This window comes from Mycobacterium sp. (assembly GCF_004298145.1).
Lineage (GTDB): Bacteria > Actinomycetota > Actinomycetes > Mycobacteriales > Mycobacteriaceae > Mycobacterium.
Window position 1 is genome coordinate 57,672 of sequence record NZ_SCRH01000068.1, and the last position, 57,131, is coordinate 114,802.

The window sequence follows — 57,131 nt, forward strand, 5'->3', positions numbered from 1 at the left end:
TTGACCTGGCTGGGGTGTACCGAGTTGACCCGAATATGGTGTTCGCCCAGTTCGACGGCGAAGGCTCTCATCAGGCCCAAAACGCCGTGTTTTGCGGCGATGTAGTGGCCGGTGTAGGCCATGGCCTTGTGCGATCCGACAGAACCGGTCAGCACGATGGAGCCGCCGCGTGCGCCGGCGATAATATGTGGCACACCTGCTTTCACGGTGTGCCACACGCCGGAAAGGTTCACGTCGATCATGTCCCGCCAGATGTTCTCGCGGATCTTGTGCAGCTTGTTGCCGAAGGTGCCGATGCCCGCGTTGGCGACGATGATATCGAGGCGCCCGAGTTGTTCCACCCCGCTGTCCACGGCGGCCTTCAGCGCGTCGTAGTCGCGGACATCGACCTGCGCGGTCACGATGCGGCGGTCGAGACCCTTGACCAGATCGGCGGTTTCGTCGAGGTCTTCCGGCGTCGAGTGGGGATATGCCAGGTTCTCGATCGGCCCGCAGACGTCGATCGCGATGATGTCGGCGCCCTCTTGCGCCAGACGCACGGCGTGACTGCGGCCCTGCCCGCGGGCGGCACCGCTGATGAAAGCTACCTTCCCTTCTACCCGCCCATTCACCCGACTTGTCATCGTGACACCAGCGCCGGCATGCACTCCCAGCCCCGCACCGTGGAGGTCGGGCTGAGGGTGGCCCTGCTCAGGTCCACCTCCCACTCGGGGAATCGCTTCAGAATCTCTTCCAGGGCGACGCGGCCCTCCAGGCGCGCCAGCGCCGAGCCCAGGCAGAAGTGCGTGCCCATGCTGAAGGTGAGATGCGGACGGACCGCCCGGTGGATGTTGAATTCGCCTGCGTCGGGCCCGAACTGGGCCTCGTCACGGCACGCCGATCCGATCAGCATCATCATCACGCTGCCCTCCGGCACCGTTTGGTCGTGCACGCTGACGTCGCGGGTCACATACCGGGACACGTGGGGGGCCGGTGGCTCGTAGCGTAAGAGCTCTTCGATGGCCTGCGGGATGAGGGCGGGATTCTCGACGAGGTCGCGGCGCTGGTCGGGGTGCTCGGCGAGAACCTTTCCGGACCAACCGATCAGCCGCGTTGTCGTTTCGTTGCCGGCTCCGGCGACGACGTTGAGGTAGACGAGTATCTCTTCGCGGGACAGCCGCCGGGTGGTGCCGGTTTCGTCGACGAACTCGACGTTGAGAAGTTCGGTCATGATGTCGTCGGACGGATGCTCGGCGCGCCAGTCGATGTACGCCTCGAACTGCTCACCCACGGACAGACCGTGCTGGGCGGCGTCCATGGGCTTGCCGGCCTCGGTGCGCAGCTGGGCGTTGCCCCGATCGCGGATGTACTCCTGGTCGTCTTCGGGGATGCCGAGCAACATGCTGATGACCTTCATCGGCATCTGCGCACCCAGGTCGGTGACGAAGTCGAAGTGGCCCGAGCCCACCAGCGGATCCAGGAGTTGAGCGCAGAAGTCGCGGATCATCGGCTCGAGGGCGGCGATCCTGCGCGGGGTGAACATCCGCGACAGCAGTTTGCGGTGCACGTCGTGAATCGGCGGGTCTTCGAAGATCAACATGCCCGACGGGATTTCGAGGTTGGCCTTGATCAGCTCCAGGATCGCGCCCCGCGCGGAGCTGTAGGTCTCGTGATCCACGAGCGCCTTGCTGACATCGGCGTAGCGGCTCACCGCGTAGAAGTCGAATTCGGCGTTGTAGTAGAGCGGCGCCTCTTCGCGCAACCGCGCGAACATCGGATACGGGTCGGCGATCAGCCCGACATCGTATGGATCGAAACGAACATGGCTGTCGGTGCTCGCCGTCACGAAACCCCTCCTACCGCTGCAGTTTTAGATTCCCGCATTACCGGCACCAGGGCTCGCGCTGCCGGCGTTGCAACGCTGGATCCGGTCCGGGCAATTTACACACTCCGCTTAATTGCGTCACTCTGGACATGTGCACAAATTCGGCTGAAACGACGCGTGAACGTCGGCTCACTCTATTCTCGTAGAGAACCATACAGCGGGCGCCCCGGCAAGGGCCAGAGATCCGCGCGCCGTCTTCGGTCGGTGCCCTCATCGGGATCCGGCCGCCCCGCGACGCAGCACCCGCAGACCGCCGGCCTGGGTGAGCCGCCCCTTGTCCGAACTCTTCAAGATCCCGGCCGCGATCGCCGACAGGACCCCATCGAGCTGTTCGGGACTGTCGACGATCCGGTCGCCATGGGCGAAGCGCTGCAGCAGGCCGTTGATGAAGGTCAGCGTGACGTTGCTCAGATCCTCCACGACCGCCGGATCCAGCTCCGCGCCGTGCGGCATCAGCTGCACGAGGATTTCCCGGTGCAACTTGGTGAACTCGTCGGTGGCCTGCTGCAGGATCGCGGCCAGCGCGGGGTCGCGGGTGGCCTGCATGGTCAGCTCGTATCGGGCCCTGGTCCGGTACAGCTGCGGGTCGCTGCCGGCTTGGATGACGACCTGCGACAGCCGCGAGGGTGCGGGAGCCGTACCGCCGGCATCGGAGCTGTCCGCGATTGCCTGCAGCTCGGCGAGGTCGAGTTCGGCCGAACGCTCGGCGACCGCCCGCAGCAGCGCCGACCGGGTGCGGAAATAGAAGGAGGTCGTGCCGTCCGGCACGCCCACCTTGCGGTCCACCTTCAAATGACTGAGCCCCTTGGCCCCGTCATCGGCCAACAATCGAATCGCCGCATCGCATAGCTCGCGGCGGCGCTCGGCGGGATTAGGCTTTCGTCGTTTGTCCATTGTCATTCCGGACCGCGACACTACTCTATATTCGTAGTGTCGGTAAAGGATAGCGTCTTTCGAGGCGTCGGCGCATCGCCTGCCGGTAACGCCGGCCGCTCCGGCAGACCTCCCGTCGGGGGCCGCGCCGCAGGGCACGAAAGAAACTGCGGTGCAAGAGTTCCGAGGATTCCACGAATTCTTGAGTAGAGTGTGTTCGGATGATTTCCCGTCGAATTCGCGTGAGAAACGGCGTCGCCCGCGAATCGCGCAAGTCCTCACGACTGGCGCGTTAGACCCGCTGGTGGAACGGCACCCCGATTGGGCGCCTTCGCGCTCAACACCGACGACAACGAACGGACGACCCTGCCGCCGGAGCGTTGTCCAGTTTAGAGTCAGCGGATGGGGCAGGTAACAGACCGCTGGCGTGCCGCTCGGGTGGCATCGGCGTTGTACAACAGGGCTGTAATGCATGACAGCGTCGCTGCGGTGGGCGCAAAGGCATTGTGGGGGCTGGCGTTACATGAACTCCTGGAAGAGGTTCAGCGTGTCGGTGAAGCTCCCGCTGGCGCCCATGTACTCGACATCCCGTGCGGTGGAGGCTTTGCCTTCCGCGGCTTGCGCCCTGAGCAGGATTGCCGCTACGTGGCCGCCGACATTTCCGCCGACATGCTAAGGAGGGCGCGCAGCCGGGCGACTCAGTTGGGCACGGCCGACCCGATTGAGTTCACCGAGGCTGACATCACAGATCTGCCCTTCCAAGACAACACCTTTGACCTGGCATTGACTTTCAACGGTCTGCATTGTCTTCCTGACCCGCAAGCGGCGGTAGTCGAGCTCGCCCGCGTGCTCAAGCCGGGTGGGATGCTTCGCGGGAGCACGTGTGTGCGTGGTCGCGGCTGGCGCCAGGATCGTTTTGTGACGGCGTTGCAGGCGGCGGGCTTTTTTGGAAATACGCCCAAGGCCGGTGATGTGCAGCGCTGGCTCAGGGATGCGGGACTCGAAGTCTTGGTTGCGCGGCACAGTGGTTCGGTGGAGCTGTTTGAGGCCCTTCGACCCAGCGCGTGATCGAGAAGCAGGCTGCAACCGCGCAGGTGGTTGTCTCGACCGTTAACGCCCCAGCATAGGTGGCAACCGGCTATCCGAGGTCGGTGTCGAACACGGAGATGGGTTCGAGGATCACGCCGGTCTCCTCGACGTAGCGATCCCACAGCGCCACCAGCTCGGCCAGCTTGTCGGGATGCGAAGCGGCCAGGTCGTCGATCTCGCCGGGGTCGGAAGCCAAATCGTAGAGCTGCCAGTCGCCCGGGCCGTACGGCGCCGGCAGGTGCAGCGCCTTCCAGTCACCCTGGCGAATGGCGCGGCGACCGAACAGCTCCCAGCCGGTTCCGGTGTCGTCGCCGTGCACGGTCTCCGCTGCGCCCGTCAGATACTCCACCAGTGAGCGACCGCGCATGGGCGCCACCTCGCGGCCGCGGTAGGACGTGCCCGGGTGCGCGGTGCCGGCCAGCTCCAACAGGGTGGGTGCGATGTCCATGACGGTGCTGAACGCGGTGCCGATCTGCCGTTGGCGGGCAAAGCCCGGCCAGGTGACGAAGCCCGTCACGCGGATCCCACCCTGGGTGGTGAAGGCCTTGTGCAGGCGCGACGGCGCCGTGGCGGCCTGCGCCCAGCGCGGGCCGTACCAGATGAAGGAGGTGGGCCGGCCGAGGTTGTCGAGGCTGTTGTCGCAATGCTTTTCGATCTGCGCGGCGATTTGCGGACCGCGCAGCGGCATGGCCTCCACGATCGCACCCTCGGCACCGTTGTCGGACAGGAAGATGACGACGGTGTCGTCGAGTTCACCGCTCGCCGACAAGTAGTCGATCACCCGCCCGACGTTGTGGTCCATCCGGTCCACCATCCCGGCGTAGACCTCCATGCTGCGCGCCGAGCGCGCGCGCTGCTCGTCGGTCATGTCGGCCCACTCCGGGGCACCGTCGGCCACCACCGGGTGCGCGGCGACATCGGGCGGGCACAGGCCGAGCCGCTTGAGCGCCGCCAGGCGTTCCGCACGCAGCGCGTCCGGACCGTCGTCGTAGCGGCCGCGGTATTTCGCGATGGATTCGTCGGGCGCCTGCAATGGCCAGTGCGGCGCCTGGAACGGCAGATAGGCGAAGAAGGGGCGGTCGTCGTCGGGCGCGCGTTCATCCAGGTACCGCAGCAAGGTGTCGGTGTACGAATCCGACGAGTAGAAGTCGTCGCCAATGGTGACGAATTGGTCGTCCTCGGTGTAAAGCGTTGGCACGGGCGAGAATCCGCGCGCCCCCGCCCCTCCGTAGTGGTTGGCGCCGGCGGGCAGCAGGGCGAACGAGCGCTCGAAACCGCGCGCCCACGGCGAAGTCTCGATCGTGGCCCCCAGATGCCATTTGCCCGACATCAGCGTCGAATATCCGGCGTCGCGTAACAGTTCGGGCAACGCGACGACCCGATCGTTCAGATAGCCCTCATAGCCGGGCGCGCCGCGGAATCCCGGGGACGCGACCTCGAGCATCGTCCCGATGCCGGCGATGTGGTGGTCGGTCCCGGTCAGCAGCATGGCCCGGGTCGGTGAGCAGGCCGGCGCCGAATGGAAATCGGTGAGCCGGATCCCGGAGTACGCCAGCCGATCAAGGTTGGGCGTTTCGATCTCGCCGCCAAATGCGCCGATGTCGGAAAATCCGAGGTCGTCTGCGACGATCACGAGGAAATTGGGCCGCTTCACGCTCATGCATCCTGCCAGGTCGGTCGCGACGGTGGAATGCTGGCGCACCGGCGCAACATCGATAGTGTCAAGGCAGGCACTGTCGACGCTCGCGGCACCGGAACATCGAAAGGGCACGGAGATGTTGGCGCAGTTTGAGATGTCCATTCCGCTGGTGGCGGCCCCGATGTCGGGCGGCCCGACCACTCCGGCCATGGTGTCGGCCGCCACCCGCGCGGGCGCTCTGGGCATGCTGGCCGCCGGCTACAAGACCGTGGAGGCCATCGAAGGCGAGATCAAAGCCGTTCGCGCCGAGGGGATCCCATTCGGCATCAACGTGTTCGCACCCAACCCCGTGCCGGTCGACCCGCAGCGCTACCGTGCTTACGCGGCGATCGTTCAGGCCGACGCCGACCGGTTCGGGGTGACGTTGCCGCCGCAGCCCATCGAGGACAACGACGGATTCGACGAAAAAATCGAGCTGCTGCTCGACGATCCGGTTCCGATGGTGTCGTTCACGTTCGGGATTCCGCCGCGCGATGTGATCGCGGCGTTGCGACGGGTCAGAAGCGTCGTGGTCCAGACGGTGACCACGGCCGACGAGGCGGCGCAGGCACACGACGCCGGGGTCGACATGCTCGCCGTGCAGGCCGCGGACGCCGGCGGGCATTCCGCCACCCTGTCGCCGTTGCGGCCAGTGACCCCGGTGCCGATCGTCGACCTCGTCAAGCAGGTCGTGGCGACGGTTCCCCTGCCGGTGATCGCCACCGGCGGGCTCGCCACCCCGGGCGCGGTCGCCGAGGTGATCCGGGCGGGCGCGGCCGCTGCCGCCGTCGGGACCGTGCTGCTGCGCGCCACCGAAAGCGGCGCGTCGGCGACTCACCAGGCGGCGCTCGCCAATCCCGCCTACACCGAGACGGTGCTGACCCGGGCCTTCACCGGCCGCCCGGCCCGCGGCCTGCGCAACGCGTTCATCGACGCCCACGAAGCCGAGGCGCCAACGGGCTATCCCGCCATCCACCACCTGACCAGCCCGTTGCGCAAGGCGGCCGCGGCGGCGGGAAAACCGGACTTCGTACACCTGTGGGCGGGCACCGGTTTTCGGCACGCCGCCGTCGAGCCCGCGACCGACATCCTGCGTCGGCTGGCTTCCGATCTGTGACGGTTCAGTATTCGAAGCGGTTGAGCACGTCGTAGTTGCGCCCGCCCGTCGCCCACGTCACCCGGTAGATCAACCGCACCGCGGCCGACGGGATCTGCTCGTAGCCGGCCAGCGCGGGCGTCTGCTCGAGGAACCGCAGCCGGGGATGCCAGGCCGCGACCTGGCGCGCATCCCGGATGCCCCAGGCGATGATGCCTCTGGTGAGGACCTTGGACAGCAGCGGCGCCAAGGCCGAGAGCGTATCGAAATGCATTTCGCCACCGGGGAATCGGTCGATCAAACGCTGCAGCAGCCGGCGAACTTCCTCCTCGCGCAGGTACATCAGCAGTCCCTCGGCAACGACCAGGGTGGGACGCCCGGTGGGAACTTCGTCCAGCCACTGCGGCTCGGTCACCGACGAGCCGATCATCCGGTACCGCTCGGTGTCGTCGTAGAGGCGTCGTCGTAGGCCGATGACACTGGGCTGGTCGACGTCGAACCACGAAACCGACGGCGGTAGGGTGAGCCGGAACGCTCTGCCGTCGAGGCCGCAACCCAGATGCAGGACGACGGTGTTCCGATGGCGGGCAAGGAAATCGGCACACCAGTCGTCGAACTTCTTGGCGCGCAAGGCGACCAGGTACTGGTTCGAGGCGGGCATCGTACTGCGGCGCATCCGCTTGAAGTCATAGCTGATCCGGTCCACCGCTTCCGCGGCCGCCCTGTCCCCCAGAATCGGCCGTTGCGAACGGCTTTCGCACGCGCGCAGATACAGCGTGACGAGGTTCGTCCATTCCACCGAGCCCCAGGCAACCGAGGTGAAGTCGACCTTGTCCGTCGCAGTCATGGCCGGGTCAGAACGCGTCAGGGTCCTGTTGCACCCCGGCCGGTACCGGGTGTCGATACAAACGAGATGCGTTCTCCCAGCTGAATTTACGGATGACGTCGGACGGCAGATCGCCGATCTGTTCGTGGATGGTTTGTTGGGTGTGCGGCCACGTCGAATCGCAATGAGGGTAGTCGGCTTCGAGCATGATGTTGTCGACACCTATCCGGTCGCGCTGCACGAACGAGGACTTGTCTTCGACCGCGCAGAACCAGAAGTTGCGGATCAGCACCTCGGCGGGGGTCAATCGCTCACCGAGCGCCTGCCAGGTGCCATACATGGCGTGGTAGCTGAGCATGTGGTCGAGGCGGTCGAGCAGCCCCGCCACCCAGCCGATTCCGCCTTCGGACAGACAGATCTTCAGGTCGGGGAACCTGCTTGGCAGTCCCGAATACAACCAGTCGACCGCCGCGGAAATGGCATAGGCGAAAAAGAGCACGCCCTGTACATCCGGTGGCGCGTCCGCGGTGGTGGACGGCGACGATCCCGACGACCCGATGTGCAGATTCACCACGGTGCCGGTCTCGGCGCACGCGGCCATCATCGGATCCCAGTGATCGGTGTGAATGCTCGGCAGTCCGAGCATCGCCGGGTTCTCGCTGAACGTCACGGCGTGAAAGCCACGTTCGGCGTTCTCGTAGATCATCTTCGCGCCGAGTTCCGGGCCGAGCAGCCAGGGCAATTGGCAGGGAATGATGCGGTCGGGATACGAGCCCGCCCAGACATCGAAATGCCAGTCGTTCCAGGCCCGGACGGAGGCCAGCGCCAGGTCGCGGTCGCTGGTCACCTGCTGCAGCCGCTGCCCCGCGAAGCCCGGCAGAAACGAGGGGAAATTGAGCGAGGCGTAGATCCCGTTGAGATCCATATCCTTGACACGCTCATGGATATCCCATGCGCCCCTGCGCATTTCGTCGAATCGGACGGGCTCGAACCCGTACTCCGCCACCGGCCGGCCGACCACCGCGTTGAACCCGACGTTGGGCAGTTCTCGGCCGTCATACACCCAGGTCTGTCCCCCGGTGTCGGTATCGATGACCTTGGGCGCCCGGTCGGCGAACTTTCGGGGCAGGCGACCGGTGAAGGTATCCGGGGGTTCGACGATGTGATCGTCCACCGAGATCACCGTGTAGCGGCGCGGCGCCCGGGGTGGATCCGGCAGCAAGGTGACCGAACGCTGCGCGCCGGTTTTGGCCGTGGTGAAGCTCAGGTCGGTGGCCAGGTCGTCGATCGATTTCACTCGTTAATCTCCTTGCGCGGCCGCGTCATTCAGTGTGACATGACGGCTTTCAGTGTGCGGTGGCGGTGACGTTTGTCGGCGTGTCGCCGCCGTGGGTGCACACTCGACGATGCGGTTCACCCGAGCACATCGGAATCGGCCTTGATGGTCATGCGTGCCGCCCCGGCCCAGTACACGTCGGCGGCCCGTTCGATCAGCGAGCGTTGCATGCCGGCCATGTCCGACCACTGCATGGCCACCGGCTCCTTGCCGGTGAGCATGACGTCGTAGGCCAGCTTGCATACCCGTTCGATGGAGGCCGCGCGGTAGACGGCTTCGGGGAGGTTGCGGCCGGTCGCGATGACGCCGTGGTTGGCCAGAATGGTCAGGTTGGCCCCGCCGATGCGGGCCGCGAGATCCGCGGCGCGGGTGGGGCTGTCGATTTCGCCGTCGTACGTCTCGACCAGGCAGAGGTCGTCGAGGAACAGCGAACCGGTTTGGTGCACCAGCTCGGGCAGCCTGCCCAGCGCGGCGAGCACACACACGTAGTACGGGTGGTTGTGGATGACCACTCGGGCATCCTCGCGGACACGGTGCAGTTCGGTGTGGATGTGGATGGCCGGAGTGACGTCCCAGCGACCGCTGATCACGTGCGCGTCGCCATCGACCACACAGATGTCGGAAGCGGTGAGCTCGCGCCACCACAGACCCCACGGATTGACGAACATGTCGGTCTGGCCATCGAGCTGCCAGGTGATATGTCCGGCCATGTTCTCGGCGAACCCGATGCCGGCGAGGTGACGGAAAGCGATGGCAAGCGCCTGCTGGTGGGAGAGTTCGACGCCGATCGGCGGAACCACCGACGGCGCCCAGACTTCCAACCCGCCACGGCGTGCGTTAGGAGCGTTCATGACCAGCCTCCATCCTGGCTCCAATATCCTCGCGAAGTCGGCCTTTGGCTATCTTTCCGCCCGACGATCGGGGCAGCTCGCCGAGAATGATGAGTCGCTCGGGCAGCAGTTCCTTGGAAACTCCCAGCCCCAGCAGGTGTTCGACGAGCTCGGGAAGGTCGATGGTGGCGGAGTCGGTGAGTTCGGCGTAGAGGCAGACCTTTTCGCCGAACACCGGATCGGGCATGGCGACCGCGGCCGCCACCGCGATGGCGGGATGGGTGGTGACGGCGTCTTCGACCTGGCTTGCGCTGATGTTCTTGCCGCCGCGCACGATGAAATCGGAGGTGCGCCCGGTGACCCGGAGATAGCCGTCCGCGTCGATGTCACAGATGTCGCCCATGCGCATCCACCCGTCGCGGGTGAACAGCTTGTCGTGGTCGGTGCCGCCGAGGTAACCGAGGCTGGTCGCCGGGCCCCGGCATGCGGGCTGGCCTCGCCCCGTTTCCGTGACGTCGCGGTCCCCGTCGAACAGCCGGACCGCCATTTCGGGGATGATGCGGCCCCCGGTGCGCAGCCGGCGTTCACGCGAGTCCTCCACGGTGGTCGCGCTGAGCATCCCCGTTTCGTTCGAGCCGAAGAACTGCAGGATCTTGGCGCCGGTGAGTTCTTCGAACTCCGCCGCGGGCCGATACGGCAGCGCCTCCCCGCCGGTGTAGACCACACGCAGCGAACTCAGGTCGTGTTCGCGGCTGGCCGAGTCCGCCATCAACATAGTCAATTGTGTGCTGACACAACATAATACGCTGACGCTGTGCTGGGCGATCGCCTCGCAGGTCGCTTTGGTGGTGAACCGGTCCAGGATCACCGCGGTGGCGCCGAGGTAGATCGGCGTGGTGTGGCTGGTCCAGAGCCCGAACCCGAACGGCGTGGGTATCACCGGCAGGAATACGTCGTCGGGCGTCAGCAGCCCGTTGGCGACGGCCTTCTGGTGGAAGTAGTGCCACCGGTTCTGGGTGTGCACGACGCACTTCGGCAGCCCGGTGGTCCCGGAGGTGGAATTGATCAGGAAAACGTCGTCGGGGCCGAGTTGGGAGTCGATGGTGAGCGCCGTGGGTTCGGCGTCGACATCCAGGCGAAGCGTCCGGCTCAGGAGCAGTGTGGGCAGCCCGAGTTCGTCCGCCACCAGGGTTGCGGCCCCGCGATGGGGTTCATCGCTGATCAGGACGTTCGGCTGGGAGCCGCGCAGTATCGCGGCCGCCTCGCGGGTGCCGGCCCGCGCGCCCACGCCCACGACCACCGCACCGCACCGTTCGATGGCGACGAACAGCACGTGGATGGCTGCGGAGTCACCGTGCCATACGGCAACCCGATTCCCGCGCAGGATGCCGTAACCGGCCAGTGTTTCGGCCAAACGAGTTGCCGCGCGGTCGAATTCATACCAATTCAGCGATGCCTTGGCATGGTCGATATAGGCGGGACGGTCCGGTGTTTGTTCGGCGTTACGACGCACCGCGTCCGACAGCGTGGTATCGCACCACCAGCCCGCGGCGCGGAACCGGGCCGGGTCCCCCTCGGAGAATGCCGGCGACGACTCGGTATCCAGCCCACCGGCGCTCATTCCCAAATGATAGGAAAGCCACCCGCGAACTCCGGCGTCAGGGATTCGGCGCCGCGCGGACCCGCGTCGACATCATTTCCGAAACGCGGGGTGATCCACGCGCCGACGCACCATTGCCGACCGGGCGGCGTAGATTCCGGCGCTGAGGGCGAACATCGCCCCCGTCAACAGCAGCCATCGACCCAGAAATGGGTCCTGGGTCTGACCGGTCGCCGCCCGGTAGGTGGTGGCGCCCTGTTCGATGATGCCCGGAAGGAACACCAGCAGGGTCAGGCCCGCACCCAGCGTCGGCACCCGCAGGTAATTCAGCACGGGCAAGCGGGGGCGGGCGCGCGCCGGCGATGACGTGCGGCTGCGTGACAGCAATCGGTCGAGGCACGCGTAGACGGGGAACAACACCAGGTCGTGGGCGACGACGGCCGCGCCGAACCAGACGAGGATCGACTGCCACCACACGTCGGGGTTCCAGGGTGTGACGGGTTTGACGGTGGCGACCACGTAGCCCAGCAGCGCGAATCCGGCGATCATCGTCAGCAGATGCAGCGGGCGGGATCCGTAAAGCCTCGCGAATCCGGCTGCCGCGCTACGCATGTGCACCCTCCCGGAAGTCAATGGCGGCCACCCATTTGGTGTTGTGCACGCCCGGCAGCGCGGGCACGATGATGCGCGCGGGAAAGCCGTGGTCCGGGGACAGGTCGGTGGCGTTGACCCGAAGCGCCAGCAGCGCATCCGGGTGCAGCACCTGAGTGCCCTGCAGGGTGGCGCGGGCGAAGGCGCCGGAGCGTTCCAGCGACAACACCCGCGCCGACTCCGGTGCGGGCACACCCGCCAGGCGGGCCAGATCCGCCAACCGCACCCCGCTCCAGGTTTGGGTGGTCGACCAGCCTTCCACGCAGGCGATCGGTAACACGGCGGTGTGTTGCGGCATCGCCAGCAGCGCGGCGCGGTCCAGGGTCGCCGGTCGTGGGCCGCCGCTGACGGTCAGCCGCCACCGGTCGGCGGTGTCGTCCGGGGAGATGTCCGCGGCCGTCGCGGTGCGGTTGACCTCGAAGTCGTTGGGCCCGTGCCCGCGGCTGCGCCCGCGTGGCAGCAGCAGGGCGGCGGGCCGGGTGTAGCCCCCCACGGTTTGACCGGCAGTGATGAGCGCGAGGAAGAGCGCACCGCCGCCCACCAGCGCCAGTGCGCCACGGCGGCTCATCGTCGCGGGGCCCGGGTCGGCGGCGACCAGCCCGTCTGGCTGCCAGGGCTGCGGCTCGGTGTCGACTCGTGTGGTGCCCAGTACATCGCGCAGCGACATCGAGCGCAGACCGGACCACATGCGCCGGCTCTTGAACGCCACATGCATGACGAATCCCGTGATGAACACCCATGCGCCGAAATAGTGCGCGGTGTAGAAGCTGAACCCGAAGATGTAGTCGTACTGGATGTTCAGCACGCCGGTGACGATCTCGAACAGGATGCCCCCGACCAGCATCAGCAGCGAAACACGTTCCAGCAGTTGGGCAATCGACCGCGCGGGCGGCAACACGAAGAGCCGGGGTAGCACCGACCACAGCTTGGCGAGCACCACGGGGATCAGAACCAGCCCGAGTCCGACGTGGAGTCCCTGGGTCAGCCGGTACAGCCATGACGGATTGGTGGGCCAGTCGAAGGTCGGCAACGTCAACCAACCGACGTCGCCGGGGATGGCTTGGCCGAATCGCGGTCCGTAGGCGATGTAGGACAGCAGGCCGGTGAGGATGACGATCGGCAGCGTCGCCAACAGCGCCGAGCCGAATACCGACGTCAGCCATGGTCCCCGCAGCGGGCTGCGCCACAGCCGCGCCGGAAAGCCTTCGCCGCCCGAATCGGTCGGCGCCTCGGTGACTTCGGTGTCCGGTGTGCGGATGCGGGGCATCATCGATGATGATCCACGACCGGTCGCCGAAAATGGTTCAAGTTCGACGACACATCGCGCCGAACGTGGGGCCGTCAGTCCTTACCGCGCGGCGGCGGCTGCACCGCGACGCCGCCGGACTCGTGTTCTGGGCCCGCGGCCGGGTGTTCGGCCGGGACACGCTCCCGGAACCGGGCACCCTCGCTGGGTCGCGGCGCTTGCGTCCGACCGTCCTGGCTTCGGTAGGGGCCGGGTTTCCGCCGGGGCTTCCCTCCGGGGAATGCCAGTCGAAAGATGCTGCGGTGCACCATCAGCCACTGCTTCGAGAACCGGCCGGAGTTGTATGGCAGTTCGTAGCGTTCGCAGATGTCTTTGACCTTCGGCGCGATCTCCGAGTAGCGGCTGCTCGGCATGTCGGGGTAGAGGTGGTGCTCCACTTGATAGCCCAGATTGCCGCTGACGACGTGAAACAGTGGGCCGCCCTCGATGTTCGCGGCGCCGACCATTTGGCGCACGTACCAACCGCCGCGCGTCTCGTTCTCGACCTCTCCGGGGGTGAAGGTGTAGGTCTGGTCGGGAAAATGGCCGCAGAAGATGATGGCGTGTGCCCACACGTTGCGGATGACGTTGGCCAACGCGTCGGCGCCCAGGGTCCGTAGATAGGTGCTTTCCACCCCGGGCAGGACCTTGTCGAGGAACCCCGCCGTCGAGCCCAGGCGGCCCCTGCCGGCCCTACGAAGCGTCCTGCCCAGGCGCGACTCCGCGGGCTGATCGAGCCTGCCGCGTGCGGCCAGCTGGACGAGCGCGAAGGCACCGGCGCTGATCAAGGGCCAGCCGAGGTAGTCCTTGATGATCTGTGCGCGCGCCTTCCCGCTGATGCCGCGCAGGTCCTTACGCACCTCCGACCATGGCTTCTCGCGTCGGCGTATGGCCTCGATGTCCATATCGTGGATCGCCACCCCCCACTCGAAGAGCAGTGTCAGCAGCAGGTTGGAGATCGGCTGAAACAGGTAGCGCGGAGCCCACTTCTGCGCCGGATCGATCCGCAGGAGCTCGTAACCGAGGTCCTTATCCTTGCCGAGGATGTTCGTGAATGTGTGGTGGATGTAATTGTGCGAATGCTTCCAGGCGTCCGCGGTCGACGCGGTATCCCAATCCCATACGGAGGAATGGATATCGGGATCGTTCATCCAATCCCATTGCCCGTGCATCACGTTGTGGCCGATCTCCATGTTCTCGAGGATCTTGGCCATGCCCAGGCAGGCGGTTCCCAGGATCCACGCGGTTTTCGAGCGCGATCCCAGCAGCAGGACACGGCCGGCAACCACGATTTGTCGCTGTACCGAAATGACCGTCTTGATGTAGCGCCGGTCCCGCTCACCCAGATCGGCGAACACCTCGTCATGAATCGCATCGAGTTCCTTGGCGAGTTTTTCGCGCTCTTGTTCGCGCAGGCGTGCGAGTGGGCTTTCCATGGTCTTTTCCGTGACGGTAGCCACGACCACTCCTTTCCATCACAATTCGAGTTCCACGTCGCCTTCGGCGGTGTTGATGCAGATGCGGACGTCCTGCTCGGTGGGCTCGATGACCTGACCCGAGCGCAGGTCACGCAGCTTCCCCGACTTCAGCGTCCCGACGCAGGTATGGCAGATTCCGATTCGACAGCCGTAGGCAAGGCTGAGCCCGGCCTTCTCCCCCGCCTCCAAAATCGATGTCCCGCCGTCACATTGGACAGCCTTCTCGCTGTCGAGGAAGCACACGGTGCCGCCTTCGCCGGCGTGGGTGCCGCCGCCGATTGTGGGCTGAAACCGCTCGAAGCGCAGCCGTTCCCGGTCGGCGTTGGTTTCCCAGTGCTCGATCAGCGCGTCGAGCATGTCACCGGGACCCGAGCAGAACGTCTCTCGTTCACGCCAGTCCGGGCATGCCTCGTCCAGGTCATCCGGCTTGAGCCGGCCACGCTCTGAGGTCAGGCGCAGATCCAGTCGCATGCCCGGGTGGCGGCGGGCGAGATCTTCGAGGGCGGACAAAAACATCACCTGCTCGCGGGTCCGCGCGGAGTGGATGATCACGACGTCACCGAATTCGTCGCGATGATCGAGGCTGCGCAGCATGCTGATCACCGGCGTGATGCCGCTGCCCGCGCTGATGAACAGCAGCTTGGGTGGCAGCGGATCGGGAAGGGTGAAGACGCCTTCGATCTCGCCGAGCCGCACCAAATCCCGCGGCTGGATTCGTTGCACCAGATACGGCGAGACCACGCCGCCGTCCACCTTCTTGGGCGTCACGCTGATCAGCCCGTCCCCGGGCGCCGGATCCGACGTCAGCGAGTACGCGCGCCAGTGGTACACCCCGTCGATGACGACGCCGAGCCGCACATACTGCCCGGGCTTGTGACCAGGCCATTCGTAGCCGGGCTTGATCAGAACGCTGGCCGCCTCCGAGCCCTGCGGCTCGACGCGTTCGACCTTTCCGCGCAGCTCTTTGGTGGTCCACAGCGGATTGATCATCTCCAGGTAGTCGTCGGGCTGTAGCGGGCTGAACAATCGCCGCACCGCGCGCAGAAATATCCGACGCCCGCGGGGGACGTGGGGCTGGGCACCGCGTTCGGCCATAAATCAGGGAGTACACAGATGTGCACCGAGGCTAAACATTGTTCTGAATCTCGTTGCAGCCCAACGCTAGATATGTGGATAATGCAAATATTACATCCGCATAGCCGTTCACTATCCGTTGTCGACCCGGTTTCGGGCTGATGCGCTGCGCAATTCTGACGTGCCCCGGCCAGGTGTCGCCCAAACATATGTTCGGATGCGCGGGCCTCTGCGCCGCTATTGTCGGTGAAGTGCTGATCGGCTTCCTCCTCGCGTTGGGCTGCTCGGTCTGCTACGGCACCGCGACCGTGTTGCAAGCGGCCGGGACGCGATCGGTGGAAGCGGGCAGCGGCTCGGGTGTCGACACCGTCTTGCTGTTGCGGGCCGTCCGGCAGTGGCGCTACCTCGCCGGCGTCGGCCTCGACGTCGCGGGGTTTCTGCTTCAAGTGGCCGCACTGCGCTTGGTGCCGATCTATGTGGTCGCCGCGGCGTTGGCCGCATCGATCGCCGTCACCGGCGTCGTGGCCGCATGGGTCTTGTCGGCGCGGCTGTCGTCTGTCGAATGGACGGCCGTGGGCGTGGTCTGCGCCAGCCTCGTCGTCCTCGCTCTGGCCGCCGGGCCCGGGCACTTTCGGCATGGCCCCGCCGGGCTCGGCTGGGCGCTGCTGGGCGTGGTGGCCGCGATATTCATCGCCGGTGCGGCCGCCGGACGCCTGCCCGACCGTGCGCGTTCGCTCGCACTCGGGCTTGGCGCCGGAACCGGTTTCGGCGTCGTCGAGGTGGGCGTGCGCCTGATCGACACGCTCGATCCCACCCGACGCTCCTTCTACGCCAACCCGGCCCTGTACGCGGTGGCGGCGGGTGGCGCCGCCGGATTCCTGTTGCTCACCTCGGCGCTGCATCGCGGATCGGTGACCACGGCCGTGGCGGGGATGGTTGTCGGGGAGACGCTCGCGCCCGCGTTCGTCGGGGTGGTGTGGTTGGGCGACACGGTACGCGACGGGCTCGGCTGGCTGGTGATCGCCGGGTTCGCCATCGCCGTGTGCGGGACACTGGTTCTGGCGCGGTTCGGGGAAGCGCCCGCACCCACCGAGGCCGGCTGAAAACCACTACCTAGTTCACGGACCTGCCAGGGTGGAGGCCGCACGGCCATCGGCGTTTTCGACCGCCGGCGCATAGGTGGTGCCGCGCGCGGGACGCGTCCACAACACACCGTCCTGCGCGCTGACGCCCGCGGCGATGAGCGCACGCTTGAGGATCTTGTTGGTCGCGGTCGCGGGCAGGCGGTCGTTGACGCGCACGTAGCGCGGCCACGCCTTGGGTGACAGATCGGGCTGCGACGCAAGGAACTTCCCGAAATCGCCCGGGGTCAGATCCGCCCCGGCACGCAGCACCAGGGCGGCCATCACCTGGTCACCGACCCGGTCGTCGGGGACCGCATAGACGGCGACCTGGCTGATACCGGGCAGCCGCGCCAAGATCCGCTCGATCGGGGCGGCGGCCAGGTTCTCCCCGTCCACCCGCATCCAATCGGAGGTCCGGCCGGCCAGGTAGATCCACCCGCCGGCATCGCGGTAAGCCAAATCGCCCGACCAGTACATCCCGTGCCGCATGCGCTCGGCCGTGGCGCCGGGATCGTTGTAGTAGCCGACGAAGGGCCCCGCACCCTGGGTGTTGACGAGCTCGCCGACGGCCTCATCGAAGTTGCTCAGCGCCCCGTGTGCGTCGAACCTCGCGACGTCACATTCGGTCAGGGTCGTCGAGTTGTAGATGCTCACCCCGGGGTACGGCTTGCCGATGGAACCGGGCGGAGTGCCGTCTTCTCGGACGACGATCACCGCGAACTCGCTGGAGCCGAAGCTGTCCACCACGCGGCATCCGAAACGCCGTGCGAATTCGGCGATATCGCGATCGGTCGCCTCGTTGCCGAAGGCCACCCGCAGCGTGTTCTCGGCGTCGTCGGGACGCTCGGGGGTGGACAGGATCAACGCCAGGGGCTTGCCGACGTAGTTCAGGTAGGTGACGTTGTAGCGGCGCACGTCGTCCAGGAACCGGGACGGCGAGAACTTCGCGGGGACCATGGTGGCCCCGCTGCCGATGGCGACCACCCACCCGGCGGCGACACCGTTGGAGTGGAACAGCGGCATCGCCAGATAGCAGACGTCCGCGGCGGTGACGTCGTACTGGAAGATCAGGCTGGCGCCGCACATGATCGCCATCCCGTGCGCGAACCGCACCACCTTGGGGTCGCCGCTTGTCCCCGAGGTGAAGATCATCATGAACGTGTCGGCGGCACCGACCTCGCGGTGCGGAGTCAGCGGGGGCGCCGCGGCCACCGCATCGGCGTAGCTCGCACCGCCGACGTCGAGAACCTGAATTCCGTTGAGATCCAAGCCCTCCAGCAGGGGCATGTGTTCGTCATCGACGAGCAGAATTTGGCAGTCGGAGCGCGCGATGTCGGCGAGCAGAGCGGGCCCGCGGCGGGTCGTGTTGAGGCCGCACAGCACGTAGCCACCGAGCGCGGCGGCGGCCATCGCGCGCAGCATGGCCGGTGAATTGCCCAGCGCGGCACCGACATGCAGCGGCCGGGTGCGATCGGCACGCGCGATCAGCACCGCCGCCTCGGCCTCGGCTTCGGCGAGGTGTTCGCGCCAGGTCCAGGTCTTCTCGCCGTGGACGACCGCGGGGGTGTCCTCGTGCCTGCGCTGCCGCAAGAGCTGCTGAACCGTCTCCAGCACTGTCTCACTTCCCCTGTGATGTCATCGAGTCATCCAGGTGGGCCTCCGACACCGGCGTCGAGGTCATGCGGGCCGGTACTTCAGTAGCGTGATTTTGTCTTCGAGATCGCAGAACACCGGCTCCACCCGCATCCCGATCCGGATGTCGCCGGGATCGGCGTCGACCAACTCGGTGCTGAATTTCGGTCCGGCATCCCATTGCACCACCGCCAGCAGCTGCGGCAACGCATCGGCCCACGGCGGGCCGGTGGGCCGGCGAGCGATCGTGAAGGTGTATAGGGTTGCGGCGCCGTCGATTTCACGCCATTGCAGGTCGTCGGCCAGGGTGCCCGGGGCGAGGGTGCGCGGGTAGAACACGTACCGCTGAAGTGACGGCGAGTACTGCACCAGGATCCGGTGCTGCGCCAGGCCGTCCCAAAACGGACGCGAGACGGGTGTGGGCTCGGGGACCGGGCGGCTCGATATGCGCCTCTCCCCCGCATCGCTTCGCTTCGCATCGTCGCGGCGCGGCATCGCTAATCCCCCTGCATGAGCAGCGCGACCTGCTCGCTCATGATGCCGCCGTTACCCGTCACGAACGCGGTGTGACAGTCGGGCACCTGCGCGTCGCCGGCGCGTCCCATGAGCTGGCGCGCGCCGTCGACGACGTGGTGCAGGCCGCCGGCCATGCCGGCCTGGCCGAACGACAGTTGGCCGCCGGCGGTATTGAGCGGGAAGTCGCCGCGATAGGTCAGGTCGCGCTCGTTAATCCAGGACATGCCTTTGCCTTTCGCGCAGAACCCGGCGTCCTCCAGACTCATCAGCACCGTGATGGTGTAGCAATCGTAGATCGAGGCGACATCGACATCGGACCGGCTCAGCCCGGCCATCGCGAACGCCCGCTCCGCGGCGCGTGCGATCGGGGTGGACAGCAAATCCTCGGCGTAGGTGGGGGTCTTGAAGGCGATGTGTTCGCCGAACCCCTTGATCCAGACCGGGCGGTGGCGGGCACGGCGGGCGACGTCGGCGTTGGCGATCAACACCGCCGCTCCCCCGTGCACGCGCATCACGGTCTCCAGCATGTGGATGGGGTCGGCGATCATCGGGCTTTCCAGCACATCGTTCACCGTGATCGGGGTGCCGTGAAAGGCCGCGCCGGGATGGGCGCACGCGTTGGTGCGTTGGTCCACGGCGATCTTGGCGACCGCGTCCGGGTCGTAGCCGAATTCGGCCGCGTACCGCTGAGCGATCTGCGCATACGGCGCGTTTTGGCCCACGTTGCCGTAGGGGATCTCGAACTCGGCCTGCGGCGAGCCGTAGTTGTTGGAGGAGGCCCCATACCAATTCGGGTCGGGCGGCGGCCGCCGCCCGGACTGCGGCACCGACGCCGAGCCCGGTACCACGGCCAGGGCCGCCTCGCAGATGCCGAGTTCGACCGCCGCCGCCGCGCGCCACACCATGCCGGCCGACGTGGCCCCGCCCAGGTCGACCCGTTCACCGAAATCCAGTGCCAGGCCCAGGTATTCGCACAGGGTGGCGGGTGCGAACATGGCCGACTCGGCGACGCCGTGGGTCAGCAGACCGTTGACGCAGTCGGGATCGACACCGGCGTCCTCGATCACCATCTTCGCCAACAACGCGTACTGGTCGAGGGTGAACAACGCCGGGCGGGTGGGACGCCGTTCGGCCGCCAACTCGGCGATGCCGATGATCGCGGCCTCTCCACGCAGCCCGCTCATGCCCGAGTCTCCCGCCGGGGTAGCGCGACCGTGGCGGTGCCCGGCATCAGCACCGTGTCGTCGCGGCGCCCGGCGATCTCCAGATCGACCAGTCCGGTCCCCTTAAAAACAGTGTCGCCCGGGCGTTTGCGGGTGACTTCGCCACCGAAACTGAGTGGCTCGCCGGGATACGCGATCGCCCGGTTCTGCACCGAGAACGTCACGAGACGGCCCCGCCCGCCGATCCAGTCCCCGAGGGCGCGGGCCAGCAGCGCCGCCTGCAGCGGACCGTGGACCAGCACGTTGTCGTATCCTTCGGTGTCGCGGGCCCACTGTTTGTCGTAGTGGATGCGGTGCCCGTTGTACGTGGCGGCGGAAAAGAAGAACATCTGGGTCTCATCGACGGCGACCGTCAGCGTGGGGATGTGGTCGCCCACGGCGACATCGTCATAGAACACCTGCTGGTCGCTCATGGGCGGGCGATCATCGACGTCGACGCCTCGGCCAGCAGGTCGCGGGCCTGGTTGCGATACACCGTGTGCCAGGTGACGAGCACGAATCCGCCGGAGCGGCCCCGCTTTTCGACGATGGACTCGATGGTTCGGACCATTTCGATTTCGTCGCGGTGGTAGGCGGGCAGGTGAAAGGTGAAGCTTTCCCCGCCCGCCATCCGCTTGGGGGCGCGGGGAAACGCGAGGCTGCCGGAGACCGCGCCGGAGGATCCGTCGGGGCGCAGCGACTCGAGCCGCGACACCCCGAGGATCGCGTACTGCAGAAACAGCGGTGGGCAGATGATGTCGCGAAAGCCGTTGGCGCGGGCGTACTCCGGGTCGGAGTACAACGGGTTGTCCTCACCCACCGCGGCCGCCCACCGTTGCCAGTCGCGCCGGTTCACCTCGCCGGCGGCCGACGCGGCGACCATGCCCACCCGCGATGCCGACTCGGGGTCGATCAAGCTGTCCTCACTCACCGGCTCTCCCTTCTTGCATGCTCTCCTGCAACCACGATGCGGCGACGTCGGCTCCACCGCCGAGCGTCGAACCGAGCCGGGCCCGCTCGGTCCATAAATGCAGGTCGGTCTCGGTGACATAGCCCATCCCGCCGTGCAGTTGGTGGGCGTCCAGCGTGATCAGCCGGGCCGCGCGGGCCGCATGCATGCGCGCGATGGCCGTTTCCCTGCTCGCGGCGCGGCCGCGGCCCAGCCAGAACACCGCCGCGTGCGCGGCCAATCGCGCTGCCGCCAGGGCGATGTGCATGTTGGCGATCAGATGCTGGGCGGCCTGAAACGATGCGATGGGCCGGCCGAATTGATGGCGCAGCTTGGTGTACTCGACGGTGCGCTCCAGCACCGCCTGCCCGACGCCCACCAGATCGAGTGATCCCAACGCGACCGCCGTGTTGGCCAGCCGGCGCAATGCCTGCGCGGTGACGCCGTCGAGCACCGCGTGATCGGCCACCACCACATCGTCGAAGCGCACGGTGAATGCGCGGTACCCGCCGGCCATGTCGAGCGGCTCGACGGTCACACCGCCGCCGTGCCCGTCGACGATGAAGACCAGTGTGCGTTCGGCCGCGGCCGCCGACACCACGATGAGATCGGCGACGTCGGCGTCGGCGACGTAATCCGCGGTTCCGTTGAGCCGCCACAGTTCCGAGGCGGGATCGGCGCGCAGCGGCGGGACGACGAGCGCGGCGTCGCGGGCGTTCCAGAGCGCGGTGGTGGCGCGCACGCTCCCGGACGTGAGCGGCGGCAGCCAGGTGGCCTTGACGTCCGGGGAGCCGAGTTGGTCGATGGCGAGGGCGGCGTGAACGCTGCTGCACACCGTCGTCGGGCACAGCGCGCGACCGGCTTCGGTGTAGAACACGGCGAGGTCGTCGAGCGAGCCGCCGGCGCCGCCGTACTCCTCGGCGATGGCGAGGCCGAAGACACCCGCGTCGGTCAGCGCCTTCCACAGGGCCGGTGTGCGGCGGTCCGCACCCGGTTCATCGAGGGCGCGCACCAGGCCGACCGGATTCTCGGCGGCCAGCAGGGCGCGTAACGCCGAGGCGAACTCGCGCTGTTCGGCGGACAGGATCGTCTGCATCGGTGGTGTGTGGGGCTCGGAGTCAGCGTCCATAGGAGGGCATTCCGTGCCCGCGCTGGGCGATGATGTCGCGAAGCACCTCGTTGGTACCCCCACCGAACCGCATCAGCGGGGCGGCCCGGTAGAGCCGCTCGAATTTGCCGGCCAGCGGGGCATATTCGCTGCGATGCGCCAGCAAGCCGTCCGGTCCGAGGAGATCGAGCGCCAGATCGGCGATGCGCTGGCGCAGCTCGCTGGTGAATATTTTTTCGACGCTCACCTCGACGGTCGGTGTAGCGCTGTTGACGCCGCTGTCGAGGATCGACGCCGCCTCGTAGCCCATCAGGGTGGCCACCGCGACGTCGGCTTCGGCCTGCGCCAGCCGACGGCGAACCGACGGGTCGTCGGCGGGCAGCGTTCCGTCCCGGCGGGGGCTTCGCGAAAGCTCATGCAATTCCTCGACGGCGCGGCGCAGGTCTCCCGCGTTGGTCAGTGCGCCGCGTTCGAGGTCGAGCGCGCCGGTGATGTAGGTCCAGCCGCGGTTGACTTCACCGACGAGATTAGTGGCCGGCACCCGCACGTCGCGGAAGTGCACCTCGTTGGTGCGGTAGCCCGACCACGCGTAGAGCGGGCGGATTTCGACGCCGGGGCCCTCGATCGGGACGATGATGACGGAGATGCCGCGGTGGCGGGCACCGGATGGATCGGTACGGACGCAGAGCCATTCGTGCGTCGCCCGCTGGGCGCCGCTGTTCCAGATCTTGGTGCCGTTGATCACCCATTCCTCGGCGTCCCGGGTCGCGCTGGTCCGCAGGTTGGCCAGGTCGGTCCCGGCCTCGGGCTCGGAATAGCCGACCGCACAGATCATTTCGCCTCTGGCGATCAGTGGCAGCCATTCGTTCTTGTTTCGCTCGGTGCCGTGCCGCATGATCATCGGCGCCACCGACGTGACGGTCAGGTCGGGGCCGGGCACACCCCAGTATTCGAATTCGCTCATCAAGAGATGCAGGTGAATGGCGCCGAGCCCGAGCCCGCCGTATTCGCGCGGCCAGTTCAGCCCGAACCAGCCCTTCGCGCCGATCTTGCGACGAAACCGCGCCACTTCGCCGCCAACGAACTCCAGGTCGTGCGCGGCGAGCTCGGCGCGCAGGGCGGGGGTGACATTGTCGCGCAGAAACTCGCGGACCTCCTCCAGCCAGGCACGCTGCCCGGCGTCGAGCTCAAAATCCATCCCGGCACCCGTGCCTTTCTTCGAGCCGTTCACCAAGCAGCGCCAGCGTAACGCGGCTGCGATTCTGCGCCCGGAATTTCGCGGTGGCATGACCTTCGGCACCCTCCCCACGTGCCGTCCGCGCCGACGCGGCGCAACCTTGATTTCGCCGACGCCTGTCATTGACGGGTGGCAATGAGTGACGTAGCTTTGCGATCGTGCCCCCGGCGTCGTCGACCTCAGAATCGCGTTCACCCGTTGGCAACACCAGAGCGGCCCAACGGCTTGCGACCCGGGCGCGCCTGTTCGACGCGACGGTGGCGGAGATCGGCAGATCTGGATTGGCGGGAACGGATGTCGCCGCGATCGCGACCGCGGTCGGGGTGGCGCGGGGCACGTTCTACTTCCACTTCCCGACCAAAGAGCACGTGCTGGTCGAGTTGGAACGGGCCGAGGAGATCAAGATCGTCGCGAAACTCGCGAACCGGAAGACCGGATCTCCCGATCTGCTGTCGCTGCTCAAGCTGCTGGTGCGTGAGGTGCTCGACGCCGAGCAGCGGTTGGGCCCGGTGGTCTTCAGAGACATGCTGGGGTTGCACTTCTCCGCGACAAGGCCCATCGAGGACGAATTGGCCGAGCATCCGCTAGCCAGCTTCCTCATCGCCACGCTCACCAAAGCCCAGGCCGCGGGCCGGGTGATTCCGGATGCCGACGCGGGCGAACTCGGGGTGATCTTCTTGACCGGGCTATTCGCGTTGCTGGCCACCGGCGCACCGGCATCCCGGGCACGCAACGCCCTACTCAACCGATATGTGCAGACCGTAATTTCGGGAATGGAGGCGGCATGAGCCGCACGGGGATCGAGGGTTACCGGGACTACCTGGCGCGCCGCGACGGGGATGCCGACCTACTGCATCGGCGCCTCGCCAATCGGGAGGAATTCTTCGAATCGCTGGAGGCCGATCCCGTCCACTCGGCCTATGCCGTCGACCGGGGTGTGTTCATGAAGAACCTGCGTCGTCGGCGACCCGAACCAGGGTTATCCCGGGACATGCTGTTCCTCCTGGCCACCGCCAAGCTGAACCAAGCCGAACGATTCGGCGTGGATTTGGGAGACACCTACGGACGCATCGGCGGCGAGGACGAGCCGCCGGAACGGATCTATCTCGCGCTCGAAGAGCACTATCACACCAGGCTATTGGCCTACGTGCTGGACATATTCGGTTTGCCGTTCCACGTGGTGGTGCCCCCGTTCGTGATGCGCCAGTTCGTCAAGATGGAGGTGTTCTTGCCCGAACGCTTCGGGTTTGCCTTCGTGGGCGCAGCCGAAATGGCAGGTTGCATCATGTTCGACGAATTGCGCCGCTCCGGCGTCGAATTGTTCGCCGGCGAACCAGAAGTCGCCGCCCGGATCGAGCGGCTGTACACCGAAATCCTCACCGATGAACTGGGCCACGTCGGTTACTGCGCCGCGCGCTGCAGCCGCGCGGAGCGAGCGCTGATGCGTTGGCTCTACCCGTATTTCGGCAAGCTATTTGCTCGCGAGACCGCCGAGATCAGTCTTCTCGTCGACCGCGAAAGACTTCATGCTCGTCTCGATCGGCCTTTTGATGTCGAGGAACTCATCGCCGGCGTGACGAACGAAACGTTTGTCGCGGCGCGCCCGTGAGCCAATCAAGCGGGAACGCTTGATACCGCGCTGCGCGCCCGAGCTGTAAATCCGCTGTCACACTCCCGTTAAATCGCGTCGACGCTCTCGCGGATCCGCCGCGGGGCTGCCAAAATTTCTAGTCAGGTCGGCTGGTCGACGCGGACCAGGCACTCCGCCCAGCCCGAGGGAGAAATGATGCCCACTGTCGAGATGCGCCTCCGGGAAGATCTGCGCGGCTATGCCGTCGAGTTGAGGCAACTGGCGTATACCCTTCCCGGCGGGGTAGGCGAGCACAATCTTTTGCAACTGTCCGAGCGCATGCGCGCCGCGGCCGACCGGATGGTCCGCAAGGGCGCCTGACGGACGCGGCCCGGCCGCGAGCGATCAGCCGCCCCTGAGGCGAATCTTCCAGCGCACAAAACCCAGATAGACGGCGCTGATGAGCACCAGCATGCCGACGTCGAACGACCACGTGGCCGGCGTGTGCTGCCAGTGCGAATCCTTCGGAGTCAGCGGGCCGGGCACCAGTTTGGTCAGGTCGGCGGTGGACGCCGACGCCGCGAATCCCCATCGCGCGGGCGTGGCCCAGGACATTTGATCCAACCCCACCCGGCCGGTCACCGGGATCATCCCGCCGGAGAACACCAGCTGCGACATGACGGCCACCACCAGCAGGGGCATGATCTGCTCGTTGGACTTGGCGACGGCCGACAATGCCAGCCCCAACATGGCGGAGGCGACGCATGTCAGCGCGATGTCGACGAACAACTCCAGCCCGGGCTTGCCCAGGGCCACCGCGCCCTGGGTCGGGGCGCCCTTGCCGAGCACCGTGATGATGGTCACGATCGCCGACTGGACGATCGCGAAGACCGTGTAGACGCACACCTTCGCCAGCAGATACGCCGACGTGGACAGGCCGACCGCCTGCTCACGCAGGAAGATCGCGCGCTCCCCGATGAGGTCGCGGATGGTGAGCGCGGTGCCCATGAACACCGCACCGACGTTCAGCAGCACCAGGATCTGCCCCGGCTCGTTGGGGGCCGCACCCATCGGGTTCGGGATGCCGAAGCCGACATCGCCGGGCACCGACATCGACAATGCACCCATGATGAACGGCAGCAACGCCAGGAACACGAAATAGCCACGGTCCGAGACGATCAACCGTATCTGGCGACGCGCGATCGTGGAGAACTGCCGGACCAGGCTGGTGTGTGAGGGATCGCCGAGTTCGGCGGGTTTCTCCGCCGGGGGCGGCGCGGGAGGCGGGCCCGTCCGGGCCAGGTAGCGCGCCCGGGATCCGTCGGGGTCGCTGGCGACGGTGCTGAAGATGTCAGCCCAGTTGGTGGTGCCCATGGCCGGACCGATTTGGCTGGGCGTCCCGGAGAACGCGGTCTTGCCGCCGGGTGCGAGCAGTAAAACCTGATCGCAGACGTCCAGATAGGTCAGGGAGTGGGTCACCACGAGCACCACGCGACCGGCGTCGGCCAGCTGCCGGAGCATGGTCATCACCTGCCGGTCCAGCGCCGGGTCCAGCCCGGATGTCGGCTCGTCGAGGATCAGCAGCGACGGCCCGGTGAGCAACTCCAGCGCCACCGACGCACGCTTGCGCTGCCCGCCGGACAGCTTGTCGACCCGCGTGTGCAGATGCTGGGTCATCTCGAGTTCCTCGAGCACCCGGGCCACCACCTGCGCGCGGTCGTCCTTGGTGGTGTCCGGCGGCAGCCGCAGTTCGGCGGCGTACATCAGCGCCTGCTGAACGGTCAGCTGGCCGTGCACCACGTCGTCCTGCGGCACCATTCCGATTCGGCTGCGCAACGACGCGTACTCGGCGTGCACGTTGTGGCCCTCGAACGACACCGTCCCCGTGGTGGGGTGCGTGTACCCGGCGACCAGCCGGGCGAACGTCGATTTGCCGGCGCCGGACGGCCCGATGATCGCCGTCAACGTCCCGGGAAGCGCGGTCAGCGAGATGTTGTCCAGCAGCGTCTTGTTGTTCTCGATGGTCCAGGTCACCCCGCGCACGTCGAGGCCGCCGGTGCGCGCCGCGGTCGCGGTCTGGTCACGGCGGGCCAGGGTGCCACCGGCGAAGACGAGGTCGATGTTGCCGATCGTGACGACATCGCCGTCGCGCAGCACGGCCGAATCGACCCGGACGCCGTTGACGAACGTGCCGTTGATGCTGCGGTTGTCATGGATCTCAGTGCCGCCGGGCGCCGGGATCAGGGTGGCGTGGTGACGTGATGCCAGAACCTCGGGAATGACGATGTCGTTGTCGTTGGCGCGGCCGATCGTGATCGCACCCGGTGTCGATTCCAGCCCGGCCCTGCCCGGCCGCAGGATCTTCATCATCGACGTCGCGATGATCGACGAGTCACCGCCGACGCGGCCCGCCTGGGACGCCGCCGGCTGTGCGGTGGTGGGCGGGGCCGCGTGCATCGACGGCGGCCGGTAGATCTGCGGTGCGGGCTGGGATCCGCTGGGGGGCGCGGCCAGGGGGCCATTGGTCGGATAGCGCGCCTGCGGGCCCGAGGGATAGCTCGTCGTCGGTCCGCTGGGCGGCTGGCCGGGCTGCGCAGCGGTGGGCGGATGCACGGGATGGCGGAACGAGGCCGATGCCGGCTGCTGGGGCTGGTCGGGCCGTTGCGCGCCGGTCAGCGGGCCCGGTGGCGCCCCCACCATCGCTCCGCGGGGCGCGCTGACGATCGGTATCGACGTCGTCAGCGGCGGGCGCCCGGCCGAACCCTGGTGGCGGCCGACCTCGAAGGACAACGCCGGACCGTCCGGGTTGCCGACGTTGACACGCAGCCCATCCTGGATATCGACGACCGGGACGCGGCGGCTGTTCACGTAAAGGCCATTGAGGCTGCCGTTGTCGATGGCCATCCATCGGCCCTGGTCGTACCTCACGATGAGGTGCGTGCGGGAGATCAGGGGGTGGGCGACGCGGAGGTCCGCGCGAAGGTCGCGCCCGATCACTACATCGTTGCCTGCCGCGAAGGTGCGCTCGGCTCCCTCGTACCGCACGGTCAGCGCAGGCGGGGCTGGTGGGCTCATCAGGACCAACTGTAACGGCAGCGGCGCAACGTGGGCGTTCCGCTCATCCCCGGGCACCGGCTTCGGCCGTCACCGGCAGCGTGAAACAACCGCAGCTTCCGAAGTCGAGGAAGTGCGTCGCCGACCGAATCACCCTGCAGCGCATTTACTTTCGAGGATTTCAACCCGCGACCGCGGCGCTGCGCAGGCGGCGTGCGTTCCAGACCTTATTCCGGGCCTTGTTCCCGACAGGGGTGACGTCTTTGACGAAATCCCCGAGGTATTGGATGGCCCGCCTGCCCTCGGGCAAGATGTCGGCGGCCAGCGGGAAGTCATGGATTTGTCCGTCCCACAGGTGCAGGTCGCAGCGGATTCCGCTGGCTTCCAGGCGCTTCGCCATCAGCTCGGCGTCGGCGACCAACAGTTCGTCCGAGCTCGCGTGAATCGTGACCGGCGGCAACGAGGACAGGTCGGCATCCACCGGTGAGGCAACCGGACAGTCGCCCGGGCCGTCCAAAACCTGTGCGTTGCTGAGGTACTGAGCGAACATCGAGAATGCCCGGTGGGTGAACATCGAGCACTTACGTGCGTTGGGGTGCTTGAGCTTTCGCGCCGGATCCGCGTCGGTAAACGGTGAGACGGTCGCAACCCCGGCCGGCTCCATGACGTCCTCACGAATCGCCAACAGCGTGGTCATGAACGCCAGGTATCCCCCGGCCGAGTCGCCGGCCACCACGACCCGGTCGCCGTCGTAGCCGCGGTCCTGGAGCCAACGCAGGCCGCTGATCCCATCGTCGATGGCATCGGTGATCTGATGTGCGGGCAGCTTCCGGTACCCGACCGCGAGCACGGCGGCATCGGCGTGCTTCGACAGGCGAGTCACCAGCGAGCGATGGGTGTTGAGGCCGCAGGTGAGGAATGCGCCGCCGTGCAGATACAGAATCGCCCGCTCCCCCGATACGCCGGGCGCGCGAACCCACTCGGCGGAACAGTGCTCGAGCCGCACCGGCTCGGTCTGCGCCGATGATCCGAACCGCGGAACCAATCCCGCAAAACTGTCGACATACTCAAATGGCCAGTGCAGGTTCGGCGTGACAGCCCATGCGCGGACCGCGTTCTTGACGATCAGGCGGCTGGCGAGCGATACGGCGACCGATTGCGGGCTCTGGCGATGATGCATGCGCCGCGTCGTCGCCACGCTCGGCAATATATGGGCCGATTCGATTGTGCTCACGATGTGTCATCAACTCCTCAGTGGGCATCGGGTACCCGGCATATCGATCGATCCGCGCGCAGCAAACGTCGGGTACGTCACCGTTTGCCGTCCAAAGAGAGGGGTACCACTCGCTCACAGCGATTGCGGTTGTCGTGCGGCCGGATTTGGGTAGTACCGGCTGTGGCCGGGCCTGTCGAGTGGCCCAGGATATGAGCGATGACACACGGAGATCGTCCCGACCCGTTGCTGGCCGACCGGGTGGCGGTCGTGACGGGCGGCGGAGGCGGCATCGGCGCGGCCACTGCGCAACTTTTCGCCCGACACGGTGCGCACGTCGTCATCGCGGACATCGACGGCGAACTCGCCGACGCAACCGTCTCGGCCATCACGGCATCCGGCGCATCCGCGCGGGCGGTCGTCGCCGACGTCCGAAACCCCGACCAGGTCACCCGCTTGGCCCGAACGGTGCTGGATGGGTATGGCCGGGTGGACGTGCTGGTCAACAACGTGGGCCACTGGTTGCGCCACCCCGGAAACTTCGTCGACACCGACCCGCGGCTCTGGGATGAGCTGTACCAAATCAACCTGCACCACGTTTTTCTGCTCACCCGCGCATTCCTGCCCGCCATGGTGGACCGGCATACCGGGGCGATCGTGAACGTCTCGTCGGTCGAGGGACTGCGCGGCTACCCGGAGGATCCGGTGTATGCCGCGTTCAAGGCCGCCCTGATCGCATTCACCCGCAGCCTCGCGGTCCAAGTGGGCAACCGCGGGGTGCGGGTCAACGCGATCGCTCCCGACGTCACCGAGTCGCTGCAAGTGCCCTATTCGCAATGGCTTTCGGCGGAGGAACAGACGCGGTGGCCGCAGTGGGTTCCGGTCGGGCGGATGGGCCTGCCCGAGGATCAGGCCCGCGTGATCCTGTTTCTGGCCTCGGACCTGTCGTCCTTCGTCACCGGCCACACCATCCCCACCGACGGCGGCACCGGCGCGGCCGGCGGATGGTTCCGCTCGTCCCGCCGGCCCGGCCGGGAGTGGACGAACCGGCCCGTCGACCCCTGATCACGCAGCCTGGGCACACCGCCGAATTCCTCAGAGTGCCCGCGCGGGAGGCAATCTCGCCACAGCACCGATCCGTCGGCCTGTGCACGCCCATAGCGGGCAAGCGTGCGCGTGGCGTGGCCCAATTGCGTTGCCGTTCAGGAACGTTGACAGTGCACTGGCGGATCCGGGGCCTGAGTTTTCCCGCCGTATCGTCTACGCTATTGACCCGACATCGCTGCGCACGGTCAGCGGCGAAAGGAGCCGTAACAGTGGAAATGTGGGAGCTGGTGGCCCGTGAGCACATCCGCGACACCTTGGCGCGCTATAACTGGTCCGGCGACGCCGGTGCGCTCGACGGCCTCGCGGAGACTTTCTGCCCGGACGGCGCCCTCGAGATTCGCGGTTTCGAGCCACTGCGCGGACGATCGGCGATCGCGGAGTTCTTGGGCGGTGTCACCGGAAAGGTCGCCATCGACGCCGGTGTCAAACCGATTGTGCGCCATAACGTCGCGAATGTGTCGTTCACCGAGCTGACGCCCGGCCAGGCGCAGGTCAAGTCGTACTTCACCGTGATCACCCATATCGGGCTCGACCACTGCGGCCGTTACCGGGACATCCTGGTGCCAGATGGCGGCACCTGGCTGATCAAGCGCCGCCAGGTGTCGACGGACTGGGCGGCGCCCGACTCGGCCATGGCTCGCTAGCCCCCCGGGGCGGAGCGACCGTGATGGCATCAAACCCTATGCGCCCGTTGGTATTTCGTATAGACGAAGGATCCGAGCACCGCTCACCCCGGATCGACCTGTTCGTCGACACCTGCGGGCCGCAACAAGCGTCCGCGACATGGCGATTTCGTTAAATGTACCGGCGAATGTTTGCCGACAGCCCATCAGCGGCTACAGATAGATGTCACACCAACAGGTTGCGGCCGCCCCTCCCTCCGTTGGGGGCCGCGGGATGACCGATGGTCACGTGACCAGCCGTCGAGGCCGCGCACAGGAGACGAGCAGGTATGCAACGACTCAGTGGGCTAGACGCGTTCTTTTTGTACCTCGAATCACCGACGCAGCCGTTGAATGTTTGCTGTGTCCTGGAGCTCGATCCCACGACGACCCCAGGTGGCTATAGCTTCGCGCGCTTCCGTGAGGCGTTGGCGGCCCGGGTGGACGCCGTGCCCGAATTCCGCCTCAAGCTGGCCGACAACCAACTGAACTTCGACCATCCGGTGTGGGTGGACGACGACCGGTTCGAGCTGGCCCGTCACCTCCACCGCGTCGCGCTGCCGTCGCCCGGGGGACCCCAAGAATTAGCGGAAATCTGCGGCCACGTCGCCGGGCTGGCACTCGATCGCGATCGTCCGCTGTGGGAAATGTGGGTCATCGAAGGCCTGCACGGCGGCGACGCGCTATCCGTCATCGTCAAGGCCCACCACGCGGTGGTCGATGGCGTGGGCGGAGCCAACCTGCTCGCGCAGTTGTGCAGCAACGCGCCCGACGCGCCGCCGCCAGAACCGGCCGCCCGGACCGGCGCGGCGAATCCACTGCAGATCGCCGCCAGCGGCCTGATCGGGGCGGCGTTGCGGCCGTGGCGCCTGGCCCGGGTCGTGCCGGCCACGGCCCTGACGCTGGCGCAGACGGTCCTGCGCGCACGCAGCGGCCGCACCATGGCGGCCCCCTTCGCGGCCCCGCCGACGGCGTTCAACGGCCGGTTCACCAGGCGCCGCAACATTGCCTTGACCAGCGTCGACCTCGACGACGTCAAAACCGTCAAACAACGGTTCGGCGTGACCGTCAACGACGTGGTGACGGCGATGTGCGCGGGGGCATTGCGCCAGTTCTTCTCCGACCGCGACGCCCTGCCGCACATTCCGATGGTCGCCAGCGTGCCGGTGTCCGTCCGCGGCAAGTCCGCTCGGCCGGGGCGCAACCAGACGACCTGGATGCTGTGCCGGCTCGAAACCCACATCGACGACCCCGTCGAACGCCTCACCAACATCGCCACCGGGAACGCCGCGGCCAAGGACCACGCCGCCGCGATGGGGCCGACCCTGCTGCAGGACTGGACGCAAGTGGCCGGGCAGAGCATGTTCGGCGCCGCGATGAAACTGCTGCCCCGCATACCGCTGCCCGAAAAGCCGCCGCACAACCTGGTGATGTCCAACGTGGCCGGCCCGCAGCACCAGCTCTACTTCCTCGGTTGCCGGCTCGACACGATGTACCCGCTTGGTCCGATCATCGCCGGCGCCGGCCTCAACATCACCGTGATGTCGCTGGGCGGCCGGCTCGGCGTCGGCATCATTTCCTGCCCCGACCTCGTCCCCGACCTCTGGGACCTGGCCGAGGCGTTTCCCGTCGCGCTCAAAGAGCTGATGAATTCAACCGAGGCGGCCCGCGGCCGAACCTAGACGGCCGCCCGTTCAGCGGAACCCCGTCCAATCCCGCCGCCACGGCATGGCAGGGTGACATCCGTGGCAGACACTTCTGGACGGACGACCCTCGCCGAGCAAGACCTGCGTGAAATCAGCACGGAAAAAGGCGCTTTGCGCTACTACGACACGGGGGGCCACGGCTCCGGCCCGGTGCTGCTGTTCCTGCACGGCTCGGGGCCCGGCGTCACGGGGTGGCGCAACTTCCGCGGGGTGCTGCCGGCCTTCGCCGCCCACTATCGGTGCCTGATCCTGGAATTCCCCGGCTTCGGGGTCAGCGACGATTTCGGCGGCCACCCGATGGTCACTGCGTTCGGCACCGTATCGCCATTTTTGGATGCGCTCGGCGTCGACAAGGTACACATCGTCGGCAACTCGATGGGCGGCGGTGTGGGCATCAACTTCGCCACCCACAGTCCCGGCCGCATCGGTCGGCTGGTAACCATCGGCGGCATCGGCACCAACATCTTCAGCCCCAGCCCCAGCGAGGGCATCCGGCTGCTGCAGGAATTCGTCGAGGACCCGACGCGGCAACGGCTCGTCGACTGGCTCAAATCGATGGTCTACGACCAAGGGCTGGTCACCGAGCAACTGATCGAGGAGCGCTGGCAGCTGGCCACCGACCCCGACACGCTGGCCGCGGCGCGACGCATGTACGGCAAGGCGGCGTTCGGCGCGATGAACGCCGCGATGAGCGCCTCCGACCGGCCGCTGCCGTGGGCCACCATGCACAAGCTCACCGCGCCCACCCTGCTGACCTGGGGCCGAGACGACAGGGTGAGCCCGCCCGATATGGCCCTCATCCCGATGCGCACGATTCCCAACGCGGAACTGCACATCTTCCCCAACTCGGGGCACTGGGCGATGATCGAGGCCAAGGAGGCGTTCGAAAGCGCTGTGCTGGCGTTCCTGTCGCGCGGCTAGCGGTGATCGCGAGCGCCGCCGCGCGACGCGGGGCGCCGCCCTCGATTACGCGGACCCCGCAAGGCCTTTCGTCAACAACGCGTGCGCGTCGGGGTTGCCGTCGAGCACCCGGCTGGTGCGCGCGCCGATCCGCCAGTGACCGTCGACCCGTTGCAGCGCGAAATGGTTTGCGGTGCAGCGCCATACGCGGTAGGAACCCTTTTCGGAGCCGTCGCGGACCAGCACGACGGACTCGCAGACCGCGACCGCCTCATCGCCGTCGACGGTGACGACACACGGCCCGAGGAAGTGAGAGCAGCCCTTGGCCACCAGATTTTGGTGCGCCGACGAGCTGATCATCGCGTGCACGCCGGCGCGGCCGCGCATGTGCCGGCCGTCGACGTCGTAGCTGCCGTCATTCGCCCACAGGCCCGCGGCGGTGTCGGCATCGCCGGCGTCGACCGCCGGGCCATAGGACGCGATCAACCGGGCGATGTCGCGTTCGTCCTCGAGCCGGCGCACCCGGGCCAGCAGTTCGTCGACGGCGGTCACGGTGTTCTCCTCATCGCTGGGTGGCGCCCGCATCGACGGGCAGGGTGATCGCGGTGATGTAGCGCGCCTCGTCGGAGGCCAGGAACAGCGCGGCATTGGCGACATCGAGCGGATCGATCCACGGCACCGCAAGCATGTTCATCGAGCGGGCGGCCTCGGCGAATTCGGCGCGCGTGGGCGGCCGGTCCAGGTCCGGACGAAACGCGCTGCTGACGACGTCGTTCTGGATCATCGGTGTGTCGACATTGGTCGGGTTGACGCAGTTGACCCGGACATTGTGTGGCGCAAGCTCATTGGCCAGTGTGCGCATCAGGCCGACCACGCCGTGCTTGGCGGCCGTGTAGTGCGCGACACCGACCAACCCGCGCAGCCCGGCGATGGAGCTCGTCAGGACCATCGCGCCGGCGCCGCGCGCGATGAGGTGGGGTGCGCCGGCGCGGCAGGTGTGCCACACCCCGGTGAGGTTGACGTCCAGCATGGTGCGCCAGACGTCTTCGTCCAGGTCGACCGCCATGCCGCGCGACGTGATTCCCGCGGTTGCGCACACCACGTCGAGTCCGCCGAACCGCTCGGCACCGCGGTCGGTGGCGGCCTGCATGCCGGCGAGGTCACGCACGTCGACGATTTCGGTGTGCACGCACCCGCCGGCCTCGCTGACCAACGACGCGGTGGTGTCGAGGTCGTCCGGCGTGCTGAGCGGGATCATCACCGTGTCGACCGGGCCGCACACGTCCAGCGCCACGACGTCGGCGCCCTCCTGCGCGAACCGCACCGCCTGCGCGCGACCGATCCCCCGCGCCGCGCCGGTGATCAGGGCGACCTTGCCCGCGAGCCGCCCATGTCGCTTGGCGCTCATGTCGTCTTCTGGGTCAGACCGGCATCGACGACCAGCTGGGTGCCGGTGATGTAGCGGGCTTCGTCGGACGCCAGGAACAGCACGGCGTTGGCGATGTCGACGGGCTCCACCCACGGCACCGGCAGCAGGTTACGGGCCCGCAGCACTTCGGCCGCGTCGGCCTCCGTCGGGTTGGCCAGGTCCGGCCGAAGCCGCCGAAAGGTGGCCTCGTTGAGCACCATCGGCGTCGCGACCGGTCCGGGGTGCACGGTGTTGACCCGAATGCCGCGCGGCCCGAGCTCGTTGGCCAGCGTGCGCGCCAGGCCCACCACCGCGTGCTTGCTGGCGGTGTAGTGGGCGGTATTGGGCAGACCGCGAATGCCACTGGTGGAACTGATGATGACGACCGAACCGCCCGAGTCGCCTCCCCGATCAAACATGTGCGGCACGCCCGCCCTGACCGTGTGCCAAACGCCGGTGAGGTTGATGTCCAGGGTGCGCTGCCACACCTGCGGGTCGAGTTCCCACGACGGTGCGCCCGGCAGGTGGACGCCGGCGTTGGCGACGATGACGTCGAGCCGGCCCAGCTCGGCGACGCCGGCATCGATGGCGGCGGTGACGGCCACGAGATCGCTGATGTCGGCCAGGCCGGTCACGCAGCGCCGACCGCGATCGGCGACTTTCCGTGCGGTGTCGTGTAATTCGCCGGCCGCCGCGGCAGCGTCGAGCGCGATCACATCCGCGCCCTCGTCGGCGAAGCGCTGACAATGCACCCGCCCGGTTCCTTGAGCGGCACCGGTGACCACGACAACCTTGTCCAGCAATCCCGTCATTGTTCGATGAGATCGAAGCCCCGGTAGCCGGCGTTGGCGACCTCGGCGCAGATGTCGTTGTAGGTTGCGAAGCCGCCGACGAACAGCATGAAACCCCGGGGCTTTCCCGGCACGTTCGCGCCCATGTACCAGGAGTTCGCCTTGGTGAACAGCGTCGTCTCGGCCCGGCGGGCGCATTCGGCGCCCCAGCCGTCCACGCTGTCGACGGTGGCTTCCATTGCGGCGTAACCGTGGTCGTCGAGGAAGGCGATGGCCTCGGCGATCCAGTTCACCTGGGCTTCGGCGTGCAAGACCATGTTCGCCAGCACGGCGGGTGCCCCCGGGCCCGAGATCAAAAACAGGTTGGGGAAGCCGTCGACGCCCAGCCCCAAATAGGTGCGGGGTCCATGCGCCCAGTCCTCGCGCAGGGCGCTCCCGCGACGCCCAAGGATATCGATCCGGCCCAACGCTCCGGTCATCGCGTCGAAACCCGTTGCCAACACGATCATGTCGACGTCGTAATGGGTCTCGGTGGTATTGATCCCGGTGGTGTCGACGGACTCGATCGGGGTGCCGCGCACGCTGATCAGCGACACGTTCGGGCGGTTGAAGGTCTCAAAGTAGTTGCTGTCGGTGCAGATTCGCTTGGTGCCGATCGGGTGATCGTGGGGAATCAGTAGGTCGGCGACGGCCGGATCCTCGATGATCGCCCGGATTTTCTCTTCGTAGAATCTGCGGGCCTCTTCGTTGGCTTCCAGATTGATCATCTGGTCCGGGAACGTCTTCGAGAACAGCACACCGCCCAGCTGCCAACGCTTTTCGAATGCCGCGCGGCGCTCCTCGGGCGTGAACTGCATGGTCGGCTTCGGGGCCGTAAGGTGCGGTGAGCCACCGCCGCTGCGCCAGGACTTCGCGCGCCGCTGCGCATATCCCGCCTTGAGGTCGTCCAGCTCTTCGGCGGACAACGGTCTGTTACCCGCCGGGACGCTGTAATTGGGTGTGCGCTGGAAGACGTAGAGGTGTGCGGCCTGCTCGGCGATAAGCGGGATCGATTGAATGCCCGAGGATCCGGTACCGATGACCGCCACCCGCTTGCCGGTGAACTCGACGGGGCGGTCGGGCCACTCGGCGGTGTGGTAGATCTCGCCCGCAAAGGCGTCCAGGCCGTTGAAGTCCGGGGTCAGCGCGGCCGACAACGGACCGGTTGCCATGAGGCAAAACCGCGCCGAGATGGTCCGCCCGGTATCGGTGGTGACCGTCCAGCGCAGCGTCGTCTCGTCAAGTGCAGCCGAGATCACGCGGGTGCTCAGCACGATGTCGCGGCGCAGGTCGAGTTTGTCGGCGGCCCAGTTCAGATACTCGAGGATCTCCGCTTGGGTCGCGTAGCGTTCGGTCCAGTTCCATTCCTGCTGGAGTTCATCGGAGAACGAGTAGCAGTAATCGACGCTCTCGACATCGCAGCGCGCGCCGGGATACCGGTTGTAGTACCAGGTGCCACCGAGTTCGGGTGCGGCTTCCAGCACTCGCACCGACAGGCCCTGGCTGCGCAGCTTGTGCAGGGCGTACAGGCCGGCGAACCCAGCGCCGACCACGACGACATCGAGAGATTGCCGGCCGGGATCGCTCACAAGTACTCACCGTAGGTCCTCGGACGTCGCGAACCGCTCCCCCTCCCGGTCACCGGACGCTGGAGGCGAGTTTTCCCGACCACCGGGCGCGCGGGCTCGTCGGCGCGCGCCCGGTGACCGACGATCGCCGCATGCCCCACGTCACGCGCGTCGAAGTCGATCTGGACGGTCAACGGCATCGCTTGCGCTGGCCCAACAGTCAGACGCTGGTCGAGACATTGCTCGCGGCGGGGATCGCCGTGCCCCACTCGTGCCGGGAGGGCCGCTGTGGCTCGTGCGTGGCGACCGTCGTCACCGGCGATGTCCACATGGCCCCGTGCGACGTGCTCGACGCCGGAGCTCTCGAGGAAGGCCTGATTCTGGCCTGTCAGGCTCGGCCGGCCGGCACCGATGTTCATGTCGAATTTTGACCGTGTTGTGTCCGCTCATCGGGATTTCCTTTGGGACGGGCCGTGACTGCGGTAGACCATTACTAGGCACCCACAGGTAAGGACGACAAACATGAGCGAGCGGGTACTCGACCGGGTCGTGGCCATGGCCGACCAGTTGCGCGACCAGGCCGCGGAAGCCGAACAACTCGGCCGGCTGACCGACGACACCGTCAAGCTGATGAAGGGCGCCGGCGTGATCCGGCTGTTGCAGCCCAAGAGTTACCAGGGGTTTGAGGTCCACCCCCGCGAATGGGCCGAGACGGCGATGGCCACCGCGGCACTGGACCCGGCCGCCGGTTGGATCGTCGGCGTGGTGGGCGTCCACCCCCACCAGTTGGCGTATGCCGACCCGAAGGTGGCTGCCGAGGTCTGGGCCGACGACGTCGACACCTGGATGGCCTCGCCGTATGCACCGCAGGGTGTGGCCAAGCCCGTCGACGGCGGCTACCTCTTCAACGGCCGCTGGCAGTTCAGCTCGGGCACCGACCATTGCGACTGGATCATCCTGGGGGCGATGCTCGGCGATGACAAGGGCATCCCGTTGATGCCGCCGCAAATGCTGCACATGATCCTGCCGCGCAAGGACTACGCGATCGTCGAGGACTCGTGGAATGTGGTGGGGCTGCGCGGAACCGGCTCCAAGGACGTCATCGTCTCCGACGCGTTCGTCCCGGCCTACCGCACCATGGACGCGGCGAAGGTGATGGACGGCACGGCCCAGCGTGAGGCCGGCATGACCGAGCCGCTGTACCTGATGCCGTGGTCGACGATGTTCCCGCTCGGCATTTCCGCGGCGACCATCGGCATCGCCGAGGGCGCGCTGGCCGCGCACCTGGATTACCAGCGGGGCCGGGTGGGCGCCACCGGCACCGCGATCAAGGACGATCCCTACGTGATGCACGCGATCGGCGAGGCCGCCGCCGACATCAACGCCGCCCGCCAGGAACTGCTGGCCAACGCCGACCGCATCTACGACATGGTCGCGGCGGGTAAAGAGGTGTCGTTCGCCGATCGCGCGGCCGGGCGCCGTACCCAGATTCGCGCGGTGTGGCGGGCTGTGTCGGCGGTCGACGAGATCTTCGCCCGCTCGGGCGGCAACGCGGCCCGGATGGACAAGCCGCTGCAACGGTATTGGCGTGACGTGCACGTCGGCCAGATGCACGCCATCCATGTGCCCGGCACCACCTACCACGCGTCGGCGCTGAGTTCGATCGGGATCGACCCGCCCGAAGGCCCGCTGCGGGCCCTGATCTGAGCCGGAGGACTCGCGACGTGAGCGACCTGAAAAGCCTGGGCTACATCACCATTTCGACCAACGACATCGACCGTTGGCGCCAGTTCGCCTTCGGGGTGCTGGGTTTCGCCGAAGGTAAGGGCCCCGACCCGTCGGCACTGTATCTGCGGATGGACGAGCGGGCGGCCCGGCTGATCGTGGTGCCCGGTGCGACCGACCGGGTGTTGGCCGTCGGCTGGGAAGTGCGCGACCACCCGGGGTTGCAACGAGTGCAGGCCGCCCTCGACGGCGCCGGCGTGGCGTACAAACAGCTCTCCACCGAGGAGGCCGAGGCCCGCCGCGTCGAAGAGGTGATCACCTTCGAGGATCCCGCAGGCACCACGCTCGAGGTGTTCCACGGCGCGGTGCTCGACCACAGCCCCATCGTCACCCCGTTCGGCGCGCGATTCGTCACCGGCGACCAGGGCATGGGCCACGTGGTGGTGCCGGCGGTGGACGCCAACGGCCTGTTCGATTTCTACACCGAGGTTCTGGGTTTCCGCGCCCGCGGCGCGTTCCGGGTGCCGCTGCCCAAAGAGTTTGGCCCGGTGCGGGTTCGGTTCCTGGGCATCAACGAGCGACACCACAGCCTGGCGATCGTGCCCGCCGCGCACCAGCGCGACCCGCGCCTGGTCCACATCATGGTCGAGGTCGACGCCCTCGACGCCGTCGGGCAGGCGCTGGACCGGGTCAACGCCGGGGGCTTCCAGCTCTCGTCCACCCTCGGGCGCCACACCAACGACAAGATGGTCTCGTTCTATGTCCGCGCCCCCGGCGACTGGGACATCGAGTTCGGCACCGACGGGATGCGGGTCGACGAAACCTATTACACCGCAGAGGAAATCACCGCGGACAGCTACTGGGGCCACCAGTGGGTCGGCGAGATGCCCGCGGCGATGCGGCTGTGACACCCGAATCCGACGTGACGCCGATCGCGGCGTCGTCGATCACCGCCTGGGACGCCGACGCCGACGTCGTCATCGCCGGATACGGGATCGCGGGCGCCGCCGCGGCGGTCGAAGCGGCCCGGTCCGGCGCCGACGTCTTGGTGCTGGAACGCACCGGCTCCTGGGGCGGCGCGGCGTCGATGGCCGGCGGTTTTATCTACCTCGGCGGCGGCACACCACTGCAAAAGGCTTGCGGTTTCACCGATTCCGTCGACAACATGGCGGCGTTCCTGAACGTGGCCATGGGGCCCGGGGCCGACGAAAACAGGATCGCCGACTACTGCGCCGGCAGCGTCGCGCACTTCGACTGGCTTGTCGGCTGCGGTGTGCCGTTCAAGGCGGAGTTCTTCTCCGAGCCCGGGTGGGAGCCCATGGGCGATCAGGGGCTGATGTACAGCGGTGGCGAAAACTCCTACCCGTTCAACACCATCGCCTCCCCCGCCCCGCGCGGGCACGTCCCGCAAATGCAGAACAAGAAGCAGGGCGAGGCCAGCGCCGGCTACATGCTGATGAAGCCGCTCGTCGAAACGGCCACCGCCGCCGGCGCGCGAGCGCTCTACGACGTGCGGGTGCAGCGGCTGATCGTGGAATCCGACGGCCGGGTGGTGGGTATCTGCGCCCGCCAGTACGGGAACGACATGACCGTCCGGGCGCGCCGCGGAGTCGTGCTCGCCACGGGCAGCTTCGCCTACAACGACGCGATGGTGGCGCGCTATGCGCCGCGCATTGCGGGCCGGCCGGCCGCTTCCATCGAGCAGCACGACGGGCAGTCGATCCGGATGGCGCAGGCGCTGGGCGCCGACCTGGCGCACATGGACGCCACCGAGGTCGCGATCTTCGTCGACCCCCAGCAGCTGGTGCGCGGCATCCTGGTCAATGGACGCGGTCAGCGCTATGTCGCCGAGGACACCTACCCGGGACGGATCGGCCAGCTCACCCTGTACCAGCAGGACAACATCGCCTATCTGATCATCGACGGTGCGGCGCAGGAGGAGGCGATGGGCTCGTGGTCGCCGAAGCTCATGCTGCGCCCGGCGACCTGGGTGGCCGACACCGTCGCCGACCTGGAACGCGACATGGGCCTGCCGCCCGGGTCGTTGCAGGCCACGGTGGCCGCCTACAACGCGGGCGCCGCGCGCGGCGAGGATCCGCTGCTGCATAAGAAGCCCGAGTGGATCAAGCCGATCGGCTCCCCGGTCGGAGCGATCGACCTGCGGGAAAGCACGGGCGGCTTCACGCTGGGCGGGCTGGCCACCACGCTGGACGCCGAGGTGCTGCACGTCAGCGGCGCGCCCATCCCGGGACTCTTCGCCGCCGGCCGTTGCACCGCCGGCCTCGCCGCCTGGGGTTACGCCAGTGGCGTCTCGCTCGGTGACGGCAGCTTCTACGGGCGCCGCGCCGGCCGCTCGGCCGCCAACGCCTGAATTTCCTTCGCGAAGTCTGGGTGTACTGCCCGCGGCCGTAACGCCACGGCGGAATATCGCGCCAAGATGCACCCCCGCGTTACGAGCGCGAGAGAGAACCGCCGCTTCCGCGCTCGCGCGGTGTGTGACAGCGGCCACAGCGGTGTGATAGAACTATCTTCCTAATAGGAATATGCCAGCCAGGAGGATATATGCCGGCGCCTGTCGAAACCCCCACCGCGGTCATCGACCGCATCTCGCTGGTGCTGGACGCGTTCGACGGGCCCGGACGGCTGACGCTGGCTCAGATCGTGCGGCGTACCGGCCTGCCGCGCTCGTCGGCGCACCGGATGCTCGAGCGGCTGGTGCAACTGCGCTGGCTGCGCCGCAGCGGCCGCGACTATGAGCTCGGCATGCGGCTGGTCGAGCTGGGCTCGCTGGCCGTGCACCAGGATCGGCTGGTGCGGGCGGCCGGCCCCCTGCTGGGCGAATTGCACCGCGCCACCGGGCTTGTCGTGCACCTCGCGGTGCTGGACGGAGCCGACGTCGTCTACCTCGACAAGGTCGGCGACCACAGGATCCCCACGCGCGTGGGTGCTCGTCAGCCCGCCCACTGTACGGCCGTCGGCAAGGCGATCCTGGCCTACCGCGACGGTGAGCCCGAGCTCGACCTGCGGGTGCGTCAGACGAAGTACTCGATCTCCAGCGGTGCCCAACTCGCCGTTGAACTGGCGAAGGTGCGTGCCCACGGCGTCGCCTTCGAGCGTGAGGAGTCGCTGCTCGGATTCGGTTGCGTCGCAGCGCCGATCGGCGGCCCCGGCGAGGCCCAGGAAGTGGTCGCCGCGGTGTCGGTGTGCGGCCCGATGAATCGCATGACGTTCGATCAACGGCTGGCCGCCCCGGTGCGCATGACGGCGATGGGCATCTGGCGCAACGTCGAAGACGGCCCGCAGCGGGTGGCGCCGACGCTGCAGCCGTTGCGTCCGTTGCGGGCGGCCCCGGCGCAGCGACCGGCCCTGCAGTACGCGTGAGCCTCGACCCGCAGATCGCGGCGATCATCGAGCAATTGGATGGCGGGTTTCCACCGGTCCAGGAGATGAGCGGTGACGGGGCCCGGGCGCTCATCCGGTCCAGATTGGTGCCGCCGGCGCAGCCCGAATCCATCGCCGAGGTCGCCGATCGCTCGGTCGAGGGTCAGGGCGGCCCGATCCCCGTGCGCGTATACCGGCCCGAGGCCGTGGGGCCGCTCCCCATCGTCGTGTACGCGCACGGCGGCGGGTTCGTGTTCTGCGATCTGGACAGCCACGACGGTCTCTGCCGTAACATCGCCAACCTTGTTCCCGCCGTTGTTGTTTCGGTCGACTATCGGCTGGCTCCGGAAAACTCCTGGCCGGCCGCTGCCGAGGACGTGTACGCCGTGACGTGCTGGGCCTACGACAACGCCGCCGCGCTCGGGGCCGATCCCGAACGCCTCGTCGTGGGCGGTGATAGCGCCGGGGGCAACCTGGCCGCGGTGACCGCGGTGATGGCCCGCGACCGCGGCGGCCCGATGCCGGCCGCCCAACTGCTGCTCTATCCGGTGATCGCCGCCGACTTCGAAACCGAGTCCTACCGGCTGTTCGGCCAGGGCTACTACAACCCGAGGCCGGCGCTGCAGTGGTACTGGGATTGCTACGTGCCGTCGTTCGAGGACCGCGCGCACCCTTACGCCACACCGCTGAACGCCGACCTGCGCGGGCTGCCGCCCGCCGTGGTGGTGGTCGTCGGCCACGATCCTCTGCGCGACGAGGGACTGGCCTTCGGCGCTGCGCTCGAGGCGGCCGGCGTGCCCACCGTGCAATTGCGTTACGAGGGCGGCATCCACGGATTTATGACGATGCCGATGCTCGACATCGCGCACCGGGCGCGCAAGGAAGCGGTTGCGGCGCTAGCCGATCTGCTGCAACGGTAGGTTCCCGGTGGTCGGGAGCTGCCGACGCCGCGCCGCCCGGCTGGCATACGGTCGGCGCATGGCCGACGGCGAAGTCTTCGTGATCGACCGGGTGCTGACCCGACCCGGATGCGCCCGCCGATTCGTCGACGCCTACCTCGCCGACTACGCCCCCGGGGCGCGGGCACGGGGGATGCGGTTGCGCGACATTCTGGTGAGCCCACCGATCTGGTTCGACGACGACGTCAACGTCATCACGGCAACCTGGACACTGACCAATGCGCAGGCGTGGTGGGAGATGACCTGGAAGGGTCGTCCCGATCCGACGCTGGGCGAATGGTGGGCGCGGCTCGGCGAATTGGTGACCGAGCGGTCCCGGTCCTTCGCCGCTGCCGCCGACGACGTGGACGGACTGTGCGATGTATAGCGTCACGCGACTCGTCGACGTCGCCGCGGCCGATCGCGACCGGATTCTCGCGGAGTTGCGCAGCGCCGCCCGTGCCGCGGCGCCGCTACGCCAGGTGGTGGAACCGACGCTGCCCGGCTCGCGCAACGGGGGTGATATCCTGGCGCACCTGCGGTTCGCGACCAAAGGCCAATGTGACCGTGCGGCAGAGGATCTCGCCGCCGTGCTGGCCGATCCGTCGGTGGATCGGGTCAACGGTGTGGGCTACGCGGGCACACCCGTTCGCCGCGGCGAGAAACCCGGCACGGTCTACCGGGCGCTCCTGCTGCGCGTGCAGCCAGGCACACCCGGGCACACCGTCACCCGGTTCGAACGCGAGCTATCCGCGATGCCGCGGTATCTGCCGACGATCCGGGCCTGGCAGCTGAGCCGGGTGGCCGCGGCGGTCGGAACCTGCTCGTGGACACACGTGTTCGAGCAGGAGTTCGCCGACGTCGACGCGCTGATGGGGCCCTACCTGATGCACCCCATCCACTGGGCGGTGGTGGACCGCTGGTTCGACCCGGAGACCACGGACGTGATCATCCGCGACCGCGTCTGCCACAGCTTCTGCGCGATCGCCGACCCGGTACTGATCTAGACGCCGGCGGGCAGAATATTCGGATTGGCAGTCGCCGGCGGCGCTAACGGGGGCAGCACGCCGGTACCGTCCAGGCTGTGCACCGGTAGCTGCTGCGACCACGGGTAATGCAGGCTGAAGGCGACCAGCCCGGTGCGCTCCGCGGCGGGCACATGACACATCGCCAGCACGGTCTCGGCCAGGTACTCGACCGGTTCGGTCGGGAACGAATCCGGGATCAGCTGCGCGGCACCGGGTGTGCGGACCGCCGTCGACGGGCCGACGCAATTCACCGCGATGTTGGCGTCCAGCACCTCGGCGGCCACGCCCTGGGTGAACCGGTGCAGGGCGGCTTTCAGGGACGCGTAGATCACGTCGCCGGATGTCTTGTTGTATTCCCGGTACGGCCGCACCGGGGCCACGCCCGTGACGGAACCGATGTTGACGATCCAGCCCGCCCCCTGGTTACGCATATGCGGCACGGCCGATTTCGTCAGCACGAACGGAACGCGCAGGTAGTGCTCCACGGTGCGGTCGAACGTTTCCAAACTCATGTCCTCGACCAACGAGTAGTCCGCGAAACCGGCGTTGTTGACCAGGATGTCGATGTGTCCCGTGCGGTCCAGGACCGCATCGACCAGACCGTCACGCTGCTGCGCATCCTCCAGGTCGCACGCGATGCCGAACGCCGAACCACCGGCGGCCTCGATCAGCTCCACCGTTTCGCCGATGGCGCCGGGCAGGGCGGTGGTCGTTCCCGCCCGCGTCGACAACGACGACGTGTGCGATCGCGCCGTGACCGCCACGGTGGCGCCCTCGGCGGCCAGGCGCTGTGCGACGGCACGGCCGATGCCGCGGCTGCTGCCGGTGACCAAAGCCGTTTTGCCCAAGAGTAACCCGTCGCTCATCGCAGTTCGAGATCCTCTTCTACCGGGGCGCGATGGTCGCGCCAAAAGTCGACCAGGCGGTACGGGAAGGAGATCACGATCCGGCCACCCGAGCGATAGTAGGTGTGGGCCGACGGGGTGTGGCGCCACACGGTGTCGGCCATGGCCGCATCGATGCCGGCGACGTAGTCCTCGTAGGCCCGCTGCGTCACCTCCATGGTGGAGGCCTTGCGCAGCGCCATCAACTGCAGGCATTCCATCACGTAGTGCACCATCACCTCGACACCGAAGTTGTGGCCGGCGCCGTGTCCCGGACTGTAGTTGGGCGCCGAGGAAACGAACATGTTCGGGAATCCGGGCACCATCCCGCCGCGGTAGGCCCGGGGAGCGTCGCCCCACTCGTCGGTCAGCTTCTTGCCGCCGCGTCCCCGAATATCCACGGCGGAAAGGAAATCCAGGTGGTAGCCGGTCGCGTAGACGATGACGTCGAGGTCGATCTGCGTGCCGTCGGCGGTCACGATTCCGGCTTCGTTGACCCGGGCCGGCTCACTGGCCTCGACGTCCACGTGCTCGCGGGCCAGCGCCGCGTAGTAGCCGCCGGGATCGCGGATGATCCGCTTGCCGTAGGGAGCGAAGTCGGGCGTGACCTTGCGGGCGAGCTCGCTGCCCGCCCCGAACACGCGATCGATGTACTCGAGGCAGATCTGCAGCAGCACGTCGTTGGCCGGCGAAATCGATAGATGCCCGGCCGCCCAATCCGGGTCATGCAGGATCACCGGATAGTTGTTGTCCGATGTCCCCCAATAGGACTTGAGCCGAACCCAATTGGCGTAGTACGGCAGCCGCGTGCCCAGCCACCGCCGGTAGGCGGGAACGTCGTCGGATGCCCGCCGTCGCGGCGCGACCCAGTGCGGCTGGCGTTGGAACACGGTCAGGTGCGCGACCTGGTCAACGCACGCGTCGACGATCTGGACCGCGGTGCAGCCGGCTCCGATGATCGCGACCCTCTTACCCGTGAGATCCAGCCTCCGATCCCACTGCGCGGAATGGATCGAAATTCCCGAGAACGTCTCGCGGCCAGGCAGATCCGGCCAACGCGGCCGGTTGAGATATCCGGCGGCCGGGATCACCACGTTCGCGTGACTGACGTCGCGCGTTCCGTCCGGGCCGACCGAACGGATCTGCCACTGCCGGCGCCGCTCCTCCCACCACAACGCTTCCACCTTGGTACCGAACCGCGTGTGCTTGCGCAGGTCGTTCTTGTCCGCCACCGACACCAGGTAGGCCTGGTACTCCGCGCCCTGCGGGTAGTAGCTCGACCAGTCGCCGTTGATGTCGCGCGACAGCGAGTAGTACGCCGAGGGTGTGTCCACCCCGATGCCGGGATAGGTGGTGGTGTACCAGGTGCCGCCGACCTCGTCGTTGCGCTCGATGATCTGGTAGTCGATGCCGGCCTCCGCACACGCGAGCGCGGCGGTGATCCCGGCGATGCCCGCGCCGATGATGACAACCCGAAAGCCCGTGGGAAGTTTCGCGGTGCGCGGTAGCACCGGTTGCGAGGGCTGGAAACCGCCTTGCTCGAGCAATAGTCGGAGATATTCGGGCCCGATCTCTCCCCCGAGCGCGACGGGGGCGACACGAGTGAACAGGTCGAGGTCGTCGGCGGGCACAGCGTCCGCCCGGCGCGGCTGCCGCAGTGCGGCGACGATCTCCTCGATGAGCCGCGCGGCCGTCTCCGGATCGGTGGCGCCGGCCTGTTCCGGCGGGTCGGGCGCATAGGTGATTTTCGGTGCGAACCGGTCAACCACCGCCGGATCGCCGGTCAATTGCGCCAGGACGGCGACCAGCACCCCGGGGTCCGCCTGACGCAGGTTGGCCCGCAGTTCGTCGACGTCTGCGGGATCCGGACCCGCCCATCCGGCGGTTTCGGTCGTGATGGGGACGCCAGTGCTCATGGCAACGAGTATCGGGGCGATCCGCGGCCAGGGGCAGGGCTTTGTCTACTCAGCGGGATGCGGACGACCCGCAAACGGGCGTCGGCGCTTACCGTGACCGGCATGCAGTCCGATGACGTCGACGCCATGATCGAGCGGGCGCGAAGCCATGGACTCGGCGATATTCCCCGGCGGTCGGCCCGCCGGCACCCGCACAAGATCGCGATCATCGACGGTGCCGTCGCGCTGACCTTTGCCGAATTCGACGATCTGGTAGACCGGACCGCGGCGGCGTTGCACGACAGCGGTTTTGGACCCGGCGGCCGATTAGGACTCTTGTCACGCAACTGCTGGCAGTACGCCGTGCTGGCATTCGCGACGGCGCGTGCCGGCGTGGTTTTGGTGCCGGTCAACTTCATGCTGACCGCCGAGGAGATCGCCTACATCCTCGATCACAGTCAGGTCGGCGGCTTCGTCGTCGAAGCGGATCTGACGCCGACCGCCGAAGAGGCGATCCGGCGTGGCGGTGTGGTCAGGACCAAAGTCGCCCTGCTGCCGAGGGGACACCAGGGCGTGCCCGGTTGGGCGGATTTCGCCCAATGGCTGACCACCGACACACCGGCGCCGAACCCGCACATCGACGACGACCAACCCGTGCGGCTGATGTACACCAGCGGAACCGAATCCCGCCCCAAGGCCGCCATCCACACCAGCCGCAGCCTGATGTGGCAGTACGCCAGCACGATCGTCGCCGGCGAGATGTCGCACGACGACGTCGAGATCCATTCGCTGCCGCTGTATCACTGCGCCCAGCTGGACAACTTCCTGGCCACCGACATCTATCTGGGCGCCACCAGCATCATCCTGCCGCGCCCCGACCCCGAAACGGTGTTGCGCACCATCGAGCGTTACCGCGTCACCAGCTATTTCGCTCCCCCGACGGTGTGGATCTCGCTGCTGCGCTCACCGATATTCGACCAGGTGGACCTGTCCAGCCTGCGCAAGGGCTATTACGGCGCCTCGGCAATGCCCGCGGAAATCCTGCACGAGATCCGCGAGCGGCTGCCCCACCTGCGACTGTGGAATTTCTACGGCCAGACCGAGATGGCGCCACTGGCCTCCGCGCTGGGACCCGACGAGCAGGACGCGCACGCCGGTTCGGCCGGACGACCGGTGGTCAACGTGGAAACAGTCATCCTCGACGACGCCGACCACCCCGTCGCTGCCGGCGTGGTCGGCGAGATCGCCCACCGCAGCCCGCATTTGACCCCGGGCTACCTGAACGACCCGGAACGCACCGCGGCGGCTTTCAGGGGCGGCTGGTTCCACTCCGGCGACCTGGGCTACTACGACGAACACGGACTGCTGCACGTCGTGGACCGCAAGAAGGACATGATCAAGACCGGTGGCGAGAACGTGGCCAGCAGAGAGGTCGAAGAAATCCTCTACTGGCACAACGGTGTTCAAGAGGTTGCGGTGTTCGGGCTGCCCCACCCGGTGTGGGTGGAGGCGGTGGTGGCCGCCGTCGTCCCCCGCGACGGCGTCACCCTCACCGAGGAGGAACTGTTCTCTCACTGCCGGGCGCACCTGGCCGGATTCAAGACTCCCAAACGTGTCTTTCTCGTGGATGCGCTTCCGAAGAACCCCAGCGGCAAATTGCTCAAACGTTTGCTGCGGGAGCGTTTCAGTCTCGAACAGCACACGTTCGGTTGACCCCGAATCAACCTCTGTCCGGAAGAATTCGTCACCCTTGGACAACGGCCTCCGTCGCGCGAATCGAAGCCGCGAACTCGGCCGCGCCAGGTTCGAAAAATGTCCGCGGAGCAAGTCACTACAGTTGCCCTCATGAGCGCGCCTCTCGATATCACCAGCGACGGCCCGACGCGGGTCTGGACCATCAACCCGCCCGCGAAGTGGACTACGCACCGATGACGCTCCCCCGTTTGGTGCCGCCCGCCAGCGTCGACGCCACGGCGACCGAGGAATTGCGTAACGAGGTGCGCGATTTCCTTGCCGACCAAGTGGTCGCCGGGGCCTTCACCCCGTCGGTCGATGCCTGGTTGACGGGTTGGGACGAGAAATTCACCGCCGCGCTCGCCGAACGTGGCTGGTTGGGCATGACGGTGCCGTCCGAATACGGCGGCCACGGGCGCTCGTTCCTGGAACGGTTCGTCGTGACCGAGGAACTGCTGGCCGAGGGCGCACCCGTCGCCGCGCACTGGATCGCCGACCGCCAGATCGTGCCCTCGCTGCTCAAATACGGCACGGAAGAACAGAAGCAGGAGTTCCTCCCCCGCATCGTGCGCGGAGAATGCTTCTTCGCCATCGGGATGAGCGAGCCGGACTCGGGCTCCGATTTGGCCAGCGTGCGCACCCGCGCCAGCCGCGTCGACGGGGGCTGGTCGCTGACCGGCAGCAAAGTGTGGACCTCAGGCGCCCACCTCGCGCACGCGTTCATCGCACTGGCGCGCACCGCGCCGGTGGACCCGGCGAATCGGCATGCAGGGCTGAGCCAGTTCATCATCGACCTGCGCGGACCCGGCATCGAGATCCGGCCGATCGTGTCGATGAACGGCGCCCACCACTTCAACGAGGTGATCCTGGATTCGGCGTTCGTCCCCGACGCCATGGTGTTCGGTGAGATCGGCAACGGCTGGCAGCAGGTGACCTCCGAGCTCGCCTTCGAACGCAGCGGGCCCGAGCGGTTCTTGTCCACGTTTGTGCTGTTGGCGACCTGCGCCGACCGCATGGCGTCAAACGCCATCCCTCGCGATCCGAATCTGGGGAGACTGGTGGCGCGCATCGCCGGCTTGCATCAGATGTCCACCGCGGTGGCCGGTGCGCTGGAACGGCACGAGCCCGCGGACCTGCCCGCCGCGGTGGTCAAGGTGCTGGGCACCATCGCCGAAGGCGATGTCGCGGAATTTGCCGCCCTGCACGACTCCCCCGACTCGAGATTCTCGGGCCTGGTGCGTGCGGCCCTCGATCAGCGGCCCGGCTTTACCCTGCGCGGCGGCACCAACGAGGTCCTGCGTGGCGTGGTCGCGCGCGGATTGGGCATGCGATGAGCGCCCGGCCTTCGGTTGACGGCGCGCTCGTCGACATGATGGGAGCGTTATTTTCCGATTACCGCGAAAAGCACCCGCCCGCGGGGACGGTCGAGCGCGACCCCGCCCTCTGGCAGCGCCTCGACGAGCTCGGCCTGGCCCGACTGACCGGTGCGGAACAGCACGGGGGCAGCGGGGCAAGTTGGTACGAAGCGGCCGAACTCCTGGCCGCAGCGGTCAGGCATGGGGTCCGAATCCCGTTGGCCGAGCATGACTTATTGGCGTGCTGGCTTCTGGAGACCAGCGGGATGCCCGCGGGCGATGCCGTTCGGACCATGTGCGTGCTCGACAAACACGGAACCGCGACAGACGTGCCCTGGGCCGCTTCGGCCGACCGGGTCGTGGTCGTGTGGCGAGCCGAGGGCGGGCACCGAGCCGCCGACGTCGCCGCCGGGCAGCTCACGATCACCCCGGGCAGCAACCTCATCGGTGAGCCACGTGACACGGTGGCCGCCGAGCCGGCCACCCTGCAAGGCGTCCCGGTCACCGCGGCCCTCCTCACCCAGCTGCGGCTGAAAGCCGCCCTGGCGCGATCCATCCAAGTGAGTGCCGCCCTGGATCGGATCCTGCAACTGTGCATCGACCACGCGTCTTCACGGGTCCAGTTCGGCCGCCCCCTATCCAAATTCCAGGCTGTGCAGAACCTGATCTCCGACATCGCCGCCGAGGCCGCGCTGGCCCGGGCGGCGACCGAGGCCGCACTGCACGCCGCGGTCACTTGTGAATGGTCGACGCCCGACCTGGCTTTCCTTGTGGCCGTGGCGCGTTCGTGCGCCGGGCACGCGACTTCAGTGGTGGTACGCAACGCCCACCAGGTGCACGGCGCGATCGGCACCACCCGTGAGCACGCGTTGCACGAGTTCACCCGGGCCGCGCTCGCCTGGCGTTCGGAGTTCGGCTCGGTGCGGTATTGGGACGAACAGGTCACCGACGCGGCGCTGCACGCCAGCACCGGCGGACTGTGGAGCCTGATCACCGGCTGAGTTCCACACCGTGTTCCACTGACCGGGCATCCGAGGTGTTACCGGGCCGCACCCGGAGTTGACTGATGCCATGAGCGACGACATCACGCTGCCCGAATTGCAGGAGTTCATCGCGTCCTTCTGGTACCACTACGACGAGGCCCACTACGACGAACTCGCGGCGCGCTACGCCGATGACGTTCGGTACGTGACCCGAAGCGATTCTGGCGCAAGTCCTTTCGAAGAGCTGATGTCGCCGGAGCTCACCGGCCGCGACGCGGTGATGGAATGGCTGTCCGAGCACCGCAAGCAGAGCCCCTACCCGTTGCGGCACCACGCCACCAACCTGTGCCGCACCGGCACCGACGGCGGCGTCACCCGTGCGCGGTTTTACCTGTTCGTCAACCAGATCGCCAACTTCGTACCGTTCGCGGTGTCCAGCGGTGTGGTCGACGTAGGCGTTCGGCGCGGCGCCAACGGACTGGAATTCACCGAGATGGACGTGATCCTCGACACCGCCAACTCGGTTCTGCTCTCGGAACTGCACGCCGGAAGCGCCGCCGACTCCTAGTCATGGACGCTCGGGAAGCCTTCGGGGGCGGAGTCGCGGTCATCACCGGCGCCGGTGCCGGTATCGGCGCCGGGATGGCCCGCCACGCCGTGGCATTGGGGATGACGGTCGTGCTGGCCGACATCGACGCCGACGCCGTCGCGACGCTGTGCGGCGAGCTGTGCGCGACCGGGGGCGTGGCTCACAATGCCGTCTGCGACGTGCGCGACCCGGATGCCATGCAGCGGCTCGCCGAGACGACGTACCGGGACTTTGGTGCCGTACGGCTATTGGTGAACAACGCCGGCGTCGAACAATTCGGCTACCTGTGGGACACGCCGGTGGCCAACTGGCAGCGCATCATGGACATCAACGTCAGCGGTGTCTTCCACGGCGTGCGCGCGTTCCTGCCGAGGATGCTGGCCACCGACGAGCCGGCCTGGGTGTGGAACCTGTCCTCGGTCGGCGGGGTGGTGGCGATCCCCTTGCAGGCGCCCTACATCGTGAGCAAGCACGCGGTGCTGGCGATGACGGAATGCCTGCGCCTCGACGTCGAGTCGGCCGGGCATGGCCACCATGTTCACGTGCAGGCCGTGCTGCCGGGCGCGGTGGTATCCAACATCTTCGAATCGGCGGGCGGGGTGGACGCGTCGGCCGCCACGGACGCCGCAGCCGCCGAGCGGCAGCGCGCGGCCATGCTCGAGATCAAGGCCGGGGCCATGGATCCCCTGGCCGCGGCCGAAACGGTTTTCGAGCAGGCCGCCGAGGGCCGCTTCTATTTACTCACCCAGCCATCCGTCGCCACGGCCATGACCGAACGCGCGAACGTGCTTGCCGCGCAACGCCCGCCAAAGCTGAGACGATGAAGGCTCCCACCCCGGACCCCGACGCGGCCGCGCGGGTCGCCTCGTTCGGCGAGATCGCTCCGATGCGGCAACGGGGTTTGGCCGCGGTGCGCGCCGGACTCGAATCCGCACCGCTGCCGCAGCCGATGCCCGAGATGACCAGCGTCACCGACACGGTCATACCCGGTGGCGCCGACAGAGTTCCCATCCGGATTTATTGTCCGACAGGGGATTCCGGTGCACCGGTATTGATCTATCTACACGGCGGCGGACTGGTGATGGGTTCCAACCACTCCTTCGAGCCGCTGGCCCGTGAGCTGGCCTCGGCCTCGGCGGCCACCGTCGTGGCCGTGGACTACCGGTTGGCCCCGGAGTCGCCGCCGCCCGCGCAGTTCGACGATGCCTACGCCGCCACCGAATGGGTGTCACGAAACGCCGGAGAATTGCGCGTCGACGTCGACCGGCTCGCGGTCGTCGGCGACAGCGCCGGCGGCTCGCTGGCCGCGGCGGTGGCGCTGGCCGCGCGCGATCGCCACGGACCCGCTATCTGTGCGCAGGTGCTGCTCTATCCCGGCCTGGACCGCGACATGTCCGTTGCCTCGATCGCCGCGCTGCCCGACGCACCGCTGCTTGCTCGCGACGACATCGACTACATGCACGGGCTGACCGACGGCGACGCCGGGCCGCCCACGGACCCGTATCTGGTCCCGGCGTATGCGGCCGATCTGTCGGGCCTACCGCCGGCGATCGTGGTCACCGGAGGCTGCGACCCGATCCGGGACTGGGGTGAGCGCTACGCCGAGCGGCTGCGCGACGCCGGCGTGCAGACCACCGTCACTCGGTATCCCGGCATGTACCACGGCTTTCTGATGCGCTCCGATGCCACCGCACGCGGCCGGCTGGCCATCGCGGAGGTCGGGGCGTTGCTGCGCGCCAAGTTCGCCCATCCGCTTCGGTTTGACGTCCCGATCACCGGACAGCCGTCTCCCGCGTCGCGGTGACGCTGCGCACAATCAACTAATCGCGAACTGCAAAGGAGACGACTGATGCTCACCGACGAGCGGCGGATGGAGCTTTCCGGTGTATTGCGGCCGGCCGCACCACCTCGGGAGATCCGGGATGTCTACACAGACGACCAGCGTGAGCGCCTGCTCGACGTGGTGCGCACCCAGGGCCCCTGGCGGCTGATCATCGCGCAGCACTTCGCGTCGGCCGACGAACTGATCGCGACGATGAGCGGCGTCTTCCCCGAAGGGTTCACCCCGACGTTGGATCTGTTTCTCACCCCGACATTCCGCGGCTATCTCGCCAACTACGGTTCGGTGCTCTATCCCGAACTGCACGACTGCTTCTATAACGCACGGTTTGTGGAGATGGCCAAGAGCTACTGGAATGCCGAATACGCCAAACCGCAGCTGATGCTGTTCAACATCAATGGGCCGTGCGCGAATCGCGATCCGGGCCACCTTGATTCACCGAGTTTCCGCGGCGTGCGGCACGAGAACGCGCCGACGTGGCTCACCAGCGTGATGGGCAAGTCCGGTCTGTTCGGCGACTACCTGATCAAGATGGCTCAGGTGATCACCTGGTTCTCGCTCGACTCGGGTAGCGGGTTCACCTACTGGCCCGAGGGCCCACTCCAGGCGCCCCAGCGCGTCGTGCCGCCGATCTACAACCGCGGCGTCGTGGTGCAAAACGAGATGATGGTGCACCGCGGCGAGGCGAACGGACCACTGGACCAACAGATTCCGGCCGGACTGGGCTTCGACACGGTGTTCACCGGTGATGCCGACGACCGCGACCACTGGCTGCTGAAGAACGGTGACAAGGTGATCGCGCGTCACCACACCCAGCAGTTGCGGTTCCTCGTGCATTGGTCGGCCGAGGTGTTCTCCGACTTCGGCGAGCTGAAAAAGAATATGGAGGGCTCCGACGACCTGACGATCGAACGGGCCATCGACATGATGGTCGACGATCTCAACGCGCGGGGCATCAAGCTCAACGTGCCCAGCGAACCGCTGCACGATCCGGAGTTCATCAGGGAGATCAATGCCGCCTACGACTTGGGCGGCCCCTCCAGCTACCCCGACGAGGCGCCGATCAGCGCCTTCCAGCTGGCGTAACCCAGTCCCGCCGACCAGACCTCAAGGGAACCAACCGGTTTCAGAAAACGCTATCACATTGTGAAATCGGTTGGCACAGCTAGGTTGCCGCGCCCTCCAGCTCATCGACCACAGACAGCTCGCCGTGTCGCACCGCGTCCAGAATCGACTCGCTCAGCGCCGAGCACGCGAGGAACACCCCCGGGCTGCCGGGCGCCGAGATCTGTTGGGCCTGGGCGCGCTCGGCGCACCGGGCCGTCGCGTCGGCGTTCCACTGCACGCTGGTCTGGTTCCAGCTGCTCTTGCGTGCCAGCACCCGCGCGCCGCAGTTGCGGCAGACCACGGGAATCATCGGCATTTCGTCGAGTCGATTGTCCTGCCTGACGGGCGAATCGAGCGCCATCACACCGTACCCGCCGCCTGAGCCGCCATGTTCGCCTCGACCTCTTTCATCCACGCCTCATACGGGCGGGTGGTGTCGAGCTCGAACTCGAAGCGGTCCACCATATCCGGCTGCACGTCGGCGGTGTCGACGTAGAACTGCTGATACCAGCGGCGCAACTGGTAAACCGGACCGTCCTCTTCGACCAGGAGCGGGTTGTCGATGCGTGCCTTGTGCCGCCAGATTTCGACGTCCTGCTCGAAACCGAGCTTGACGTAGTCACCGAGGGTGATCGCCGTCTGCATAGCCTGGTCGTCGGGCAGGGTATCCGACTTCTTCACGATGATGCCGTATTGCAGCACAAAGGAATTCGAATCGATCGGATAGTGGCAATTGATGAGGATCGTGTTGGCATCGCCATGCTCGTAGTGATACGTCAGGTCGTCGATCATGAACGAGGGGCCGTAATAGGACGCCACCGATGTCGTGCCCAGCATTTGCGATCCGGTGCCGCCCATGTCCGGCCGGCTTCCACCGTTCATGTATTGCGTGGCCACGTGCCCCTCGAAGATGTTCTTGAAGTAGGTGGGCAACGAGCCGTGAATATAGAAGAAGTGCGCCATATCGACGACGTTGTCGATGATTTCGCGGCAATTGCTTCCCACGACCGTGGTGTACCAATGCCAGTCGGTCCACTGGTCGCTGGTGGCGCCCTCGATGCGCGGGATCGTCACCTCCGGTGGCGCCGGCTTGCGCTCGGGGTCGTTCCACACGAACAACAAGCCGTCCTGTTGCAGGGTCGTCCAGGCCTGCGTGCGGGCCAGTTTGGGGGTGCGCCGGCTGTACGGCACCTGCTTGCAGCGCCCGTCGCCGCCCCAACGCCAGTCGTGGAACGGGCACGCGATCTCGTCGCCCTTCACCTGGCCCTGCGACAAGTCGCCACCCATGTGCCGGCAGTAGCTGTCGAGCACGTTGATGGTGCCGTCACCGCTGCGGAACACGACGAGCTTCTGCCCGAATGCGTTGATCGCGTGGGGCTTGCCGTCGGCGAAATCCCGGATCAGTCCCAGGCAGTGCCAGCCACGGGCGAAGCGTGTCGGGGCGGCCTGTGCTTCTATCAGCCGAACCTCGTCGGCCTCGATCTGCGACGTCATGAGCAGGATTCAACTCCCCCGCGCCGGTCCGTGCGCCCGATTGTTCCACTCATCAGGATGGCTCTTCTGTGTCGCGCCGCTGCGGCCTACCGTTTCGGATGTGACGACGCGCAGCACGACTATCCCCGCCGGACTTCCCGTCGCCGACACGACCGTTGATCTGCTTGTCGTCGGCTCCGGCACCGGCATGGCCGCGGCGTTGGCCGCCCACGAATTCGGGTTGTCGGTGCTGATCGTGGAGAAATCGTCGTACGTGGGCGGCTCGACCGCGCGGTCCGGTGGCGCACTGTGGCTGCCCGCCAGCCCGGTGCTGGCCGCAGCCGACGCCGGCGACACCGCCGAGTGCGCGGGCACCTACCTGGACGCGGTTGTCGCCGGGTCGGCACCCGCGCAGCGATCGGCGCAGTTTCTGGCGCACGTGTCGGCGACCGTGGACATGCTGCGCCGCACGACGCCGCTGCGGCTGTTTTGGGCCCGTGACTATTCCGACTACCACCCCGAGGAGCCCGGCGGCAGCGCGGCCGGCCGTACCTGCGAATGCCGCCCCTTCGACACCTCGCTGCTCGGCGACTACCGCACCCGGTTGGAGCCCGGCCTGATGGAGGTCAGTGTCCCGATGCCGACGACCGGGGCCGACTACCGCTGGATGAATCTGGTCGCCCGGATGCCGCGCAAGGGCATTTCCACGTATGGCAAGCGACTGGCGCAGGGG

At 67.3% G+C, this 57,131-nt stretch carries 55 protein-coding genes (2 of these 55 cut by a window edge); 26 read left to right on the forward strand and 29 right to left on the reverse strand.

Going from position 1 to position 57,131, the window contains the following annotated elements; translation table 11 throughout:
* From EPN51_RS27075 to EPN51_RS27085, 3 genes are all read right to left on the reverse strand, one after another.
* Positions 1-611 carry the 5' portion of a mycofactocin-coupled SDR family oxidoreductase gene (locus EPN51_RS27075; protein ID WP_293049024.1) on the reverse strand. The gene continues 226 nt to the left of window position 1, outside the view, so 611 of the gene's 837 nt are visible here — the first part of the coding sequence; the start codon lies at positions 609-611; the stop codon falls past the left edge of the window.
* A gap of 8 nt (positions 612-619) precedes the next feature.
* On the reverse strand, positions 620-1,825 hold the full coding sequence (locus EPN51_RS27080; protein WP_293048954.1) for a cytochrome P450: 1,206 nt from the start codon (positions 1,823-1,825) through the stop codon (positions 620-622).
* Between the two features lie 249 nt (positions 1,826-2,074).
* Positions 2,075-2,758, reverse strand: coding sequence for a TetR family transcriptional regulator C-terminal domain-containing protein (locus tag EPN51_RS27085; RefSeq protein WP_293048955.1), 684 nt, complete (start codon positions 2,756-2,758; stop codon positions 2,075-2,077).
* A 381-nt stretch (positions 2,759-3,139) separates the two neighbouring features.
* Between EPN51_RS27085 and EPN51_RS27090 the strand changes: the two genes are divergently transcribed.
* Positions 3,140-3,805 (forward strand): methyltransferase domain-containing protein, encoded by a 666-nt coding sequence (locus EPN51_RS27090; protein WP_293048956.1) that lies wholly within the window; start codon positions 3,140-3,142, stop codon positions 3,803-3,805.
* A 70-nt stretch (positions 3,806-3,875) separates the two neighbouring features.
* On the opposite strand, the gene EPN51_RS27095 is transcribed toward EPN51_RS27090, so the two are convergent.
* On the reverse strand, positions 3,876-5,480 hold the full coding sequence (locus EPN51_RS27095; RefSeq protein ID WP_293049025.1) for an arylsulfatase: 1,605 nt from the start codon (positions 5,478-5,480) through the stop codon (positions 3,876-3,878).
* Positions 5,481-5,601: 121 nt separating this feature from the next.
* On the opposite strand from EPN51_RS27095, the gene EPN51_RS27100 reads away from it, so the two are divergent.
* On the forward strand, positions 5,602-6,621 hold the full coding sequence (locus EPN51_RS27100) for a nitronate monooxygenase (protein ID WP_293048957.1): 1,020 nt from the start codon (positions 5,602-5,604) through the stop codon (positions 6,619-6,621).
* A gap of 4 nt (positions 6,622-6,625) precedes the next feature.
* Here the strand turns inward: EPN51_RS27100 and EPN51_RS27105 are convergent, their stop codons facing one another.
* The 8 genes from EPN51_RS27105 to EPN51_RS27140 form a co-directional block, all read right to left on the reverse strand.
* The gene (locus EPN51_RS27105; RefSeq protein WP_293048958.1) at positions 6,626-7,447 is read right to left on the reverse strand and encodes a class I SAM-dependent methyltransferase; all 822 of its coding nucleotides are present in this window, start codon (positions 7,445-7,447) and stop codon (positions 6,626-6,628) included.
* Positions 7,448-7,454: 7 nt separating this feature from the next.
* Positions 7,455-8,723: an amidohydrolase family protein gene (locus EPN51_RS27110; protein ID WP_293048959.1), complete on the reverse strand. Its 1,269-nt coding sequence runs from the start codon at positions 8,721-8,723 to the stop codon at positions 7,455-7,457.
* Between the two features lie 116 nt (positions 8,724-8,839).
* Positions 8,840-9,613 carry a class II aldolase/adducin family protein gene (locus EPN51_RS27115; protein ID WP_293048960.1) on the reverse strand — a complete coding sequence of 258 codons (774 nt, stop codon included), beginning with the start codon at positions 9,611-9,613 and terminating at the stop codon, positions 8,840-8,842.
* Positions 9,600-11,213: a class I adenylate-forming enzyme family protein gene (locus EPN51_RS27120; protein ID WP_293048961.1), complete on the reverse strand. Its 1,614-nt coding sequence runs from the start codon at positions 11,211-11,213 to the stop codon at positions 9,600-9,602. Before EPN51_RS27120 ends, EPN51_RS27115 begins: the two co-directional genes overlap by 14 nt.
* Before the next feature lie 72 nt (positions 11,214-11,285).
* Positions 11,286-11,804: a hypothetical protein gene (locus EPN51_RS27125; RefSeq protein WP_293048962.1), complete on the reverse strand. Its 519-nt coding sequence runs from the start codon at positions 11,802-11,804 to the stop codon at positions 11,286-11,288.
* Positions 11,797-13,113 carry a molybdopterin-dependent oxidoreductase gene (locus tag EPN51_RS27130; protein ID WP_293048963.1) on the reverse strand — a complete coding sequence of 439 codons (1,317 nt, stop codon included), beginning with the start codon at positions 13,111-13,113 and terminating at the stop codon, positions 11,797-11,799. The genes EPN51_RS27125 and EPN51_RS27130 overlap by 8 nt, the downstream gene beginning before the upstream one ends.
* A 71-nt stretch (positions 13,114-13,184) precedes the next feature.
* Positions 13,185-14,588 carry an acyl-CoA desaturase gene (locus EPN51_RS27135; protein ID WP_293048964.1) on the reverse strand — a complete coding sequence of 468 codons (1,404 nt, stop codon included), beginning with the start codon at positions 14,586-14,588 and terminating at the stop codon, positions 13,185-13,187.
* Between the two features lie 15 nt (positions 14,589-14,603).
* On the reverse strand, positions 14,604-15,701 hold the full coding sequence (locus tag EPN51_RS27140; protein ID WP_293048965.1) for a ferredoxin reductase: 1,098 nt from the start codon (positions 15,699-15,701) through the stop codon (positions 14,604-14,606).
* A gap of 188 nt (positions 15,702-15,889) precedes the next feature.
* On the opposite strand from EPN51_RS27140, the gene EPN51_RS27145 reads away from it, so the two are divergent.
* Positions 15,890-16,783, forward strand: a complete 894-nt coding sequence (locus EPN51_RS27145) for a DMT family transporter (RefSeq protein WP_366509475.1) — start codon at positions 15,890-15,892, stop codon at positions 16,781-16,783.
* 15 nt (positions 16,784-16,798) lie between these two features.
* Here EPN51_RS27145 and fadD1 read toward each other — a convergent pair whose 3' ends face one another.
* From fadD1 to EPN51_RS27180, 7 genes are all read right to left on the reverse strand, one after another.
* Positions 16,799-18,418 carry a fatty-acid--CoA ligase FadD1 gene (fadD1, locus tag EPN51_RS27150; protein ID WP_293048967.1) on the reverse strand — a complete coding sequence of 540 codons (1,620 nt, stop codon included), beginning with the start codon at positions 18,416-18,418 and terminating at the stop codon, positions 16,799-16,801.
* Positions 18,419-18,481: 63 nt separating this feature from the next.
* Positions 18,482-18,883 (reverse strand): OB-fold domain-containing protein, encoded by a 402-nt coding sequence (locus tag EPN51_RS27155; RefSeq protein ID WP_293049026.1) that lies wholly within the window; start codon positions 18,881-18,883, stop codon positions 18,482-18,484.
* Positions 18,884-18,933: 50 nt separating this feature from the next.
* Positions 18,934-20,136 carry a thiolase family protein gene (locus tag EPN51_RS27160; protein ID WP_293048968.1) on the reverse strand — a complete coding sequence of 401 codons (1,203 nt, stop codon included), beginning with the start codon at positions 20,134-20,136 and terminating at the stop codon, positions 18,934-18,936.
* Positions 20,133-20,588, reverse strand: a complete 456-nt coding sequence (locus EPN51_RS27165; protein ID WP_293048969.1) for a MaoC/PaaZ C-terminal domain-containing protein — start codon at positions 20,586-20,588, stop codon at positions 20,133-20,135. The genes EPN51_RS27160 and EPN51_RS27165 overlap by 4 nt, the downstream gene beginning before the upstream one ends.
* Positions 20,585-21,085: a MaoC family dehydratase N-terminal domain-containing protein gene (locus tag EPN51_RS27170; protein ID WP_293048970.1), complete on the reverse strand. Its 501-nt coding sequence runs from the start codon at positions 21,083-21,085 to the stop codon at positions 20,585-20,587. Before EPN51_RS27170 ends, EPN51_RS27165 begins: the two co-directional genes overlap by 4 nt.
* The gene (locus tag EPN51_RS27175; protein WP_293049027.1) at positions 21,078-22,199 is read right to left on the reverse strand and encodes an acyl-CoA dehydrogenase family protein; all 1,122 of its coding nucleotides are present in this window, start codon (positions 22,197-22,199) and stop codon (positions 21,078-21,080) included. Before EPN51_RS27175 ends, EPN51_RS27170 begins: the two co-directional genes overlap by 8 nt.
* Before the next feature lie 22 nt (positions 22,200-22,221).
* On the reverse strand, positions 22,222-23,409 hold the full coding sequence (locus EPN51_RS27180; protein WP_293048971.1) for an acyl-CoA dehydrogenase family protein: 1,188 nt from the start codon (positions 23,407-23,409) through the stop codon (positions 22,222-22,224).
* 197 nt (positions 23,410-23,606) lie between these two features.
* Between EPN51_RS27180 and EPN51_RS27185 the strand changes: the two genes are divergently transcribed.
* The 3 genes from EPN51_RS27185 (at position 23,607) to EPN51_RS27195 (ending at position 25,399) form a co-directional block, all read left to right on the forward strand.
* The gene (locus tag EPN51_RS27185; protein WP_293048972.1) at positions 23,607-24,236 is read left to right on the forward strand and encodes a TetR/AcrR family transcriptional regulator; all 630 of its coding nucleotides are present in this window, start codon (positions 23,607-23,609) and stop codon (positions 24,234-24,236) included.
* Positions 24,233-25,057, forward strand: a complete 825-nt coding sequence (locus tag EPN51_RS27190; RefSeq protein WP_293048973.1) for a hypothetical protein — start codon at positions 24,233-24,235, stop codon at positions 25,055-25,057. Before EPN51_RS27185 ends, EPN51_RS27190 begins: the two co-directional genes overlap by 4 nt.
* A 177-nt stretch (positions 25,058-25,234) precedes the next feature.
* Complete coding sequence (locus EPN51_RS27195) at positions 25,235-25,399, forward strand: hypothetical protein (RefSeq protein WP_293048974.1); 165 nt, start codon at positions 25,235-25,237, stop codon at positions 25,397-25,399.
* 24 nt (positions 25,400-25,423) lie between these two features.
* Here EPN51_RS27195 and EPN51_RS27200 read toward each other — a convergent pair whose 3' ends face one another.
* Together EPN51_RS27200 and EPN51_RS27205 are read right to left on the reverse strand one after the other, a co-directional pair.
* A complete protein-coding gene (locus EPN51_RS27200; protein ID WP_293048975.1) occupies positions 25,424-28,093 on the reverse strand; it encodes an FHA domain-containing protein in 2,670 nt (889 codons plus the stop codon).
* A gap of 160 nt (positions 28,094-28,253) precedes the next feature.
* Entirely contained in the window at positions 28,254-29,270 is a 1,017-nt protein-coding gene (locus tag EPN51_RS27205; RefSeq protein WP_293048976.1) for an alpha/beta hydrolase, read from the reverse strand.
* A gap of 234 nt (positions 29,271-29,504) precedes the next feature.
* On the opposite strand from EPN51_RS27205, the gene EPN51_RS27210 reads away from it, so the two are divergent.
* The 4 genes from EPN51_RS27210 (at position 29,505) to EPN51_RS27225 (ending at position 33,681) form a co-directional block, all read left to right on the forward strand.
* A complete protein-coding gene (locus tag EPN51_RS27210) occupies positions 29,505-30,350 on the forward strand; it encodes an SDR family oxidoreductase (protein WP_293048977.1) in 846 nt (281 codons plus the stop codon).
* A 251-nt stretch (positions 30,351-30,601) separates the two neighbouring features.
* The gene (locus EPN51_RS27215) at positions 30,602-31,036 is read left to right on the forward strand and encodes a nuclear transport factor 2 family protein (RefSeq protein WP_293048978.1); all 435 of its coding nucleotides are present in this window, start codon (positions 30,602-30,604) and stop codon (positions 31,034-31,036) included.
* Between the two features lie 308 nt (positions 31,037-31,344).
* Complete coding sequence (locus tag EPN51_RS27220; RefSeq protein ID WP_293048979.1) at positions 31,345-32,736, forward strand: wax ester/triacylglycerol synthase family O-acyltransferase; 1,392 nt, start codon at positions 31,345-31,347, stop codon at positions 32,734-32,736.
* Positions 32,737-32,799: 63 nt separating this feature from the next.
* Positions 32,800-33,681, forward strand: coding sequence for an alpha/beta fold hydrolase (locus EPN51_RS27225; protein ID WP_293048980.1), 882 nt, complete (start codon positions 32,800-32,802; stop codon positions 33,679-33,681).
* 45 nt (positions 33,682-33,726) lie between these two features.
* Here EPN51_RS27225 and EPN51_RS27230 read toward each other — a convergent pair whose 3' ends face one another.
* Genes EPN51_RS27230 through EPN51_RS27245 form a run of 4 tightly spaced genes read right to left on the reverse strand, consistent with a single transcriptional unit; the run spans position 33,727 to position 37,487 of the window.
* Positions 33,727-34,212, reverse strand: coding sequence for a nuclear transport factor 2 family protein (locus tag EPN51_RS27230; RefSeq protein ID WP_293049028.1), 486 nt, complete (start codon positions 34,210-34,212; stop codon positions 33,727-33,729).
* Between the two features lie 10 nt (positions 34,213-34,222).
* Entirely contained in the window at positions 34,223-35,068 is an 846-nt protein-coding gene (locus tag EPN51_RS27235; protein ID WP_293048981.1) for a mycofactocin-coupled SDR family oxidoreductase, read from the reverse strand.
* Entirely contained in the window at positions 35,065-35,880 is an 816-nt protein-coding gene (locus EPN51_RS27240) for a mycofactocin-coupled SDR family oxidoreductase (RefSeq protein ID WP_293048982.1), read from the reverse strand. Before EPN51_RS27240 ends, EPN51_RS27235 begins: the two co-directional genes overlap by 4 nt.
* A complete protein-coding gene (locus EPN51_RS27245; protein ID WP_293048983.1) occupies positions 35,877-37,487 on the reverse strand; it encodes an NAD(P)/FAD-dependent oxidoreductase in 1,611 nt (536 codons plus the stop codon). Before EPN51_RS27245 ends, EPN51_RS27240 begins: the two co-directional genes overlap by 4 nt.
* Before the next feature lie 131 nt (positions 37,488-37,618).
* On the opposite strand from EPN51_RS27245, the gene EPN51_RS27250 reads away from it, so the two are divergent.
* From EPN51_RS27250 to EPN51_RS27285, 8 genes are all read left to right on the forward strand, one after another.
* Positions 37,619-37,897 carry a 2Fe-2S iron-sulfur cluster binding domain-containing protein gene (locus tag EPN51_RS27250; RefSeq protein ID WP_293049029.1) on the forward strand — a complete coding sequence of 93 codons (279 nt, stop codon included), beginning with the start codon at positions 37,619-37,621 and terminating at the stop codon, positions 37,895-37,897.
* Positions 37,898-37,988: 91 nt separating this feature from the next.
* Positions 37,989-39,173: an acyl-CoA dehydrogenase family protein gene (locus EPN51_RS27255; RefSeq protein ID WP_293048984.1), complete on the forward strand. Its 1,185-nt coding sequence runs from the start codon at positions 37,989-37,991 to the stop codon at positions 39,171-39,173.
* Positions 39,174-39,190: 17 nt separating this feature from the next.
* Positions 39,191-40,099, forward strand: coding sequence for a biphenyl-2,3-diol 1,2-dioxygenase (bphC, locus tag EPN51_RS27260; RefSeq protein WP_293048985.1), 909 nt, complete (start codon positions 39,191-39,193; stop codon positions 40,097-40,099).
* Complete coding sequence (locus EPN51_RS27265; protein WP_293048986.1) at positions 40,096-41,562, forward strand: FAD-dependent oxidoreductase; 1,467 nt, start codon at positions 40,096-40,098, stop codon at positions 41,560-41,562. Before bphC ends, EPN51_RS27265 begins: the two co-directional genes overlap by 4 nt.
* A gap of 191 nt (positions 41,563-41,753) precedes the next feature.
* Positions 41,754-42,572: an IclR family transcriptional regulator gene (locus EPN51_RS27270; protein WP_293048987.1), complete on the forward strand. Its 819-nt coding sequence runs from the start codon at positions 41,754-41,756 to the stop codon at positions 42,570-42,572.
* Positions 42,569-43,492, forward strand: a complete 924-nt coding sequence (locus tag EPN51_RS27275) for an alpha/beta hydrolase (protein ID WP_293048988.1) — start codon at positions 42,569-42,571, stop codon at positions 43,490-43,492. Before EPN51_RS27270 ends, EPN51_RS27275 begins: the two co-directional genes overlap by 4 nt.
* 58 nt (positions 43,493-43,550) lie before the next feature.
* Positions 43,551-43,898, forward strand: coding sequence for a hypothetical protein (locus tag EPN51_RS27280; RefSeq protein ID WP_293048989.1), 348 nt, complete (start codon positions 43,551-43,553; stop codon positions 43,896-43,898).
* Positions 43,891-44,517, forward strand: coding sequence for a Dabb family protein (locus EPN51_RS27285; RefSeq protein ID WP_293048990.1), 627 nt, complete (start codon positions 43,891-43,893; stop codon positions 44,515-44,517). Before EPN51_RS27280 ends, EPN51_RS27285 begins: the two co-directional genes overlap by 8 nt.
* Here EPN51_RS27285 and EPN51_RS27290 read toward each other — a convergent pair.
* Both EPN51_RS27290 and EPN51_RS27295 read right to left on the reverse strand, forming a co-directional pair.
* Positions 44,514-45,404: an SDR family NAD(P)-dependent oxidoreductase gene (locus tag EPN51_RS27290; protein ID WP_293048991.1), complete on the reverse strand. Its 891-nt coding sequence runs from the start codon at positions 45,402-45,404 to the stop codon at positions 44,514-44,516. The genes EPN51_RS27285 and EPN51_RS27290 overlap by 4 nt on opposite strands.
* Positions 45,401-47,338, reverse strand: coding sequence for an NAD(P)/FAD-dependent oxidoreductase (locus EPN51_RS27295; RefSeq protein WP_293048992.1), 1,938 nt, complete (start codon positions 47,336-47,338; stop codon positions 45,401-45,403). The genes EPN51_RS27290 and EPN51_RS27295 overlap by 4 nt, the downstream gene beginning before the upstream one ends.
* Before the next feature lie 93 nt (positions 47,339-47,431).
* On the opposite strand from EPN51_RS27295, the gene EPN51_RS27300 reads away from it, so the two are divergent.
* The 7 genes from EPN51_RS27300 (at position 47,432) to EPN51_RS27330 (ending at position 54,904) form a co-directional block, all read left to right on the forward strand.
* The gene (locus EPN51_RS27300; RefSeq protein WP_293049030.1) at positions 47,432-49,030 is read left to right on the forward strand and encodes an acyl-CoA synthetase; all 1,599 of its coding nucleotides are present in this window, start codon (positions 47,432-47,434) and stop codon (positions 49,028-49,030) included.
* A 215-nt stretch (positions 49,031-49,245) separates the two neighbouring features.
* A complete protein-coding gene (locus EPN51_RS27305) occupies positions 49,246-50,385 on the forward strand; it encodes an acyl-CoA dehydrogenase family protein (RefSeq protein WP_293048993.1) in 1,140 nt (379 codons plus the stop codon).
* Positions 50,382-51,407: an acyl-CoA dehydrogenase family protein gene (locus EPN51_RS27310; RefSeq protein WP_293048994.1), complete on the forward strand. Its 1,026-nt coding sequence runs from the start codon at positions 50,382-50,384 to the stop codon at positions 51,405-51,407. The genes EPN51_RS27305 and EPN51_RS27310 overlap by 4 nt, the downstream gene beginning before the upstream one ends.
* Before the next feature lie 70 nt (positions 51,408-51,477).
* Entirely contained in the window at positions 51,478-51,957 is a 480-nt protein-coding gene (locus EPN51_RS27315; protein ID WP_293048995.1) for a nuclear transport factor 2 family protein, read from the forward strand.
* Positions 51,958-51,959: 2 nt separating this feature from the next.
* Positions 51,960-52,802: an SDR family NAD(P)-dependent oxidoreductase gene (locus tag EPN51_RS27320; RefSeq protein WP_293048996.1), complete on the forward strand. Its 843-nt coding sequence runs from the start codon at positions 51,960-51,962 to the stop codon at positions 52,800-52,802.
* Positions 52,799-53,782 (forward strand): alpha/beta hydrolase, encoded by a 984-nt coding sequence (locus tag EPN51_RS27325; protein ID WP_293048997.1) that lies wholly within the window; start codon positions 52,799-52,801, stop codon positions 53,780-53,782. The genes EPN51_RS27320 and EPN51_RS27325 overlap by 4 nt, the downstream gene beginning before the upstream one ends.
* Positions 53,783-53,827: 45 nt before the next feature.
* Positions 53,828-54,904 (forward strand): hypothetical protein, encoded by a 1,077-nt coding sequence (locus tag EPN51_RS27330; protein ID WP_293048998.1) that lies wholly within the window; start codon positions 53,828-53,830, stop codon positions 54,902-54,904.
* A gap of 79 nt (positions 54,905-54,983) precedes the next feature.
* On the opposite strand, the gene EPN51_RS27335 is transcribed toward EPN51_RS27330, so the two are convergent.
* Positions 54,984-55,286 carry a ferredoxin gene (locus tag EPN51_RS27335; protein ID WP_293048999.1) on the reverse strand — a complete coding sequence of 101 codons (303 nt, stop codon included), beginning with the start codon at positions 55,284-55,286 and terminating at the stop codon, positions 54,984-54,986.
* Complete coding sequence (locus EPN51_RS27340) at positions 55,286-56,419, reverse strand: Rieske 2Fe-2S domain-containing protein (RefSeq protein ID WP_293049000.1); 1,134 nt, start codon at positions 56,417-56,419, stop codon at positions 55,286-55,288. The genes EPN51_RS27335 and EPN51_RS27340 overlap by 1 nt, the downstream gene beginning before the upstream one ends.
* 100 nt (positions 56,420-56,519) lie before the next feature.
* Here EPN51_RS27340 and EPN51_RS27345 point away from each other — a divergent pair, with 100 nt between their 5' ends.
* A protein-coding gene (locus EPN51_RS27345) for a 3-ketosteroid-delta-1-dehydrogenase (RefSeq protein WP_293049001.1) crosses the window boundary here: on the forward strand, positions 56,520-57,131 show its start. 1,131 nt of this gene lie beyond the right edge of the window; 612 of the gene's 1,743 nt are visible here — the first part of the coding sequence; the start codon lies at positions 56,520-56,522; its stop codon lies off the right edge, out of view.

Bases quoted from the DNA above. Each gene is read 5' to 3' on its own strand.
- EPN51_RS27085 (WP_293048955.1), bottom strand. From the start codon at position 2,758: ATGGACAAACGACGAAAGCCTAATCCCGCCGAGCGCCGCCGCGAGCTA.
- EPN51_RS27090 (WP_293048956.1), top strand. From the start codon at position 3,140: ATGGGGCAGGTAACAGACCGCTGGCGTGCCGCTCGGGTGGCATCGGCG.
- EPN51_RS27100 (WP_293048957.1), top strand. From the start codon at position 5,602: ATGTTGGCGCAGTTTGAGATGTCCATTCCGCTGGTGGCGGCCCCGATG.
- EPN51_RS27105 (WP_293048958.1), bottom strand. From the start codon at position 7,447: ATGACTGCGACGGACAAGGTCGACTTCACCTCGGTTGCCTGGGGCTCG.
- EPN51_RS27115 (WP_293048960.1), bottom strand. From the start codon at position 9,613: ATGAACGCTCCTAACGCACGCCGTGGCGGGTTGGAAGTCTGGGCGCCG.
- EPN51_RS27120 (WP_293048961.1), bottom strand. From the start codon at position 11,213: ATGAGCGCCGGTGGGCTGGATACCGAGTCGTCGCCGGCATTCTCCGAG.
- EPN51_RS27125 (WP_293048962.1), bottom strand. From the start codon at position 11,804: ATGCGTAGCGCGGCAGCCGGATTCGCGAGGCTTTACGGATCCCGCCCG.
- EPN51_RS27130 (WP_293048963.1), bottom strand. From the start codon at position 13,113: ATGATGCCCCGCATCCGCACACCGGACACCGAAGTCACCGAGGCGCCG.
- EPN51_RS27140 (WP_293048965.1), bottom strand. From the start codon at position 15,701: ATGGCCGAACGCGGTGCCCAGCCCCACGTCCCCCGCGGGCGTCGGATA.
- EPN51_RS27145 (WP_366509475.1), top strand. From the start codon at position 15,890: ATGTTCGGATGCGCGGGCCTCTGCGCCGCTATTGTCGGTGAAGTGCTG.
- EPN51_RS27160 (WP_293048968.1), bottom strand. From the start codon at position 20,136: ATGAGCGGGCTGCGTGGAGAGGCCGCGATCATCGGCATCGCCGAGTTG.
- EPN51_RS27165 (WP_293048969.1), bottom strand. From the start codon at position 20,588: ATGAGCGACCAGCAGGTGTTCTATGACGATGTCGCCGTGGGCGACCAC.
- EPN51_RS27175 (WP_293049027.1), bottom strand. From the start codon at position 22,199: ATGCAGACGATCCTGTCCGCCGAACAGCGCGAGTTCGCCTCGGCGTTA.
- EPN51_RS27180 (WP_293048971.1), bottom strand. From the start codon at position 23,409: ATGGATTTTGAGCTCGACGCCGGGCAGCGTGCCTGGCTGGAGGAGGTC.
- EPN51_RS27190 (WP_293048973.1), top strand. From the start codon at position 24,233: ATGAGCCGCACGGGGATCGAGGGTTACCGGGACTACCTGGCGCGCCGC.
- EPN51_RS27195 (WP_293048974.1), top strand. From the start codon at position 25,235: ATGCCCACTGTCGAGATGCGCCTCCGGGAAGATCTGCGCGGCTATGCC.
- EPN51_RS27200 (WP_293048975.1), bottom strand. From the start codon at position 28,093: ATGAGCCCACCAGCCCCGCCTGCGCTGACCGTGCGGTACGAGGGAGCC.
- EPN51_RS27210 (WP_293048977.1), top strand. From the start codon at position 29,505: ATGACACACGGAGATCGTCCCGACCCGTTGCTGGCCGACCGGGTGGCG.
- EPN51_RS27220 (WP_293048979.1), top strand. From the start codon at position 31,345: ATGCAACGACTCAGTGGGCTAGACGCGTTCTTTTTGTACCTCGAATCA.
- EPN51_RS27235 (WP_293048981.1), bottom strand. From the start codon at position 35,068: ATGAGCGCCAAGCGACATGGGCGGCTCGCGGGCAAGGTCGCCCTGATC.
- EPN51_RS27240 (WP_293048982.1), bottom strand. From the start codon at position 35,880: ATGACGGGATTGCTGGACAAGGTTGTCGTGGTCACCGGTGCCGCTCAA.
- EPN51_RS27250 (WP_293049029.1), top strand. From the start codon at position 37,619: ATGCCCCACGTCACGCGCGTCGAAGTCGATCTGGACGGTCAACGGCAT.
- EPN51_RS27255 (WP_293048984.1), top strand. From the start codon at position 37,989: ATGAGCGAGCGGGTACTCGACCGGGTCGTGGCCATGGCCGACCAGTTG.
- EPN51_RS27270 (WP_293048987.1), top strand. From the start codon at position 41,754: ATGCCGGCGCCTGTCGAAACCCCCACCGCGGTCATCGACCGCATCTCG.
- EPN51_RS27280 (WP_293048989.1), top strand. From the start codon at position 43,551: ATGGCCGACGGCGAAGTCTTCGTGATCGACCGGGTGCTGACCCGACCC.
- EPN51_RS27285 (WP_293048990.1), top strand. From the start codon at position 43,891: ATGTATAGCGTCACGCGACTCGTCGACGTCGCCGCGGCCGATCGCGAC.
- EPN51_RS27290 (WP_293048991.1), bottom strand. From the start codon at position 45,404: ATGAGCGACGGGTTACTCTTGGGCAAAACGGCTTTGGTCACCGGCAGC.
- EPN51_RS27295 (WP_293048992.1), bottom strand. From the start codon at position 47,338: ATGAGCACTGGCGTCCCCATCACGACCGAAACCGCCGGATGGGCGGGT.
- EPN51_RS27305 (WP_293048993.1), top strand. From the start codon at position 49,246: ATGACGCTCCCCCGTTTGGTGCCGCCCGCCAGCGTCGACGCCACGGCG.
- EPN51_RS27310 (WP_293048994.1), top strand. From the start codon at position 50,382: ATGAGCGCCCGGCCTTCGGTTGACGGCGCGCTCGTCGACATGATGGGA.
- EPN51_RS27315 (WP_293048995.1), top strand. From the start codon at position 51,478: ATGAGCGACGACATCACGCTGCCCGAATTGCAGGAGTTCATCGCGTCC.
- EPN51_RS27320 (WP_293048996.1), top strand. From the start codon at position 51,960: ATGGACGCTCGGGAAGCCTTCGGGGGCGGAGTCGCGGTCATCACCGGC.
- EPN51_RS27325 (WP_293048997.1), top strand. From the start codon at position 52,799: ATGAAGGCTCCCACCCCGGACCCCGACGCGGCCGCGCGGGTCGCCTCG.
- EPN51_RS27330 (WP_293048998.1), top strand. From the start codon at position 53,828: ATGCTCACCGACGAGCGGCGGATGGAGCTTTCCGGTGTATTGCGGCCG.
- EPN51_RS27335 (WP_293048999.1), bottom strand. From the start codon at position 55,286: ATGGCGCTCGATTCGCCCGTCAGGCAGGACAATCGACTCGACGAAATG.
- EPN51_RS27340 (WP_293049000.1), bottom strand. From the start codon at position 56,419: ATGACGTCGCAGATCGAGGCCGACGAGGTTCGGCTGATAGAAGCACAG.